Source organism: Agrobacterium sp. 10T429, assembly GCF_056393925.1.
The window spans coordinates 171,338-229,008 of the sequence record NZ_JBFTGV010000010.1 but is presented as its reverse complement, the minus strand read 5'-3'; the positions used below and the strand labels follow the sequence as shown (position 1 = coordinate 229,008).

General features: G+C 60.3%; 47 protein-coding genes (2 of these 47 running past the window's edge). 16 read left to right on the top strand and 31 right to left on the bottom strand.

Annotated elements, in window-relative coordinates:
• The 4 genes from AC1DCP_RS21185 to AC1DCP_RS21170 form a co-directional block, all read right to left on the bottom strand.
• Window positions 1-176 carry the 5' end (the start) of an ABC transporter substrate-binding protein gene (locus AC1DCP_RS21185; RefSeq protein ID WP_013762306.1) on the bottom strand. 1,138 nt of this gene lie to the left of the window's left edge, so the window shows 176 of its 1,314 coding nt (coding positions 1-176); its start codon is at window positions 174-176; the stop codon falls past the left edge of the window.
• Between the two features lie 143 nt (window positions 177-319).
• A complete protein-coding gene (locus AC1DCP_RS21180; protein ID WP_003518080.1) occupies window positions 320-1,273 on the bottom strand; it encodes a sugar-binding transcriptional regulator in 954 nt (317 codons plus the stop codon).
• A gap of 261 nt (window positions 1,274-1,534) precedes the next feature.
• Window positions 1,535-3,385 (bottom strand): ABC transporter ATP-binding protein, encoded by a 1,851-nt coding sequence (locus AC1DCP_RS21175; protein ID WP_476774611.1) that lies wholly within the window; start codon window positions 3,383-3,385, stop codon window positions 1,535-1,537.
• A 48-nt stretch (window positions 3,386-3,433) separates the two neighbouring features.
• Entirely contained in the window at window positions 3,434-4,597 is a 1,164-nt protein-coding gene (locus AC1DCP_RS21170; protein WP_025595062.1) for a M20 aminoacylase family protein, read from the bottom strand.
• A gap of 305 nt (window positions 4,598-4,902) precedes the next feature.
• Between AC1DCP_RS21170 and AC1DCP_RS21165 the strand changes: the two genes are divergently transcribed.
• The 3 genes from AC1DCP_RS21165 (at window position 4,903) to AC1DCP_RS21155 (ending at window position 8,612) form a co-directional block, all read left to right on the top strand.
• A complete protein-coding gene (locus AC1DCP_RS21165; RefSeq protein WP_025595063.1) occupies window positions 4,903-6,612 on the top strand; it encodes a peptide ABC transporter substrate-binding protein in 1,710 nt (569 codons plus the stop codon).
• Window positions 6,613-6,688: 76 nt separating this feature from the next.
• Complete coding sequence (locus AC1DCP_RS21160) at window positions 6,689-7,699, top strand: ABC transporter permease (RefSeq protein WP_025595064.1); 1,011 nt, start codon at window positions 6,689-6,691, stop codon at window positions 7,697-7,699.
• Window positions 7,692-8,612 (top strand): ABC transporter permease, encoded by a 921-nt coding sequence (locus AC1DCP_RS21155; protein WP_013762302.1) that lies wholly within the window; start codon window positions 7,692-7,694, stop codon window positions 8,610-8,612. Before AC1DCP_RS21160 ends, AC1DCP_RS21155 begins: the two co-directional genes overlap by 8 nt.
• A 36-nt stretch (window positions 8,613-8,648) precedes the next feature.
• On the opposite strand, the gene AC1DCP_RS21150 is transcribed toward AC1DCP_RS21155, so the two are convergent.
• The 14 genes from AC1DCP_RS21150 to AC1DCP_RS21085 all read right to left on the bottom strand — a co-directional run bounded on the left by AC1DCP_RS21150 (window position 8,649) and on the right by AC1DCP_RS21085 (window position 23,127).
• Window positions 8,649-8,999, bottom strand: coding sequence for a ribbon-helix-helix domain-containing protein (locus tag AC1DCP_RS21150; protein WP_476774610.1), 351 nt, complete (start codon window positions 8,997-8,999; stop codon window positions 8,649-8,651).
• A gap of 71 nt (window positions 9,000-9,070) precedes the next feature.
• On the bottom strand, window positions 9,071-9,637 hold the full coding sequence (locus AC1DCP_RS21145; protein WP_003518089.1) for a DJ-1/PfpI family protein: 567 nt from the start codon (window positions 9,635-9,637) through the stop codon (window positions 9,071-9,073).
• A gap of 95 nt (window positions 9,638-9,732) precedes the next feature.
• A complete protein-coding gene (locus tag AC1DCP_RS21140; RefSeq protein WP_476774609.1) occupies window positions 9,733-11,130 on the bottom strand; it encodes an amidase in 1,398 nt (465 codons plus the stop codon).
• A 53-nt stretch (window positions 11,131-11,183) separates the two neighbouring features.
• Window positions 11,184-12,005, bottom strand: coding sequence for an ABC transporter permease (locus tag AC1DCP_RS21135; RefSeq protein WP_013762300.1), 822 nt, complete (start codon window positions 12,003-12,005; stop codon window positions 11,184-11,186).
• Window positions 12,002-12,952 carry an ABC transporter permease gene (locus AC1DCP_RS21130; RefSeq protein WP_003518092.1) on the bottom strand — a complete coding sequence of 317 codons (951 nt, stop codon included), beginning with the start codon at window positions 12,950-12,952 and terminating at the stop codon, window positions 12,002-12,004. The genes AC1DCP_RS21135 and AC1DCP_RS21130 overlap by 4 nt, the downstream gene beginning before the upstream one ends.
• 229 nt (window positions 12,953-13,181) lie before the next feature.
• Complete coding sequence (locus tag AC1DCP_RS21125) at window positions 13,182-14,717, bottom strand: ABC transporter substrate-binding protein (RefSeq protein WP_003518093.1); 1,536 nt, start codon at window positions 14,715-14,717, stop codon at window positions 13,182-13,184.
• A gap of 186 nt (window positions 14,718-14,903) precedes the next feature.
• On the bottom strand, window positions 14,904-15,806 hold the full coding sequence (locus AC1DCP_RS21120) for a LysR family transcriptional regulator (RefSeq protein ID WP_025595068.1): 903 nt from the start codon (window positions 15,804-15,806) through the stop codon (window positions 14,904-14,906).
• A 67-nt stretch (window positions 15,807-15,873) separates the two neighbouring features.
• Window positions 15,874-16,623 carry an ABC transporter ATP-binding protein gene (locus AC1DCP_RS21115; RefSeq protein WP_003518095.1) on the bottom strand — a complete coding sequence of 250 codons (750 nt, stop codon included), beginning with the start codon at window positions 16,621-16,623 and terminating at the stop codon, window positions 15,874-15,876.
• Window positions 16,620-17,456 carry an ABC transporter ATP-binding protein gene (locus AC1DCP_RS21110; RefSeq protein WP_003518096.1) on the bottom strand — a complete coding sequence of 279 codons (837 nt, stop codon included), beginning with the start codon at window positions 17,454-17,456 and terminating at the stop codon, window positions 16,620-16,622. The genes AC1DCP_RS21115 and AC1DCP_RS21110 overlap by 4 nt, the downstream gene beginning before the upstream one ends.
• Entirely contained in the window at window positions 17,453-18,385 is a 933-nt protein-coding gene (gene nikC, locus AC1DCP_RS21105; RefSeq protein ID WP_476774608.1) for a nickel transporter permease, read from the bottom strand. The genes AC1DCP_RS21110 and nikC overlap by 4 nt, the downstream gene beginning before the upstream one ends.
• The gene (locus tag AC1DCP_RS21100; protein WP_003518099.1) at window positions 18,382-19,449 is read right to left on the bottom strand and encodes an ABC transporter permease; all 1,068 of its coding nucleotides are present in this window, start codon (window positions 19,447-19,449) and stop codon (window positions 18,382-18,384) included. The genes nikC and AC1DCP_RS21100 overlap by 4 nt, the downstream gene beginning before the upstream one ends.
• An 18-nt stretch (window positions 19,450-19,467) precedes the next feature.
• The gene (locus tag AC1DCP_RS21095; protein WP_003518100.1) at window positions 19,468-21,108 is read right to left on the bottom strand and encodes an ABC transporter substrate-binding protein; all 1,641 of its coding nucleotides are present in this window, start codon (window positions 21,106-21,108) and stop codon (window positions 19,468-19,470) included.
• A 50-nt stretch (window positions 21,109-21,158) separates the two neighbouring features.
• Entirely contained in the window at window positions 21,159-22,214 is a 1,056-nt protein-coding gene (locus AC1DCP_RS21090) for a dipeptidase (RefSeq protein WP_112959874.1), read from the bottom strand.
• Between the two features lie 205 nt (window positions 22,215-22,419).
• Window positions 22,420-23,127 (bottom strand): phosphoribosyltransferase, encoded by a 708-nt coding sequence (locus AC1DCP_RS21085; protein WP_065658508.1) that lies wholly within the window; start codon window positions 23,125-23,127, stop codon window positions 22,420-22,422.
• A 208-nt stretch (window positions 23,128-23,335) separates the two neighbouring features.
• Between AC1DCP_RS21085 and AC1DCP_RS21080 the strand changes: the two genes are divergently transcribed.
• Window positions 23,336-24,508 carry a M20 aminoacylase family protein gene (locus AC1DCP_RS21080; protein WP_065705843.1) on the top strand — a complete coding sequence of 391 codons (1,173 nt, stop codon included), beginning with the start codon at window positions 23,336-23,338 and terminating at the stop codon, window positions 24,506-24,508.
• 29 nt (window positions 24,509-24,537) lie between these two features.
• Here the strand turns inward: AC1DCP_RS21080 and AC1DCP_RS21075 are convergent, their stop codons facing one another.
• Window positions 24,538-25,785 carry an MFS transporter gene (locus AC1DCP_RS21075; RefSeq protein WP_003518104.1) on the bottom strand — a complete coding sequence of 416 codons (1,248 nt, stop codon included), beginning with the start codon at window positions 25,783-25,785 and terminating at the stop codon, window positions 24,538-24,540.
• A gap of 92 nt (window positions 25,786-25,877) precedes the next feature.
• On the opposite strand from AC1DCP_RS21075, the gene AC1DCP_RS21070 reads away from it, so the two are divergent.
• Window positions 25,878-26,801: a LysR family transcriptional regulator gene (locus AC1DCP_RS21070; protein WP_003518105.1), complete on the top strand. Its 924-nt coding sequence runs from the start codon at window positions 25,878-25,880 to the stop codon at window positions 26,799-26,801.
• 27 nt (window positions 26,802-26,828) lie between these two features.
• On the opposite strand, the gene AC1DCP_RS21065 is transcribed toward AC1DCP_RS21070, so the two are convergent.
• The 8 genes from AC1DCP_RS21065 to AC1DCP_RS21030 form a co-directional block, all read right to left on the bottom strand.
• Window positions 26,829-28,622: an adenine deaminase gene (locus AC1DCP_RS21065; protein ID WP_476774607.1), complete on the bottom strand. Its 1,794-nt coding sequence runs from the start codon at window positions 28,620-28,622 to the stop codon at window positions 26,829-26,831.
• Window positions 28,619-29,539, bottom strand: a complete 921-nt coding sequence (locus AC1DCP_RS21060; protein ID WP_112959876.1) for a nucleoside hydrolase — start codon at window positions 29,537-29,539, stop codon at window positions 28,619-28,621. Before AC1DCP_RS21060 ends, AC1DCP_RS21065 begins: the two co-directional genes overlap by 4 nt.
• 2 nt (window positions 29,540-29,541) lie before the next feature.
• A complete protein-coding gene (locus AC1DCP_RS21055) occupies window positions 29,542-30,567 on the bottom strand; it encodes an ABC transporter ATP-binding protein (RefSeq protein ID WP_112401740.1) in 1,026 nt (341 codons plus the stop codon).
• Entirely contained in the window at window positions 30,560-31,339 is a 780-nt protein-coding gene (locus AC1DCP_RS21050; protein ID WP_003504740.1) for an ABC transporter permease, read from the bottom strand. Before AC1DCP_RS21050 ends, AC1DCP_RS21055 begins: the two co-directional genes overlap by 8 nt.
• Complete coding sequence (locus AC1DCP_RS21045) at window positions 31,336-32,163, bottom strand: ABC transporter permease (RefSeq protein ID WP_003504739.1); 828 nt, start codon at window positions 32,161-32,163, stop codon at window positions 31,336-31,338. Before AC1DCP_RS21045 ends, AC1DCP_RS21050 begins: the two co-directional genes overlap by 4 nt.
• Window positions 32,164-32,332: 169 nt before the next feature.
• Window positions 32,333-33,355 (bottom strand): ABC transporter substrate-binding protein, encoded by a 1,023-nt coding sequence (locus tag AC1DCP_RS21040; RefSeq protein ID WP_111788723.1) that lies wholly within the window; start codon window positions 33,353-33,355, stop codon window positions 32,333-32,335.
• The gene (locus AC1DCP_RS21035; protein ID WP_111788722.1) at window positions 33,352-34,419 is read right to left on the bottom strand and encodes a LacI family DNA-binding transcriptional regulator; all 1,068 of its coding nucleotides are present in this window, start codon (window positions 34,417-34,419) and stop codon (window positions 33,352-33,354) included. The genes AC1DCP_RS21040 and AC1DCP_RS21035 overlap by 4 nt, the downstream gene beginning before the upstream one ends.
• Window positions 34,420-34,547: 128 nt before the next feature.
• Window positions 34,548-35,474, bottom strand: a complete 927-nt coding sequence (locus tag AC1DCP_RS21030) for a LysR family transcriptional regulator (protein WP_003518111.1) — start codon at window positions 35,472-35,474, stop codon at window positions 34,548-34,550.
• Window positions 35,475-35,570: 96 nt separating this feature from the next.
• Here AC1DCP_RS21030 and AC1DCP_RS21025 point away from each other — a divergent pair, with 96 nt between their 5' ends.
• The gene (locus AC1DCP_RS21025; RefSeq protein WP_476774606.1) at window positions 35,571-36,758 is read left to right on the top strand and encodes an acyl-CoA dehydrogenase; all 1,188 of its coding nucleotides are present in this window, start codon (window positions 35,571-35,573) and stop codon (window positions 36,756-36,758) included.
• An 88-nt stretch (window positions 36,759-36,846) separates the two neighbouring features.
• On the opposite strand, the gene AC1DCP_RS21020 is transcribed toward AC1DCP_RS21025, so the two are convergent.
• A complete protein-coding gene (locus AC1DCP_RS21020; RefSeq protein ID WP_112401738.1) occupies window positions 36,847-38,946 on the bottom strand; it encodes a TonB-dependent receptor in 2,100 nt (699 codons plus the stop codon).
• 272 nt (window positions 38,947-39,218) lie between these two features.
• On the opposite strand from AC1DCP_RS21020, the gene AC1DCP_RS21015 reads away from it, so the two are divergent.
• Entirely contained in the window at window positions 39,219-39,995 is a 777-nt protein-coding gene (locus AC1DCP_RS21015) for an IclR family transcriptional regulator (protein WP_476774614.1), read from the top strand.
• Window positions 39,996-39,997: 2 nt separating this feature from the next.
• On the opposite strand, the gene AC1DCP_RS21010 is transcribed toward AC1DCP_RS21015, so the two are convergent.
• Window positions 39,998-41,299: an NtaA/DmoA family FMN-dependent monooxygenase gene (locus AC1DCP_RS21010; RefSeq protein ID WP_076846075.1), complete on the bottom strand. Its 1,302-nt coding sequence runs from the start codon at window positions 41,297-41,299 to the stop codon at window positions 39,998-40,000.
• Window positions 41,300-41,499: 200 nt separating this feature from the next.
• Here AC1DCP_RS21010 and AC1DCP_RS21005 point away from each other — a divergent pair, with 200 nt between their 5' ends.
• The 7 genes from AC1DCP_RS21005 to AC1DCP_RS20975 all read left to right on the top strand — a co-directional run bounded on the left by AC1DCP_RS21005 (window position 41,500) and on the right by AC1DCP_RS20975 (window position 49,645).
• Complete coding sequence (locus AC1DCP_RS21005) at window positions 41,500-42,321, top strand: ABC transporter ATP-binding protein (protein WP_076846074.1); 822 nt, start codon at window positions 41,500-41,502, stop codon at window positions 42,319-42,321.
• The gene (locus tag AC1DCP_RS21000; RefSeq protein WP_025595083.1) at window positions 42,311-43,324 is read left to right on the top strand and encodes a FecCD family ABC transporter permease; all 1,014 of its coding nucleotides are present in this window, start codon (window positions 42,311-42,313) and stop codon (window positions 43,322-43,324) included. Before AC1DCP_RS21005 ends, AC1DCP_RS21000 begins: the two co-directional genes overlap by 11 nt.
• A gap of 11 nt (window positions 43,325-43,335) precedes the next feature.
• Window positions 43,336-44,400: a FecCD family ABC transporter permease gene (locus AC1DCP_RS20995; RefSeq protein WP_111788719.1), complete on the top strand. Its 1,065-nt coding sequence runs from the start codon at window positions 43,336-43,338 to the stop codon at window positions 44,398-44,400.
• A gap of 23 nt (window positions 44,401-44,423) precedes the next feature.
• Entirely contained in the window at window positions 44,424-45,377 is a 954-nt protein-coding gene (locus tag AC1DCP_RS20990; RefSeq protein WP_076846072.1) for an ABC transporter substrate-binding protein, read from the top strand.
• 232 nt (window positions 45,378-45,609) lie between these two features.
• A complete protein-coding gene (locus AC1DCP_RS20985; protein ID WP_076846080.1) occupies window positions 45,610-46,449 on the top strand; it encodes a siderophore-interacting protein in 840 nt (279 codons plus the stop codon).
• Window positions 46,442-46,720, top strand: a complete 279-nt coding sequence (locus AC1DCP_RS20980) for a phosphopantetheine-binding protein (protein WP_003518124.1) — start codon at window positions 46,442-46,444, stop codon at window positions 46,718-46,720. Before AC1DCP_RS20985 ends, AC1DCP_RS20980 begins: the two co-directional genes overlap by 8 nt.
• Window positions 46,721-46,789: 69 nt before the next feature.
• Window positions 46,790-49,645 (top strand): condensation domain-containing protein, encoded by a 2,856-nt coding sequence (locus AC1DCP_RS20975; RefSeq protein ID WP_476774605.1) that lies wholly within the window; start codon window positions 46,790-46,792, stop codon window positions 49,643-49,645.
• Window positions 49,646-49,959: 314 nt separating this feature from the next.
• On the opposite strand, the gene AC1DCP_RS20970 is transcribed toward AC1DCP_RS20975, so the two are convergent.
• Entirely contained in the window at window positions 49,960-51,306 is a 1,347-nt protein-coding gene (locus tag AC1DCP_RS20970; RefSeq protein WP_076846070.1) for a condensation domain-containing protein, read from the bottom strand.
• Between the two features lie 48 nt (window positions 51,307-51,354).
• Window positions 51,355-55,794 carry an amino acid adenylation domain-containing protein gene (locus AC1DCP_RS20965; RefSeq protein ID WP_112959878.1) on the bottom strand — a complete coding sequence of 1,480 codons (4,440 nt, stop codon included), beginning with the start codon at window positions 55,792-55,794 and terminating at the stop codon, window positions 51,355-51,357.
• 81 nt (window positions 55,795-55,875) lie between these two features.
• On the opposite strand from AC1DCP_RS20965, the gene AC1DCP_RS20960 reads away from it, so the two are divergent.
• A complete protein-coding gene (locus AC1DCP_RS20960) occupies window positions 55,876-57,051 on the top strand; it encodes an isochorismate synthase (RefSeq protein ID WP_112401733.1) in 1,176 nt (391 codons plus the stop codon).
• Between the two features lie 18 nt (window positions 57,052-57,069).
• Window positions 57,070-57,671, top strand: the 5' portion of a protein-coding gene (locus AC1DCP_RS20955; protein ID WP_076846067.1) for a (2,3-dihydroxybenzoyl)adenylate synthase. The gene runs 1,018 nt beyond the window's last position; 602 of the gene's 1,620 nt are visible here — the first part of the coding sequence; its start codon is at window positions 57,070-57,072; its stop codon lies beyond the right edge, outside the window.

Here is a 57,671-nt window from a genome sequence, read left to right as displayed (position 1 = left end):
AGCGTGACCCATTCCACCTTGATGTCGGGGTTCTTGGTGGTGAAGTCGGAGGTCAGACCCTGCATGCGGATCATGTCGCCGTTGTTGACGGTGGCGATGGTCAGCGTTTCGGCGGAAGCAAGGGTCGAAAAGGCGAGTGCCGAGCATGCGCCCAGCAAAATGGTCTTCAATGTCATATCTTCCTCCCAGAAGAAATTTATGAGCATTCGCTTTGCTCTGGGGCATTTACTCACCCGCAGCCGAAAAAAGTCAAGCAACATCCTGTGCTGCGGCGCACATGGAAAAATCAAGTCATTGATTTTAATAAATTAATTTTTGCTCAATGAGTGAGCAAATATTCACTTGTCGCTTCGTCGGTGATGAGGCCGTTCAAAAGACCACCCCTCAGTGCCGCGAGAATCGAGGCATTCTTGCGCGCGCCCTGCGCCATGCCGATGACCGTGCAGGTCTCTCTGGATGGAATGGGAACGGAGGCGACGCGCTCGTTGACGGAATGGTCGAGAATGCGGCCGTTGGCATCATACATCCAGCCGCAGATTTCGCCGATCGCACCGCTTGCCATCAGGGCCTTCATCTCGTCGACACCGAGAAAACCATCAACGCAGAGCGGTGCATTTTCTCCCAGTTCGCCGACGCCGACGAAGGTGACATTGGCGGCTGCACCCAGCGCCAGCGTGGAGCGCACCATGGACTGGTCGTGCAGCAGTTCCCGCTCTTCCGCAGACGAGCAGAGAACCGGCAGCGGCATCGGAAAATGCCGCGCCTTGATGGCATCGGCCATACTGAAGATGACGTTGTAATAGGCGGCCGATCCATCCGGCCCGATATTGCCTGTCAGTGACACGATGCGGTGCTGCGGACATTCCATCGGCGGCAGTTGGTCCACAGCCGCCTTCAGCGTACGGCCGGTGCCGATGGCAAGCACGATGGGATCGGCATTTTTCAGCCAGCGCTCGATTTCCGCCGCGCCGGCCTCGGCAATGCCGACCGTGGAGGAAACGCCAGCGGGATCGCTCGGCACCACCTCGATATATCTAAGGTCGAATTTCTGCTTCAGCCGCTCCGCCTTTTCGAGACAGGCGGCGATGGGATGATCGAGCCGGACCTTGATCAACCGCTCGGCGACGGCCAGCGATACCAGCCGCTGCGCCGATTGCCGGGATATGCCCATGGCAGCAGCAATCTCGTCCTGCGTGCGGCCCGCGACATAATAAAGCCAGCCAGCACGCGCCGCATCATCCAGCCGTCCATGTGCGTCGTTCCGTCTGGCCATGCCGCCGCCCTCTAAGAATTATGCTCGAGCATTTGCTGGCATTTTTTCAGGCCGCCTGTCAAACGGCACAGCGACTGAGCGAAGCGTTTGGCGGCACCGGGCACCTCTAAAGAAGATGCAAAACATTTCCTCCGTCATGCTCGGGCCTGTCCCGAGCATCTGCAATGCACCGATTTACGAGACATTGGCAGATCCTCGGCACAAGACCGAGGATGACGTCGTCAACACAGAGGCACCTATCCCTGCGCAGTTTCCTCTATATCAAGCCGCTTCCTGCACCAGATGCCCTGCCGAAACCTCGCGGTAATGGCGTTGCGGCGGAACATAGTTCACAGGACGGATCGGGCTTTTGATCTCGTCCGTTGCCATGTTGCGCCTGATCTGGCGCCGGGCCGGATCCGGCACCGGAACGGCGGACATCAGCTTTTTCGTATAGGGGTGCTGCGGATTATCGAAGACGGCGGCGCGTGGGCCGATTTCGACGATCTCGCCGAGATACATCACCGCGACACGATGGCTGACACGCTCCACCACAGCCATATCGTGGGAAATGAACAGGAAGGCGAGGTTGAGGCTCTGTTGCAGATCGAGCAGCAGGTTACAGACCTGCGCCTTGATGGAGACATCAAGCGCCGACACCGCTTCATCGGCAACGATGACCTTGGGGTCAAGCATCAGCGAACGGGCAATGGCGATGCGCTGGCGCTGGCCGCCGGAAAACTCATGTGGGAAGCGCCGCATCATATCCGGGCTGAGGCCAACCTTCTCCATCAGGTCCGCCGCCTTTTCACGCGCCTGCGCCTTCGGTCCAAGCCGGTGTTCGATGAAGGGCTCCATGATCGCCGTGCCGATGCTCATGCGCGGATCGAGACTGGCGAAGGGGTCCTGAAAGATCATCTGCACGCTGCGGCGCATGGTGCGCAACGTCGTCTTGTCGAGTTTCATCACCTCGTAACCGTCGAGCGTCACGTTACCGGAGGTCGGTTCGATCAGCCGGGTGATCGACCGCCCCGTGGTGGACTTGCCGCAGCCGGATTCACCGACCAGCGATAGTGTCTCGCCCTCAGCCAGATCGAAGGAGACCTTCTCCACCGCATGCACGGCACCGGACTTGCGGCCGAGAAGACCGGACCGGATATCGAAGCGGGTCGTCAGGTCCCGGACCGAAAGAATGGGCGTGCGACCACCGGAAACCGTGTTCCTGACCTCTTCGACCGGTTGGCTTTCGCCGGTCTTGATATCGATGATCGGAAAGCGGGCGGGCAGCACCCGCTCTTTCATCGAACCGAGCTTCGGCACCGCCGAAAGCAGGGCGCGCGTATAGGGATGGTTCCCGCGATGGAAGATATCGTCCGTCGTGCCGGTTTCCACCACGTCGCCGCGGAACATGACGATGGTGCGGTCAGCCACTTCCGCCACCACGCCCATATCATGGGTGATGAACAGGACCGACATGCCCTCCTCTTCCTGCAATTGCTTGATAAGGTCGAGAATCTGGCCCTGAATGGTCACGTCGAGCGCCGTCGTCGGCTCGTCTGCAATCAGGAGCTTCGGCTTCGACGCAAGCGCCATGGCAATCATCACGCGCTGGCGCATGCCGCCGGAAAACTGGTGCGGATAGTCGTCGAAACGGTTCTTCGCATTGGGAATGCGGACTTTTTCCAGAAGCCTGACAACTTCGGCCTTGGCAGCAGATGAGGAAATATCCTGGTGCACGGTCAGCGCTTCGGCGATCTGCTTGCCGATCGGGAAGATCGGATTGAGGCTGGTCATCGGCTCCTGGAAGATCATCGAAATGTCCTTGCCACGAATCTTGCGCATCTCCTCTTCCGGAAGTGCCAGCAAATCGCGCCCGCCGAGCATGACCTTACCCTCGATGCGGCTCGTTTTCTTATCGAGAAGCCGCATGATCGACAGCGACGTCACGCTTTTGCCCGAGCCGCTTTCGCCAACGATCGCCACCGTCTCGCGGGGCGCAATGTCGAAACTCATATTGCGGACGACCGATTTCCAGCCGCCATCAACGCGGAAGGACGTGGTCAGATTTTGAACCGAAAGTACCGGGCTTACCGAACCGCCGGTCTGTTCCATGGATGTTGCCGCCAAAAGCATGCCGATCTCCTGAAAAGCGAAAGGCGGCCGTGAAGGCCGCCGGATGTCTTACGCAGCAAGCGCGGTTTCGGCCATCGAGACCCAGTAGCTGATGCCGTAAGGCAGGGCCTCGTCGTTGAAGTCATAGGCGGCATTGTGCAGCCCGGCCGTGTCGCCGTTACCGATGAAGATGAAGGCGCCGGGGCGTGCTTCCAGCATGTAGGAAAAATCTTCCGCGCCCATATGCGGGTTGGGATTGGTGTTGACGGCGTTTGCGCCTGCCACACCTGCCGCCACGCTGGTTGCGAATTCGGTTTCGTCATTGTGGTTGAAAGTAACGGGATAACCGCGATCGTATCTCACCTCCGCCGTCGCACCATGCGCCATGGCGGTGGCTGTCGCCACTTCCTTCAACCGTTTTTCGGCGAAATCGCGGGTTTCCGGCAGCAGGGTGCGCACCGTGCCGGTCAGCGTCACCGAACCGGGAATGACATTGCCCGCTGTGCCGCCGTGGGTAGTGGCGACGGTGACGACCAGCGATTTCAACGGGTCCGTTTCCCGCGAGACGATGGATTGCAGGGCGATGATGATATAGGCCGAGGTCAGCACCGGATCGACGGAAAGATGGGGGGCCGCCGCATGGCTGCCCTTACCGGTAATGACGATCTCGAAACTATCCGCCGCCGCCATCGTCGAACCCTTGCGGATGGCGAAATTGCCGACCGGAATGCCCGGCTCGTTATGCATGCCATAGACCTGAGAAATGCCGAATTTCTCCATCATGCCGTCGTTCAGCATGGCAAGTGCCCCTGCGCCACCCTCTTCAGCCGGCTGGAAGATGACGGCCACGGACCCTTTGAAATTACGGGTCTCGGCCAGATATTGCGCCGCACCCAAAAGCATGGCCGTGTGCCCGTCATGGCCGCAGGAATGGGCCTTGCCCGGAACCTTGGAAGCCCAGGGCTTGCCGCTGGTTTCGAGGATCGGCAGCGCATCCATGTCGGAGCGGAAACCGATGGTCGGGCCGTCTCCGTGCCGCCCCTTAATGATGCCCACCACGCCGGTCTTGCCAATGCCGGTTTCGACGATATCGCATCCGAAGGATTTGAGTTTCTCCGTCACGAATTTCGAGGTTTCGAAGACGTCGTAGAGCAGCTCCGGCGTCTCGTGCAGGTGGCGCCTCCAACCGGCTACTTCTTCCTGCATCTCGGCCACACGGTTCAATATCGGCATTCCCATTTTTCCTTTTTTTGTTCCCCGCCGGGTTGTCGGGAACCATATTGCGTTTGGAATTTCTGCTTTTGCAAGTATGAATTTCGCTAAATGAGTGAAAAATAGGCCCGAAGCCAATCGGCTCAAATTTTGTTCATCAATCAGAGTTTGGGGCTTGCATTTCAAAAAAACTGACAATAGCATCATTGGGAACGGAAGAATATTAGTTATCAAAATCAAACACTTAAAACAAAAGACTTGCAAATGACGTTGAGGAAAAGCGTCAAACATTCAAACAGATAAAATCTTCAAAGGGGAAAATCACAATGAAGAAGCGCAGCGTTCTCTTTGCCAGCACGGTGGCGGCCTTGGCCATGGCAGGCTCTGCCGCCCATGCCGAGCGTGGCAGTGACGGCGAACTGAAAATCCTTTTCTGGCAGGCTGTATCGACACTCAACCCTTATCTTTCCGGCGGCACCAAAGAGATCTACAGCTCGTCCATGGTGATTGAGCCTCTGGCCCGCTACGACGAAAAGGGCGAGCTGGTGCCGATGCTGGTGAGCGAGATCCCGACGGTCGACAATGGCGGCGTCGCGAAGGATCTGCTCAGCATGACGTGGAAGCTGAAAAGCGACGTCAAATGGTCCGACGGCACGCCGCTTACCGCTGACGACGTCATCTTCACGTGGAAATATTGCACCGCACCCGACGGCGGCTGCGCGCAGGCGGCGCAATATGAAGGTGTGAAAAACGTTGAGGCTATCGATGCCCATACCGTCAAGATCAGCTTCACTGAACCCAAGCCCTACCCCTACTCGGCATTTGTCGGCGCGCAATCGCCCGTCATCCAGAAAAAGCAGTTCGAAAACTGCGTCGGCGCCGCGGCTCCCGGCTGCACATCCGCCAATTTCGGCCCCATCGGCACCGGCCCCTTTGTGGTCAAGGAGTTCAAGCCGAACGACGTCATAAGCTATGTCGCCAACCCCAATTATCGTGATCCGGCCAAGCCCGCCTTTGCAACGGCTACCCTGAAGGGCGGCGGTGACGCAGCTTCCGCTGCGCGTGCCGTGCTTGAAACGGGTGAATTCGACTACGCCTGGAACATGCAGGTGGAGCCGGAAATTCTGGCGACCATGGTGGCCGCCGGCAAGGGTAAGCTGGAAACCGCCTTCGGCACGCAGGTCGAGCGTATCAATCTCAACTGGTACAATGCCGATCCTGCGCTGGGTGACAAGCGCTCCACCAAGGAAGGCGGTCCGCATCCGGCCCTTTCCGACCCGGCCGTGCGCCGTGCACTCTCGCTCGCCATCGACCGCGACATTATCGATGAGACGGGTTATGGCGAGGCGGGCAAGCCGACCTGCAACATCGTGCCGGCCCCGGCGGCTGTTGCTTCGACGAAAAACGACAGCTGGTGCCTGAAGCAGGATCTGGAAGGTGCAAACAAGCTGCTCGACGATGCAGGCTGGGTGAAGGGGGCCGATGGCATCCGCGCCAAGAACGGTGTGAAACTGTCCTTCCTCTACCAGACCTCCACCAACTCCGTTCGCCAGGCAGCGCAGGAACTGGTGAAGGACATGTGGTCGCAGATTGGCGTTGCTGCCGAACTGCGCAATGTCAGTGCCTCCGTCTTCTTCGGCGGCGATCCGGCAAGCCCGGATACCTTCCAGAAATTTTATGCCGACGTTGAAATGTACACCAACAATTTCGACGGCACCGACCCGGAAAAATATCTGGCGGAATGGCTCTGCGACAAGATCCCCGCCCCCGCAAACGGCTGGCAGGGTCAGAATATTCCGCGTTATTGCAACCCGGAATTCGACAAGCTGGTGGGCGTACTTTCCAAGACGACGGACTTCGCCAAGCGTGGAGAAATCGCCAAGCAGCTGAACGACATGCTGACGGAAGAAGGCGCGCATATTCCGCTGATCCACCGTGGCAACGTCTCCTCGCATTCGCTGACACTCGAAGGCGTTCGCATGAACGCCTGGGATTCGGAACTCTGGAACGTCGCGGACTGGTCCCGCAAAAAGTAATCCGCAAATGCGCGGTCGCCCCTGACGGGGGGACCGCGCTCATTTTGCGAGACCCTGACGGTCTGGAGACTTTTCGATGTTTACCTTTACGCTCCGGCGGCTTGCCTTTGCCGTACCGACGCTGCTCGTCATCAGCTTCGTCATATTCGCCCTGCTCGATCTGGCGCCAAATGATCCGACCGGCGACCTGCCGCTGACCATTCCGCCCGAAGTGCGCGAGCAGATCCGCGCCTCCCTCGGCCTCGACCAGCCTTTCTTCATCCGTTACCTGATGTGGCTGCAGCAATTTTTCATCAATGAACCGCTGAACCTGTTCGAGAAGCTGACAGGCTGGCAGATCGGCGACGGTAGCCGCATGCGTGTGCTGTCCTGGGCAACGCGCAGCCCGGTGGTCGATCTCGTCATCCAGCGCATGCCGCAAACGCTTTGGGTCGTCGGCCTTGCCTATCTCTTCGGCGCGCTTCTGGCGATCCCGATCGGCGTCATTTCCGCCTACAAACAATATTCGATCTTCGATCAGATCGGCACCTTCGTCTCGATGGTGGGTTATTCGGTTCCCACCTTCTTCACCGGCGTGCTGCTGGTCGTCATCTTCAGCTCCTATCTGCAATGGTTCCCTTCCGTCTACGACACCAATCTGCAGGTGACTGACTGGGGAAGCCTCGTGGCACAGATCAAACAGATGTTCATGCCGGTTCTGGTGCTGACCCTTTACAACGTCTCGCAGATCAGCCGTTTCGTACGCGCCTCGATGCTGGACAATCTGCATCAGGACTATGTACGCACCGCGCGTGCCAAGGGCGTGAAGGAAAAATCCGTTCTGCTCGTTCACGTCCTGCGTAACAGCCTCATACCCGTCGTCACCGTCATCGCACTCGGCGTGCCGACGATCTTTTCCGGCGCCATCATTACCGAACAGATTTTCCGCGTGAACGGGCTTGGCCAATTGCTGATCACTGCCGTTCAGGGCGCGGATATTCCGCTGGTGCAGACGCTGACCTTCATTTTCGCGGTGCTTATCGTGCTCTTCAACCTGATTGCCGACGTGCTTTACGGCATTCTCGACCCGAGGATCCGCTATGACTGACGCCACCCTCGCAGCACCAGCCGTTGCCGCCACGCCTGTGCAATCGGCACTTGCCGATATCTGGAAACAGTTCCGCGTCCACAAGGGCGGCGTGGCAGGCCTGTTCGTTTTCATCTTTATTTTGCTTGCGGTCTATGTCGGGCCCTATATCCACACCGTCGCGCCCAATGCCATCAATGTGAAGGAACGCAACCAGTGGCCGTCGCTGGCGCATCCCTTCGGCACCGACAATCTGGGCAAGGACATGCTGGCGCAGGTGCTGGCGGGCGGGCGCATCTCGCTTGCCGTCGGCATCACCGCCATGCTGCTGGCGCTGTTTCTCGGCACGCTGGTGGGGGTGCTGTCAGGCTATTTCCGAAGACTTGACGGGCCGCTTATGCGGCTGACGGACCTGTTTCTGGCCCTGCCGCTGCTGCCGCTGCTGCTCGTCATTCTCATGCTGTTCCGTGATACGCTGCGTGCCGCTTTCGGGCCGGAAACCGGTATCTTCATCCTCATCGTCTTCGTGATCGGGGTAACCAGTTGGATGCATACCGCACGCATCGTGCGCGGCGACGTGCTGACGATCAAAAGCCAGGAGTTTATCATGGCGGCGAAATCGAGCGGCATGCGCGAATACCGCATTATCCTGCGCCATATCCTGCCGAATGTGTTGAGTTCGATCATGGTCTCAGCCACGCTCGGCATCGCCTCGGCCATCATCACGGAATCGGCGCTGTCCTTCCTCGGCCTCGGTTTTCCGTCAGACTTTCCGACCTGGGGACGGCTGTTGTTCGATGGCGCCAACTTCCTGCAGCTGACGCCCTCGCGCGTGCTGTGGCCTGGACTGGCAATCTCGCTGACGGTTCTGAGCGTCAACTATATCGGCGATGCCGTGCGCGATGCGCTTGATCCAAGGGCGCTTAAGAGCTGACGCGAAGGGCGCGGTGGCTGCGCCCTTCCCTTTATCTCAGTGATAATTCATCTTTTCCGCGTCGAGAATGCTGTCTGCATCCAGCGCAGCAATCGGAATGTCGCTGCGCGCCGGAATATCGCCGGAAAGCTGCAAGGCCAGATAACGCCCGCAGCAGACTCGTAAAAACGAGGTGAAGTTGCCGAGATCATGCCCGGCATCGATCGATTCATTGTAAAGCTTGGCAATGAGCTGCGCGCTGTTCATGCGATCGCGGCGTGAAATCTCGTCCAGAGTCGTCCAGAAGAAGTTTTCAAGTCTGACGCTGGTGACCATGCCATCGATCCGCAAAGACCGGGTATGGCTTTCCCAAAGCGTCGGGTCTGCCTTGATGAAAAGCTTGCACATGATGTCCTCCCTCAGCAAGCTGCAGAAGATAGACGGGAAACGGGACCGGTAAAAGCCCCATTCCGCCGGCCTTATCTGCCGAGCACCGCCATGAATTGCGAAAGCCATGCCGGATGCGCCGGCCATGCGGGCGCCGTCACCAGCTTGCCGTCGGTAACCGCCGCGTCGATGGCGATATCGGCATAGGTGCCGCCCGCCAGTTCCACCTCGGGGCGGCAGGCCGGATAGGCCGAGCAGGTGCGGCCCTTGAGGACACCCGCAGCCGCCAGCAATTGGGCACCGTGGCAGACGGCCGCGACCGGCTTGTCAGCCTCGAAGAAATGCTTCACGGCGGCAAGCACATCCGCATTCAGCCGCAGATATTCCGGCGCGCGACCACCCGGAATGACCAGCGCGTCGTAATCCGCGACCTTGATATCGGCAAAAGTTGCGTTGAGCGCGAAATTATGACCGCGTTTTTCTGAATAGGTCTGGTCGCCCTCGAAATCATGGATCGCGGTCGCGATCGTCTGGCCAGCCTTCTTGCCGGGGCAGACGGCATGCACCGTGTGACCAACCGCAAGCAGCGTCTGGAACGGCACCATGGTCTCGTAGTCCTCGGCGAAATCGCCGGTGATCATCAAAATCTTCTTCGGCATGCTTGCTCCTCCCATTTTGAATGCCCGGGGCACCGTAACAGGAGGGGTGGAGAAGCGGGTATTATGGCTATACTACAGGGCCGATAAAGACGGGATCAGCGCGCTTCGGGCGGCTCCGGCCAGCGCCGAACACCGCCGCCCCAATCCTCGAAGGCCTTGGAAAGCTTGAGAACGAGCAGATCCGCGTAACGCGGGCCGACGATCTGCAAGCCGATGGGCATCCCGGATTTCGACAAGCCGCAATTGATCGAGGATGCCGGCTGTTCCGACATGTTCCAAGGGACGGTGAAGGCGATATGTTCGAAGGGTCGGTCGGGATCGTTGGTGGGCGAGGCCCAGTCGGCCGGATAGGAGACGATGGGATTGACGGGTGAAATCACCACATCAACCGACTGCATCAACCGCCCGCAGGCTTTGCGCATTTCCATGGTCTGGTTGAAACCGAAAACGGCCCGCGCGCCGGAAACACCAGCGCCCTTCTGCGCCCATTCGTGAATATAGGGAAGGATCGCCGCGCGTCGTTCGTCACTCAGCGCCGCCATATCGCCCCAGAATTTCGCCCGCCAGAAATCATCCAGCCCATCCAGCATGTCCCGAGACAGCACCGGCTCGACCGGGACCACGATGGCACCTGCATCTTCGAACAGCTTTGCGGACGCCACAACAGCATCCCGCACCTCATCGTCCAGGGCCAAGCCGCAGCCGGCATCCAGCATCAGGCCGATCCTCAGGCCCTTTACGTCGATATCGAGGTCCATCCAGTTGATATCGTTGGGCGGCAGCGCGGTGCCGTCACGCCAGTCCGGGCGGGAAAGTGTGGCCATGGCATAGGCGGCGTCAACGACGGTGCGGGTCATCGGTCCGGCGCAACGGCCGGTATAATAGGGATCGACAGGTATGCGGCCCTGGCTGGGCTTGAAGCCGAACAGCCCCGTCCACCCCGCCGGTAGCCGCACCGAGCCGCCAATATCCGTACCGATATGCAGCGTGCCGTAACCTGCAGCACCGGCAGAAGCCGCACCGGCACTGGAGCCGCCGGGGTTCTGTGTCGGGTCCCACGGGTTGCGGCTGAGCTTGTGAAAACTGGAAAGGCCTGATGACAACATGCCGTAATCCGGGCAGGTGGTCTTGGCGTAAATGATGGCGCCGTCCTCGCGGCAGCGGGCCGCAACCGGCGCGTCTTCCAGAGCCGGCACCAGTTCCACCGCTTTGGTGCCAAGCGGAACCGGCTGGCCTTTGGTGGCGATCAATTCCTTCAGCGACACCGGAATCCCATCGAGGGGCCCAAGCGTTTCACCTGTTTGCCAGCGCATCGTCGAGGCCAGCGCCTGCTTACGGGCATCCTCGGGATCATAGGCGTAAAGCGCGTTCACCGTGGGCTCGAATGCGTCGATACGGGCCTCTACCGCCTTCCAATATTCCGATGGCGACAGCTTCTTTTGCCCGTAAAGCGCCAGGATTTCGAGCGTGTTGAGGTGTATGAGATCGGTCATAAGCTTCGTCTCGTCAGAAAACAGATAATATGGGCGATATCGGCTTGAAGCGGTCAGCTGGTATCGCGTGGGTCCAGCAGGTCGCGCAGGCCATCGCCAAGCAGATTGAGGCCGAAGACCGCGAGCGCAATGGCAAGGCCGGGCATGATGGCAAGCCAGGGTGCTGCGCCAAGATAGGTCTGCGCATCGGCGAGCATCCGCCCCCAGGTGGCGGCCGGCGGCGGCATGCCGAGACCGAGGAATGAGAGTCCCGCTTCGGTGAGGATGGCAAGGCCGAGCTGGATCGTCACCTGCACGATGATCTGGTTGGAAATATTCGGCACGATATGAAACAGCGTGATCTTGGCGCGGTTCTGGCCGATGCTGGTGGCGGCGGTGACATATTCCCGCGACCATATCTGCAAGGCAGCACCCAGCGTCAGCCGCGCAAAGACCGGCACCATGAAGGTGGCAATGGCGATGATGGCGGTGAACCGCCCCGTACCGATGAACGCGCCGAGCATCATGGCCGACAAAATCGGCGGTACGGCGAAGATGATATCGCAGGCGCGCATCACCAGGGTTTCGGTGAAACCGCGCAGTGCCGCGACCGATACGCCAAGCGCCGTGCCAATGAGCGCGCCGATGGCAACGGCGGCGATGGAGGTGGAGAGCGAATTCCATGCCCCCGCCATCAGCATGGACAGCACATCGCGGCCAAAATGGTCGGTGCCAAGCCCGCCATAGGCAAAGGGCGATTTCAGCTTCTGGGCAATCTGTATCTTCGTCGGAGAAACCGGCGTCCAGACCAGCGAAAGCAGGGCAACCGCGACAAGAAAGAGAGTGACGGCGATGCCAAGGACGAAAGCGGGGCGGCGGCGGATCAGTCGCATCATCGTGCACCTGCCCGCAGTCTTGGATCGATAAAGAGATAGGCGATATCGACCAGAAAATTCATGACGATGACAAGCGCCGAGAAGAACAGTACGACAGACTGCATGACGACGATATCCCGCTGGGTCAACGCCTGATAGGCAAGCCGCCCGAGGCCCGGCAGGTTGAAGACATTCTCCACCAGCACTGCCCCGGCAATCAGGAAGGTGAATTGCAGGCCGATCATGGTGACAACGGGGATCATGGCGTTCGGCACCGCATGTCGCCACAGCGCTACCCGCTCGCTCAGCCCCTTGGCGCGGGCGGTGCGCACGAAATCCTCGTTCATTACCTCAAGTACTGCCGAGCGGCAGACGCGGGTGAGGACGCCTGCCTGCGACAGCGCAAGCGCAATGGCTGGAAGCACAAGCGCGATAAATCCGGCAGAGAAACTCGGACGCCAACCGGGAAAACCGCCAGATGGCATCCAGCCGAGCGTGGTGGAAAAGACGATGATGAGCAGCAGCCCGACCCAGAAACCGGGAACGGCAATGCCGACATGGGAAAACAGCCCGGCTGCGAAATCCACCGGCCCGTTTCGGCTTCTCGCTGCCGCGACGCCGAGCGGAATGGCGATGGCGACCGATAGGCAGACCGCGAGCAGCGCAAGCGGCAGGGTGACGGCAAGCCGCTCGACAATAAGCCCCGCTACCGGCACGCCGTAGGTATAGGATTGTCCGAGATCACCCCGGAATACGCCTGCAAGCCAGTGGATGTAACGCAATGGCAAGGGCTGATCGAGACCCATCTGCTTTTGCAGCGCGAGAAGCGTATCCGGGCTCGCCGACGTACCGAGCATGATGGCCGCCGGATCACCCGGCAACAGCCCCATGATGATGTAGATGATGAGCGACACCGCAAACAGCGTGACGATGAGGCTTGCAAGGCGCCGGACGAGAACGGCTAACATCTGGAATTCTTTCCTTGCGTTGTTTCGTTTCGGGATGTGGCGGATGGATTTATTGTCATCCCCGCACACTCTTCCCTCATCCCTGTGCTTGTCACAGGGATCCAGCCGAAGCGTGCCTGCGCGGCGGAAAGTTTCCTTTCAGCCCAACGACTTGGGCTGGCTGGATTTCTGTGACAGGCACAGGAATGAGGTGGTGGGTAGGAATGCGCCTCGCCGTTCACGACAAACGTCACTCTTCCCAATGCACATCCGTCAGCACATTGGAGGGAATGGGTTCGTTTTCCCACAACCCCTTCAACTTCTTGTCCCAGACGCCGAGTTTCGGCATCACGAACAAGAACAGCGCCGGCACATCTTCGGCGAGGATTTTCTGGGCTTCGCCGTAAAGCTTTTCCTGCTCGGCCGCATCCGCCGTCTTTTCGACATTGGCGATGACCTCGTTGAAGGCAGGGTTCTTATAGTTGAAATAATAGGGATCACGGGAGTAGATATCGATATCCATCGGCTCAGCGTGGGCGACGATGGTCATGTCGTAATCCGCGCCCTTCAAAACATCCGCCACCCATTTTGCCGGAAATTCCGTGGTCTCGATGGTCATGGTGACACCGATTTCGGCCAGCATCGCCTGGAGGATTTGCGAGGTCCGCTGGGCATAGGCCATTTGCGGGGCCTTGATCGTGAAGCTGAAACCGTCGGGGTAACCCGCTTCGGCAAGAAGCGCCTTTGCCTTGTCTATATCGTAAGAATGAACACCGGTCGTATCGATGTAACCGCGATCGTTCGGCGTGTAGTGGCTGCCGATGGCCGTGCCGTAACCCGACCATGCGCCTTCAATCACCGTGCCGCGGTCCACCGCCATCATCAGCGCCTGGCGCACGCGCTTGTCGTTGAAGGGTTTGCGGGCATTGTTCATGCCAGCCACGACCTTGAGTTCCGTATTCCCGACGAAGGTACCGAGACGCGCATCGCCGTCGAAGGACGTCATCAGTTCCGGCGCGCCGAATTCCGGGAAGGCATCGATATCGCCGGATTTCAGTGCCGCTGCCTGCGCCTGCGGATCGGAAACGAAGCGGAAGGTGGCCTTTTCAAGCTTCACCGCCACCGCCTTGTCCCAATAGGCCGCGTTCTTCTCCAATTCCACCTTGTCGCCCTTGGCCCAGTTTGCGAACTTGAACGGGCCGGTGCCGATAGGCGTGGTACGGTTATTGTCAGCGCTCTTCGGCGCAACCATGACGGAGGCCGGCCAGCCGAGCCAGTAGATCAGGCTGCCCGCCGGCTGCTTCAGCTTCAGTACCAGCGTCGCGGCATCCGGCGTTTCTATGCTCTCGATGGCGGTGAAGAAGCGTTTTTGTGGGTTTACCGACGTTTCACCGCGTGCCCGGTCGAGCGAAAATTTCGCAACGGAGGAATCGAAGGCCTCGCCGTCGTGGAAGGTAACCCCCTGGCGCAGCTTGAACGTATAGGTCTTGCCATCGGCTGAAATTTCCCAGCTTTCGGCAAGCTGCGGTTTCACCTTGCCGTCATGGTCGATGGTGACGAGACCTTCGAATATGTTCTGCCAGCTGACCTGACCGATGGCGACGGGTGCCGCAATTGTCGGGTCGAGACCCGTCGGCTCCACTGTCATGCCCAGCGTCAAGGCGGTCTTCGGCGCGGCCGCGGCGTCCGTCATAGAAAGCGGCATCCAGAGCGCCGTCCCCAGTGCAAGCGCAAGCGCGGCGCGCCGCGTAACTTTCAGCGGCTGCGAAAAATAAGTGCGTGGCATCATTGTCCCCTGTCTGGCGGCCGAGGCATTTTTGCCTTTCGAAGACCACCCGTTGCAAAAAGAGTGTCATGTTGCAGGCGCACACACAATCGTGATTTTTGTGTGCTCCGTGTAGCTGAAATGGCTACACGGAAATACGGATGGAAATCAACCGGGATGGACAATTCTCCAGGCTGGCGAATTCCCCTACCCCGCTGTCGCCTCGCGCATGAAACGCTCGATGAAATCGGCAAGCTTGGAGGCGGCGAAGGATAGTTGCCGGTCGGGCGCCACGCAGAGATCGATCTGGGTGTGGATGCCCTTCTTGCCGGAAAGCGGAACAGCAACCATCTGGCCGCTGCGGATTTCACGCGCCACCGACAAGGCCGGCAACAGCGTGGCCGCGGCATGGCCCAGAACCAGTTCCTTCAGCATTTCCAGCGAACTGGTGATAAAGACGGGATCAAGCTCGATACCGGCATCGGCAAACAGTGTATCGAAGGCCTGACGCGCCGCGAAACTCTTGTCCGGCAGGGCAAGCGGCAGGCCGGCCAGTTCCTTCAGCGAGACTTCCGCCTGCGCGGCAAGCGCATGGCCGGTCGGAAAAATAGCATCGTAACTGATACGGGTGCGCGAGCGCACTTTCACGCCGGAGACCTTGGGCGCAAAAAGGCTGACGACCAGATCCGCTTCGGCTGCACCCAGTGCTTCCATCGCCTGGCGCGCGCTGGTGATGTGCACCTCGAAGCGCAACTGCGGATATTTGAGGCTGAACTGCGCCAGCACCGGCGCCAGAAGGTTCGCCACCGTCGCGCCATTGGCATAAACGGTGACCCGGCCGCGCTGAAGCCCCTTCAGGTCATCGATCAGCTGGTGCACATGGTCGAGTTCGCGCAGCGTCTTGCCGGCGCGGGCAGCCAGCAATTCCCCCGCCGCCGTCAGCTTCACGCCCCGGCTGGAACGCTCCACCAAAGGCGAGCCAAAATAATATTCGAGGTTCTCGATCTGGCGGCTGACTGCCGTCGGCGCGACATTCAGATTTTCGGCAGCGGCGCGCATGGAATTGGTGCGGACAAGTTCGTCGAAATACATCAATGCGCGCAATTGCATGGTCGGGATACCCTGTTTTGGCCGACACTGTCCGTCATGCCGGGCTTGACCCGACTATAGCGGCAGCTCAAGCGCGCTTGAAGCCCTCGCTCGCCACCAGCAGCTGCCTGGTATAATCCGCAGTAAACTCGCGGCTTTCCAGCGCTTCCGCCTCCAGCATTTCCACCACCTTGCCGCTTTTCATCACCGCAAGGCGATCGCACATGTGGCTGATGACGCCGAGATCGTGGCTGACCATAACGAAGGTGAGGTTGCGGTCCTTGCGGGCCTGTTCCAGCAGATTGAGGATTTCCGCCTGGATGGACGCGTCGAGCGCCGAGGTCGGCTCATCCAGTAGCAGTATCTTCGGCTCGACGATCAGCGCGCGGGCAATGGCGATACGCTGCCGCTGACCGCCCGAAAGCTGGTGCGAATAGCGGAAGCGGAAACCGGTGCCGAGACCCACCTCATCAAGCGCGCGCGCGATTCGATGCTCGCGATTGTCGAGACCATGGATGACGAGTGGTTCCAGCAGCAGCGCATCCACTGTCTGGCGGGGGTGCAGGGAACCGTAAGGGTCCTGAAACACCATCTGCACATCGCTATAAAAGCTCTTGTCGCGGTGCTTGCTCGAATAGGAGCGACCAGCCACCATCAACGAGCCTTCATCGAAATGGTTGAGGCCGGCAATTGCCCGAAGCAGCGTCGACTTGCCGGAACCGGACTCGCCGACGATACCGAAGGACTCACCCTCGGCCACATCGATGCTGACACTGTCGAGCGCGATATATCCGTCGAAATCGACCACCATGTCTTTGATAGAAAGAACCGTGCTCATGCGCGCCACTCCGCCTTGCGTTCCAGAACCGGCAGCGGATGCCGGTGGCCGCCAATTTCCGGCAGGCAGTTCAAAAGACCCTGCGTATAGGGATGCTTCGCCTCTTTAAGATTGGCAGAAGACAGCTCCTCAACGACCTTGCCCGCATACATGACCAGAACGCGGTCGCAGAAAGATGACACCAGCCGCAGATCGTGGCTGACGAAAATCAGCCCCATGCCGCGGTCGCGAACCAGCTTGTCGAGAATATCGAGCACTTCGAGCTGCACCGTCACGTCGAGCGCGGAAGTCGGCTCATCGGCGATCAGAAGTTCCGGGCCGCAGACCAGCATCATGGCAATCATGACGCGTTGGCCCATTCCGCCGGAAACCTCGTGCGGGTAAAGATCGAACACGCGCTCGGGATCGCGGATCTGCACGGCCTCCAGCATGGCGAGCGTGCGTTGGCGCGCCTCGCCGGAACCGATGCTTTCATGGGTACGCAGCGTTTCCATGATCTGGCGGCCGATGGGCATGACCGGGTTCAACGAATATTTCGGATCCTGCAGGATCATGGCCAGGCGCTTGCCGCGCATGAGCCGCCGCTCCTTTGCCGAAGCACCGAGAAGATCGACATCGCCGAAGCGCAACACATCGGCCTCGATGCGAGCGCTTTTCGGGGTCAGCCCCATGATGGCGCGGCCGGTCTGCGATTTGCCGGAGCCGGACTCTCCGACGATGCCTAGGCGTTCGCGTCCCAGCGTGAACGAGACGCCACGCACCGCCTCCACCAGCCCGGTGCGGGTGGGGAAGGAAACGCGTAGATTCTCGACGGTCAGAAGCGGCGCGCTCAATGGTTCGCCTCCTTGGGGTCCAGCGCATCGCGCAGGCCATCGCCCAGAAGGTTGAAACCGAGGCTGACGATCAGGATCGCAATGCCCGGCATGGCGGCAACCCACCATTGGTCGAGAATGAAACGGCGTCCGGAAGCAATCATCGCGCCCCATTCCGGCAGCGGCGGCTGTGCACCGAGGCCAAGGAAGCCGAGACCGGCTGCTGTGAGGATGATGCCCGCCATATCGAGCGTGACACGCACGATGAGCGACGACATGCAAAGCGGCATGACGTGTTTCAGGACGATGCGAAACGGCGACGCGCCCATGAGCTTGACCGCCGCGATGAAATCGGAATTGCGGAAGGTCATGGTTTCGGCGCGCGCGATGCGCGCATAGGGCGGCCATGAGGTGACCGCGATGGCGAGCACCGCGTTTTCAATGCCCGGTCCAAGTGCGGCCACCAGCGCAAGCGCCAGAACCAGCTTCGGAAAGGCCAGAAAAATATCGGTGATGCGCATCAGAACGGCATCCACCCAGCCGCCGGCATAACCCGAGACGGTGCCGACGATGAGTCCGATGGGTGCGGCGATGATGGCCACCAGAAGCACGACGAACAGGGTCAGCCGCGAACCGTGGATGAGGCGCGAGAGAATATCACGCCCCTGATCGTCAGTGCCGAGCAGGTAACCTTCTGTCCCCGGAGGCAGAAGCCGAGCATTGCGCAGATCGCCCTGCACCGGATCGTGTGGTGCAAGCACATTGGCAAACAGTGCGACAAGCAGCAGCGCAATGATAATGCCGAGGCCAAGCAGCGCCAGCCGGTTTTCCGAAAAGCGCCGCCAGATGACATAGGCACGGCCAAGCCGTGCCTGCCTGCGCGAGGCAGGACGGTCGGAGAGCAGCCATTCGCGGCTGTAGGGTTTGAGTGTATCGGTCGAAATCGTCATCGGCTGCGCGTCCTTGGGTCGAGCGTCCGGTAAAGCAGATCGGAGAAGAGATTGATGCCGACGAAGATGGCGCCGATCACGATCGTGCCGCCAAGAACGGCATTCATATCCGCATTCTGCAGGGAATTGGTGATGTAGAGGCCGAGCCCCGGCCACGCGAAGATGGTTTCGGTCAGCACCGAACCTTCCAGCAGACCGGCGTAAGATAGCGCAATCACGGTCACCAGCGGCACGGCGGCGTTGCGCAGAGCGTGAAACCAGATGATGCGCGTTTCCGAAAGCCCCTTGGCGCGCGCCGCAACGATATATTCCTGGGCGAGCTCATTCAGCATGAACGAACGCGTCATGCGGCTGATATAGGCCAGCGAAAAATAGCCGAGCAGAGAGGCGGGCAAGATGATGTGGCGGAACAGATCCCACAATACGTCCCATTGCCGTTGCCAGATCGCGTCGATCAGGAAGAAACCCGTGACCGGCGTAAAGGTGAATTCGTAGACGATATCCATCCGGCCGGGATAGGCGACCCATTGCAACCGGGCGTAAAACACCAGCAGCGCCAGGAGGCCAAGCCAGAAAATCGGCACGGAATAGCCGATAAGGCCAATGACGCGCACGACCTGGTCGGCAAAGCTGCCGCGCTTGACCGCGGCAAGCACGCCGAGCGGAATGCCAAAAACGGCGCCGATGATGGTGCCGAGCGTGGCAAGCTCTATGGTCGCCGGGAAAACCCGCTTGATATCCTCCATCACCGGGTTGGTGGTGAGGACTGAGATGCCGAAATCACCCGACAGCGCCTGCTTCAGATAGATGAAGAACTGCTGCCAGAGCGGCAGGTTGAGGCCGAGCTGCTCACGCACGCGCTCGACCACATGCGCAGGAGCGCGGTCGCCGACGATCGCCAGTGCGGGATCGATCGGCACAACGCGGCCAATGAAAAATGTGACCGCCATCAGCCCCAGAAAGGTGGTGATGACGGTGACGGCGAAGCCGAGAATGGCCTTCGCGCGGGCGTTGGCACGGCGTTTGCCCTGCCTCGCCCGGCTGTTTGCTTCAACGATGCTCAAGAGACCGATCCTTCCGGATCATTCCTTGGAGATCGTATAGACATAGTTGGTGTCGAAGCTCGGTCCGAGCTTCAGGCCCTTGAGCTTCGCGGAGTATCCCGCCACTTCCGTCTGCTGGAAGATGATGACGAACGGGCCTTTTTCGAGAACTTCCTTCTGGAGGTTCTGATAGATGGCGGCGCGTTTGGCATTATCCTTTTCCAGAAGTGCCGACTGCGTTTCCTTCGTCAACTCCGGAACGTCCCAGGCGTTACGCCAGGCAAGCGTCTTGTTCTTGCCTTCTTCGGAGTTGTCGTAGTTGATCGTGAAGGTCTCGGCATTCGAGTTCGGGTCGAAATAGTCCGAACCCCACTGGCCGATGTAGATATCGTGCGTGCGGGCGCGGTACTTGGTCAGCGTCTGCTTGCCGTCGCCGGGAATGATTTCCAGCTTGATGCCAGCCTGCGCCAGCGTCTGCTGTACGCTTTCGGCAATTCCGGTTACCGGCTGCGTGTTACGCACATCCATGGTCACGGTGAAGCCGTCCTTCAGGCCGGCCTTCGCCAGCAGTTCCTTGGCCTTGGCGACGTCGAGCTTGTATGGGTTCTCGTCAAGCGCGCCAAGCTGGCCCTTTGGCAGGAAGGTCTGATGGATTTCGCCGATGCCCTTGATGATCGTCGCGCCGATCGCGTCGTAGTCGACAAGATATTTAAAGGCCTCGACGACCTCAGGCTTCTTCAGGTTCTCGTTCTTCTGGTTGAGGCTGAAGTAATAAACGGTGCCCTTGGGCGCGGAGGTGACGGCAAGGCCTTCCTTCTTGGAAACGGCTTCCATATCACCCGGCTCGAGGTTGCGGGCAACGTCGATATCACCGTTTTCAAGCGCCAGGCGCTGGCCGGAGCTTTCCTTCATGTGACGATAGACCACGCGCTTCAACTTCGGCTTCTCACCGTAATAGTTGGGGTTGGCCTCCAGAATGACGGCTTCGTTGGCCTTCCAGCCAAGGATCTTGTAGGGGCCGGAACCGGCATAACCTGTTTTCAGGAACGCATTGCCGAAATCGGTGTCGTATTTGTAATCGGCGCTCGGCGTGACGGGCTTGGCCTTTTCGGTCACCAGCTTCTTGTCGACAACTGCGGCAACGGTCGCGGTCAGAACGTTCAGCACGAAGCTTGGTGCGTAGGGCTTGTCGACCGTCAGCACGAAGGTGTTGGCATCCGTCGCTTTCGCCTTCTCAGTGACGTTGTCGCCCTTGAGACCGAACTGCGTCAGAAGGAATGCTGGCGACTTGTCGAGCTTGATGGCACGTTCAAAGGAAAAGGCAACATCATCTGCCGTCACCGGATTGCCGGAGGCGAATTTCAGGCCGGTCTTCAGCTTGAAGGTATAGGTGAGACCGTCTTCAGAGGTCGTCCAGCTCTCGGCCAGATCGCCGATCACCTTGGACGTGTCGTTGAGATCGATGGAAACCAGCTTGCTGTAGGTGTTGCCGGTAACTTCAGCTGCCGAAAGCTCGAATGCCTCACCCGGATCGAGCGTGATGATGTCGTCGATGGCGAAACCTTCAACCAGCGTATCGGCCGGCGTGGCGGCAAAAGCGTGCGGCGCAGACAGCATCATCAGCGACAGAGCAGCGCTGGTGCTGAGGATACGCATGGACTTGTTGAGCGATTTGATCATAGGATCTCCCCTTTTGTTATGAGATTGATTTAGTTCGCTTTTATTTGCCTTCAGGCCGGCTCGTGCCAGGCCTGGGATAGGACGCGCAGCCAGTTTTCCCGGCATATTTTAGCAAGTTCTCCATCACCGTAGCCCGCCGATTTCAGCGCCGCAACCAGATTGTGGTTGCCGCTGGCATCGGCAACGCCAACGGGTACCGTCGCACCGTCGAAATCCGATCCGAGCGCCACGCAATCGACGCCCATACGCTCCACCATGTAGTCGATGTGGCGCACCATGTCGGAAAGCGGCGTGTCGGCAATGTCGCGCGCATCCGCCCGCAACATGGTGACCGCGTAGTTGAGGCCCACCAGACCGCCGCTCTCCTTGATGGCATCCATCTGCCGGTCAGTAAGATTGCGGGCGACGGGGGTGAGCGCATGTGCGTTGGAATGGCTGGCGATTAAAGGCTGGTTCGTGGTCTTCGCCACATCCCAGAAGCCCTTTTCGGTGATGTGGGCGAGATCGATGAGAATGCCGAGCCGGTTGCACTCCCTGACCAGCGCAAAACCGGCATCGGTGAGGCCGGGCGCGGTATCGGGCGACATTGGATAGGAGAAGGGAACGCCGTGACCGAAAATATTGTGCCGGCTCCAGACCGGACCGAGCGAGCGCAGGCCGGCGGCATAAAAAACCTCAAGCGCATCGAGATCGGCACCGATCGCCTCACAGCCTTCCATGTGCAGCACGGCCGCGAAAATATCCTCGGCAAAGGCCTTGCGGATATCGGCCGTCGAGCGGCAAAGGCGCCAGGCGCCGGCACGGTCAAGCCTGAGCGCGATCGCAGCCTTTTCCATCGCAATATCCAGCGAGGGCTGGCGTTCGAGCGGCGCCGCAAGCGGTGTATCGTAGTGGCCCTGCGCGTCCGGCTCCTGCAGGACCAGATCGCCGGAGGGAATGTAGATGGCGCAGATGCCGCCGCCGAGACCGCCTGCACGTGCACGCGGACCGTCGATATGGCCTTCGCGCGTGCCGTTCTTGAATTCAGCCACCGGATCGCCACCGGCCTTGCTGTTGCGCCACAACCGAAGCAGCACATCATTATGACCGTCGAACACTGCATGCATGTCAAGAAATTCCAGTAAGCGGCAAAACCAAAGGGGGCGGGCAGACGCCGGAATAACACCGCGCGAGAGCAAACCGGCGCATTTTTCGCCGACTGCTATAGTCTGTCAGAAACGATCTTAGGACGATCTCTCACGGCTCCGCAAGACGCAAATTAGGCAACGATGAAATTATCACCACTTGCCTTTTGCCGGGAATTGCGCAACGTCAAGCCTGCCAGCCGCCTTCGGCTTTTTTCAGCAGCGGCGTCGCGAAAACACCCCTCACCCGCTCCGGCCATTCCGGCCCGAAAGCAGCGATTTTTTGCACCCAGCGATCCGATTGCAGCATCGCAGCGCCGATTGCCACCGGCTTGATGCCGGATGAGGCGAGAAGCGAAAGACCTGAAATGATGGAACTGCCGCTGGAGATGACATCGTCCACCAGCACCACCCGCCTGCCCTCGATGAGTGGCAACATGCGCGGATCGATGTAAAGCCGTTTTTCCTGCTTGGTGGTGATGGAGGACATCGGCACCGATAGTTCCTCCAGATACCAGAATTTGCGCGAAGTGCCGAGCGGCACATATCGCGAATGGCCGAGGTGACGGGCAACGGCTGCGGCAAGCGTGAGCCCCAGAGTCGGCAGGCCGATCACGACATCTGGCTTGAGGGGGCGAAGCTTTTCCGCCAGGTCGGCGGCCAGCACTTCCAGCACGTCAAAAGAGGCCTGATTGACGATGAGCGAGGCGAGCGCATGTTCGCCATCCGCCAAGGGCCGGATCGGCAGGCAGATCTGCCGCCCGTCATCCAGCTCCGCCGGAAAGAAAGCCGAATGCGGGCCTGTCGTATCGAATGAACGGGGCGGAAGAACATCCTGCCAGAACTCATGCGGCGCGGCGGGGGATGATGCGGCGGGCGATGCGGATTGCGGCATCGGTTTTCCTTTCAGAAGCGGGACGGCAAAAGCGGAAGTGATTTTCATCCGCGCCATCCCCGTTCGGCATATCAGGCATTTCGACAACCGCAGGCATGCGGCGGGTTCATTTCATTGGGTTTTTCAGCTAGAAGGAAACAAAGCAACATGCATTCGGACAAGCCCACCTATGGCGTGGGTTTTCCCCATATTCAAGGACAAGCTACCCATGAGACTGCTGGACCGCATCGGTGAGGACCTGCCATTCCTGACGGAGCTTCGCCACGATCTCCACGCTCATCCGGAACTGGGCTTTGAAGAGGAGAGAACCAGCGCCATCGTCGCCGATCTTCTCGAAAGGGCGGGAGTGAAGGTGCATCGCGGCTTGGGCGGCACCGGCGTGGTCGGTACTTTGCAGGTGGGCAACGGCACCCGCAGCATCGGTCTTCGCGCCGACATGGATGCGCTGGCCATGCCGGAAATTCCCGACCGGCCCTATAAATCGAAGTTCCCCGGCAAGATGCATGCCTGCGGCCATGACGGCCACACCGCCATGCTGCTGGGCGCTGCGCGTTATCTCGCCAGTACCCGCGATTTTTCCGGCACCGTCCATTTCATCTTCCAGCCGGCCGAAGAAGGCCGTGGCGGCGCCAAAAAAATGGTTGAGGACGGGCTTTTCGACCTGTTTCCCTGCGATGCAGTTTATGGCCTGCACAACATGCCGGGGCTCGGAATCGATGAGATGGCCGTGGTGGAAGGACCGCAGCTTGCCTCTTCCGATAGCTGGCGCGTCACCTTCAGGGGCATCGGCACCCACGGCGCCAAGCCGCATCTCGGCCGCGATCCGGTAACGGCGGCGGGCACCTTCCTCGCTTCGCTGCAAAGCATCGTCGGCCGCGTCGTCGATCCGCTGCAACCTGCCGTCGTCAGTGCCTGCTCGGTGCAGGCGGGTGACCCCAAGGCGCTCAACGTCATTCCCGATATCGTCGAAATCGGCGGCACCGCACGCGCCTACGCGCCTGAGGTGCGCAGCCAGCTTGAAACGGAAATCGGCAGGCTCGCCAAGGGTACGGCGGCGATGTTCGGCATCGAGGCAAGCTATGAATTCATCCGCCGCATTCCGCCCGTCATCAACGATGCCGATGCGACGAAACGGGCGCTCCGAGCCGCCAAGACCGTCTTCGGCAACAAATCCCGCACCGCCTTCCCGCCCTCGACCGCCGGCGACGACTTCGCCTTTTTCGCGGGCGAGGCCCCCGGCTGCTACGTCTGGCTCGGCAATGGCCCGGCGGTGGACGGCGCGCTGCACCACAACACCTCCTACGACTTCAACGACGCGGCAATCGTTCCCGGCGTCGCTTTCTGGGCAACACTGGTGGAGCAGGAACTGGCGGCGGAGTAAAAACGGCCGGATGCATCGGCGATGGCCGCTCAGACGCGCCGCGCGCTCGGACCGGCAAGGCTGGCGAAAATTCCGGCAAGCGCGCAGCCGGCGGTGATGGCCATGATGCCGGGCCAGCCGGCATGGATCCAGAACCAGCCACCGATCCAGCCGGTGATGCTCGCTCCGCAATAATAAAACAGCAGATAAAGCGCGGAAGCATGGCTTTTGGCGCCTCCCGCATTGGCACCCACACCACTGCTGGCAGCCGAATGCCCAATGAAAAATCCGACGGTTATCGCCGCAATCCCCGCCACGATGAGGATGATGCTTGAGGCGAAGGTCAGCAGGATACCGGCAAGGATGGTGGAAAAGGCAACCACCAGCATGATCCGCCGGCTGAACCGGTCGACCAGAGCACCGCCATAGGAGGAAGCGACGATACCCAGGGCAAAGGTCAGGAAGATCATGCTGACGGCGGTTCGGCCCAATTCGTAAGGCGGCGCGACGAGGCGAAAGGCGCAATAGTTGAAAACGGTGGTGAACACGCTCGTCAGCATCGCGCCAAGGAAATAGAACCGCCGAAGTTCAGGATTTCCAAGATGTTGCGCCCATATTCTCAGATGATTTTTCAGCGGCATGTGCTGCGGCCGGAAATTCCGCGAGGGCGGAAGAAGCAGCAGGAAGCCGATGGCCGCAAGGATGCAGACCGCCCCCAGTGCATACATTGCGACCTGCCAGGACGTATAGGCGGACACCAGCCCCATGCCGACACGCCCGGCCATGGAGCCGAAGGCCGTGCCGCCGACATAAAGCCCCATCGCCTTGCCGAGACTGGAAGGTTCGATCTCCTCGGCAAGATAAGCCATGGCGACGGCGGGAACGCCGCCGAGCACGAACCCTTCCAGCGCGCGGGCGGCGAGCAGCCATGCCCAACCTTCCGTGCTTGCTGCAATGATATTGGCGATAGCGGCCAGCATCATCGAAACGAACATCAGATTTCGGCGGGTGAAGAGCTGGGCAAAAGCACCGCTGAGAAGAATGGCGAAGGCCAGCGTTCCCGTCGTCAGCGACAGGGCGAGCGATGCGGTTGCGGGGTTTATGCCGAATTCCGCCGGAAATTCCGGCAGCAGCGGCTGCACGCAATAAATCAGCGAAAAGCTGGCGAAGCCGGCCAGAAAGAGCGCCCAACTCGCCCGGCGAAACTGGCGGCTTCCCTGCCGGATCCAGAGCACATCCGGCGGCTCCTCCGTCATGACGATCGGCGGGGTGAAATCCTGTTTTTTGAGCTGGCGCATCGGGTTTGTCCTTTTCGCTCCCAGCTATAGCGCAGCTCCGTCTTTCATTCTAATATATGGAATGCGTTCCTGTCATATCTGGATCTAATATCATGGAACTCAGGCACATCCGCTATTTTCTGGCCATCGCCAATGAAGGCAGCTTCACGCGGGCGGCAGAACATCTGGGAATCGCGCAGCCGCCGCTCAGCCAGCAGATAAAGGTTCTGGAACAGGAAATCGGCGTGCGGCTATTCCGGCGTCTCGCGCATGGCGCGGAACTAACGCCGGCGGGTCATGCGTTTCGCATCGCGGTGGCCCATATTCCGCATCAGGTGAGCGAAGGTATCCGGCTTGCACGCAGGGCGGCGGCCGGTGAAACCGGTATCCTGAGAATAGGCGTTACCGGCACGGCGGCGCTCAACCCTCTGGTTCCGGCCTGCATCCGCACTTACAGACGCAAATACCCTGACGTAGAACTTCAGGTGATGGAGGCAGCTGCTCTCGCACTGACGCCGGCCCTACTTGAAGATCGGCTGGACGTGGCGCTGCTGCGCCCCTCACAATCCGACCCTGATACGTTGCTCGAGGAAGTGCTCACTGACGAACCGCTTCTGGTCGCCCTGCCGGCATCCCATCCACTCGCGCGGCGCGGAACCGCCATAGACCTGATGGAACTGCGCGACGACCCTTTCATTCTGACGCCACGCAGCATCGGCACCAGCCTTCACGATGCATCGATAAAAGCCTGCGAGGAGGCTGGATTCACGCCGCGTCTCGGGCCGGCTGCACCGCAAATCGTCTCGATATTGTCGCTGGTCGCGGCCGAACTCGGGGTTTCCCTCGTTCCGGAATCCGTCGCACAAGTCAAAATGCACAACATCGTCCTGCTGCCCTCCAGCGGTCCGCCGCCACAGCTTTCCATATCGCTCGCCTATCGGCGCGGAACGACATCGCCCGTGGTGAAGAATTTCGTGATGGCAGCGCGCATTGCCGCGCGTGAAACACAGACGCCTGACGGGCCCAAGGTGGAATAAATCGCAGCCCGCAGATGCGAACCGCCGCTATTCGAGAACCGCAATCACCGGGCTTTCCATCACCTTGCCCGTAAGCACATCGGCAATGCCCATATCCGTCTGGTGCGGGCCGATGTTGCAGGCGAGCGTGGCACCGAAACAGGCCTTGAAGACGAGATAGGGCGGTTGCCACTCCACCACCTTGCCAACGGCGGTGCGCAATTCCTCGAAAGCCTGTGCTACGTCTTCAAGCGGCGCATCGGAAACGAGGCCGGAGAGCGGCAGGGGTAGAAGCGCGGTCACCTTACCCTCAGAGGCGACAGCCATGCCGCCGCCTGTCGCAATCACCGAATTGGCGGCCAGCGCCATGTCTTCGGCATTACCGCCGAAGACAGTGAGGTTGTGGCTGTCATGCGAGACGGTGGTGGCGAATGCGCCGTTCCAGCGTCCCCAACCGGTAAGGAAGCCGGTCCTGGTAACTGGCTCGGCCTTGCCGTGGCGGTGGGTGACGGAAATCATCGTGGCGCCTTCGGGGGGAACGACGAAACCATCCTTCACCTCGGCTTCCGCCTCGCCCCATTGCGTGAAGCGTGGGCGGTCGATGGTGGCAAGGCGCACCCTTGCGCCCTCGCAGGCAACCCGGAAATCATCGGCTGCGCGCAGCGGCAGCTTCATCGAGCCTTCGAGCGCCGCCGCATCGCAGGCTGGAATGTCGACGAGCATATGCCCGGCTTCCGCAACCGCCCTGCCACCGGCCAAGACATGACGGGCTGAAAAACCACTCAAATCCTCGAAAACGACGATATCGGCGCGGCGACCGGCGGCGATGAGGCCGAGATCGGCACGGCCGAGCCGTTGCGCGGCGTTGAGGGTCGCGGCGCGCAACGCCCATTCGGGCCTCAGCCCGTAACCGACGAGCCGGCGCACCACATCATCCAACCCGCCGCCCTGCAACAGATCGTCCGGGAAAACATCGTCAGTGCAGAGCGTCAGCGTCTGCGGCAGGTGGCCGAGCGCATTCAGCGCCTCCACAAATTCCGGCAGCAGATGATCGTGCGAGCCGCGCAGCTCGATGGTCAACCCCGCCCGAAGCTTCGCCATCAGGTCTTCAGCCGAGACCAGCTCGTGATCGGAAGAAACGCCTGCCACCATGAAGGCGTTGAGATCGGCGTCCTTCAGGCCGCGCGCATGGCCACAGATGAGCTTTTCCGAGACAAGACCGGCCTGTACGATGCCACTCATCCGCGGATCGCGGTCGATGACGCCGCGCATGTTCATGATTTCCGCAACCCCGCCAATCTGCGGCCATGACAGGATATCAGCGAGAATTCCGGCATCGAAATCAGCGCCGCCGCGCTCCAGCCCCGGTGCTGATGGCACTGAAGAGGGTGCAAGCAGAATGGCGCGCAGCGGCAGGTTTTCGATGGATTTCGCCGCCCAGCGCACCCCTTCGACACCATGGACATTGCCGAATTCATGCGGGTCCCAGACGATAGTGGTGACGCCGCGGGCAACCACTGCTGCCGCATAGGCAGCGGGCGTTATCATCGAACTTTCGATGTGCATATGCGTGTCGATCAGGCCGGGCGAGACAAAGGCGCCCGACGCGTCGACGAGCTGCGCTGCATCGCTGCGGCTTGCCGGTTCGTGAACGCTGGCGATTAGCGGACCGACAATGCCGATATCAGCGGCGCGAAGCTCCCCCGTCACCACATCCACCAGCGTTCCGCCAGTAATGAGAACATCGAAAGCCGCATCGCCGCGCGCAGCGGCAACCGCGCGGGCGCGCAGCGCATCGTCGTTAAGATCGACCGGCTCGCGTATCGGGGATTGTGCACTCATCGGGCAGCCTCGCGGCGCAACGCCTCGAGAACCGCAGCCTTTGCCGCTTCGGCATTCACGGTGTCGGCGAAATGCGCGTTGAAGGCGGCAACCTTGTCGGCACGCGGCTCAACCACCGTTCGCCCGCGCGTTAGCGCCGCGTGAAGCTCGACATCGATCCGCGTATGGCGCCAGCCAAGCAGCTCGGAGGTGAAGCCGACAGCGGCAACGGGATCGTAAAGCGCCATGGCCGGTCTGCCGCGTCTCGTGGCGATGCCGATGAAACCTTCCAACAGGTCGGCAATCAGGCCGGCGTTTTTGCCGCCAGCATTTCGGATCGGCAGCACATCGGCTGGCGAGGCGGTGACCTTGCGGCAGGCGTCCAGATCGACCATGCGCAGCGGCAGGTCATGGGAAAGCACGATGGCCAGCGCTTCCGGATCGGCAAAGGCGTTGAATTCGGCAGATGCGGTGTGGTTGCCGCTCGTCACGCCGCCACCCATCCAGGTCAGATCGGAAATTTTCGCGACAAGATCGGGCCGGGCAAGGCAAAGGGCGGCGATGTTGGTAAGCGGGCCGAGCGCGAGGATACGCTTTTCGCCTGCCCCCTCAAGCCAGCCGCACAGCGCAGTGAAAGCGTCGCTTTGCGGCAGAGCGGGCGCATCCGGCAGGCTAAGGCCGACGGTCGGAATGCCGCTGTCACCCAGAATGCATTGTGCGGTTTCGAGCGCGCCAAGGACGGGTTTGGCACGGCCCTGATGGAGCGGCATGGACCAGCCGAAGGCGGCGACCGCGCCTGCGGCGTTGCTGCAGACAACATCCAGCGTCGCATTGCCGAAGACCAGCGAAATGCCGTCTATGGCAAGGCCTGCCGATTGCACCACCATGATGGCGGCGATATCGTCAAAGCCCATATCGGTATCGATCCACACACCCATGATCAGCCAAACACCTTGAGGCTTGCCGCCTTTTCGACCGGAAGGTCGAAGGCGAGCGTATCACCGATCGTATGGGCGGTCAGCGCAGCATCGGTCTCCGCCTTGATGGGACCAAGCAGCGTATCCAGCAGGTACTCACGGGTATTTCCGGCAAAGGATGTGCCGCGCACGGTTCCCTGGAAAGGACCTGAACCAAGGGTGACCATGCGCGGCCGCCAGGCCAGTCCAGATGCTGAAGGGACTGGTCCGGTAAGCGGTGTTGTGCCGTTTTCGGTTTTCAACGCGCCGCCTTCCAGCGCGAAGATGTTTTCAAAGCCGACGAAATCCGCCACGAAGGCGGAAACCGGCGCATTATAGATCTCTTCCGGTGTACCGATCTGCTCAATCTTGCCGCCCTTCATGACGACAATACGGTCGGCCAATGCGAGCGCCTCGATCTGGTCATGGGTGACGAAGATCATCGTCACACCGGTTTCCTTCTGCACGCGCTGCAATTCGGTGCGCATTTCAAGCCTGAGGCGCGCATCAAGGTTGGAGAGCGGCTCGTCGAGCAGCAGCACCTTCGGCTCCATGACCATGGAGCGCGCCAGCGCCACGCGCTGCTGCTGGCCGCCGGAAAGCTCGGCCGGCTTGCGCGATGCGAAGTTCGACAATCCCACGGACTTCAGACCGGAGGCGACCTTGTCATCAAGCGCCTTGCCGTTCATGCCCTTGAGTTTCAGGCCGAAGGCGACGTTTTCGTAAACCGTCAGGTGCGGAAACAGCGCATAGGACTGAAACACCAGCCCGACGGCGCGCTTGTTGGCGGCGACGCGGGTGATATCGGAGCCGTCGAGATCGATGCGCCCGCCCGCCACCGGCATCAGCCCGGCAATGGCGCGCATCGTGGTGGTCTTGCCACAGCCGGAAGGACCGAGCAGCGCGAGAAGTTCACCCTTGCGGATATCGAGGTCGAGATCCTTGACGGCGATGCTGTTGCCGTAGGCGAGCGAGACTTTTTGGAGCGAAAGGTAATTTGCGTCAGACATAACGGGAGAACCCCAGAAAACGTTCGGCCAGGAAGACGATGCCGATGGAAAGGAAGGCGAGCAGCGATGAGAGTGCAGCGACAGACGGATCGAAAACGATCTCCATGTAGCCCAGCATATCGATGGGCAGCGTACGCACGCCCGGACCCGACAGGAACAGCGACACGGGCACCTGATTGAAACTCGTCACGAAACCGAGGATGAAGGCCGACAGGATGCCGCCGCGAATATTGGGCAGCACTACACGAAAAAATGCGCCAAACCGCGACGAGCCGAGCAGCACCGCCGCCTCCTCGATATCCGAACGCAGATTGTTGAGGCTGGCCGAAACCACCCGTACCGCATAGGGCAGGATGAGCGCCGTGTGCGCGAGAAACAGGGCAAGCGTGATGCCGATGCCGAAGGGAACGACGAAATAGCGCAGCAGCGCCAGACCGACGATGATACCCGGCACGATGATCGGCGCCGAAACGATCGTGCGCACGGTTTCCGCAAAGGGCAGCTTGTAGCGCGACATGGCGTAGGAAGCGGGAATACCGAGGACGAGCGCCGTGAATGTGCCGCCGATGGCGAGGAACATCGACATCGCGAAGCTTTCACGGAAACTTTCGACGGTGAAGACCTTCGCGATCCATTTCAGTGAAAAGCCCTGCGGCGGAAAGGCGAGCGTGTCGCCGGCCGAAAACGAGGCCGCAACGATGATGAGGAACGGCCCGATCAGGAAGCCGACAACGAGCAGGAGCGTGAGCGGAATGAAGAGCTGCCGGGTCATTTCTTGTTCCTTGCGGTGGCGATGCGCTTCAGCAGGATATTGGCGGCAAAGCTCATGACGATCAGGATGAAAGCGATGACGCTGGCGGCGACGAAATTGTTGGAGACCGTCACCTGCTGATAGAGCAGGGTTTCCAGCATCAGCACCTTGGAGCCGCCGAGAATGGCCGGCGTGATATAGGCCGTGAGCGAACCGGTGAAGACCAGCGTGCCGCCGACAACAAGCCCCTCCTTGGTGAGCGGCAGGATGACCTTCCAGAACACCTGCAGCCAGTTTGCGCCGAGAACGCGGGCGGCTGCGATCGTATCCTTGGGCATATTCTCCAGCGCACTGATGAGGGAAATGATCATCAATGGCAGGAACAATTGCAGAAGGCCGATGAAAACAGCCGTTTCGGAAAACAGTATACGGATCGGCGCATCGCTCAGTCCTACCGCCTGAAGCGCCTGGTTGACGATGCCGGTTCTTCCGAGAATGACGATCCAGGCATAGGTTCGGGCAACCGGCGAGATCATCAGCGGCAAGACGACCAGATTGACGACATGTCCTTTCGCGCCCTGCGACAGATTGACGATGGCGAAAGCCGCCGCATAACCCACCACCGCAGATACGATGGTGACGAGTGCGCCAAGCTTCAGGGTGCGCAGGAAAACCGCCCTGTTCAGCGGATCGGAGAAGAAATCGGCGTAAGCGGACAATGTCCAGCCGTCAGTGGTGTGAAAGCCTTCCGACAGGAGCATGAAGACCGGCACAAGAAAGACCGCCGCCGCGAAAATAGCGGCGGGCAAGGCAAGCGCCAGCGCTTCGGCCCGGTTCTGAAACATCGCTTTATTCCCTGAACGGCCTGCGGCCGATTGTTACTGCAAGCGGCCAGGGCCAGCTTGCGGAATTGAGAGGTGGAAAAGCGGTCAGGGGACGACCAAACCGCTTTTCCGGGAATGGAGCCGCCCTTTCGGACGTTTTAAATGCCCCATTCCAAACCTTGATAAGGACTTACTGACCGACCTTGGCGTTCCACTCCGACAGCCACTTGTCACGGTTGTCGAGCGTCACGGCGGAAGGAATGAGCTGCAGGCTTTTTGCGGTTTCGTCGCCATAGGTGATGTTGTTCGCCACCTCGTCGGACACCTTGACTTCCTTGTTGGTCGGGCTGTCCACGAGCTTTTCGGCCAGCGCCTTCTGAACGTCGGTCGAGAGCCAGAAATCCATGAACTGCAGCGCCAGATCTTCGTTCTTCGTGCCCTTTGGCACCACGAGCACGTTCATGCCGCCGGTCTGGCCTTCCTTGGGGGTTGCCCAGGCAAGCGGCAGATCGAGCTTGGTAAAGGGCGCCCAGGAGAAGCGGCCGATGGGGGCGGCCCAGATTTCTTCCTGCTGCATGAGCTGCACCAGCTGCGACGATTTCACGTAGAACGTGACGATATCGTCCTTCTTTTCGCCCACGGCTTCGATAGCGCCAGCAAGATCAGGCGTATCCTTGCCGATGGCCTTGCCCAGCATGTAAAGCGCCGGCGGGCCCTGATTGGTAGTGACATTCGGGAAAGCGACGTGGTCGACGATGCCGTCCTTCAAAAGATCGGCCCAGCTATCGATCTTCATCTTGTCTGTGCGGTAAACGATTGACGTGGCGTAGAAATTGACGCCAACGCTCATGCCGTCGCCATTCGGATCCTTGGCGATATCATAGAGCTTGCCGATATTCGGCACCTTGGCGGCATCGATCTTCTGGATCAGGTCCTTGCGGGTGGCGGAAAGCGCATCCGCCATGGAAACAATGGCGAGATCGACCACCGGATTGGCCTTGTTGGCCTCCATCTTGGCGAGGCGCTCAACGCTGTTGCCGGTCTCGACGACCAGCTTGCAGCCGCATTGCTTTTCGAACGGTGTATAGACCAGTTCCTTGAATTCGTCCTGCGCGAAGGCGTAGACCGAGATCGTCAGCGTCTTGTCCTGCGCCTGCGCGGCACCCATCGCCAGCATCAGGGCGGTGCCCGATGCAAGAATGATTTTTTTCATGGTGTGAGTTCTCCTGCTGTCGTGTTTTTGGCTTCAATCGCATCATGCTTTTTTTCGCCGGTGGAGCCGCGCATGATCAGCGCCATCGGTACTTTCGAGATTTCTGCCGTGACCTCGGTAGCTATGCCGTTTTCGAAGCCCGCCTCGCCATCGATCGCGCGCAACAGCGCATCCACGGCCAGATCGGCGATGCGGCGCATATCCATGCGCATCGTCGTCAGCGGCGGCGTCACCACGGCGGAGAAAATCAGATCGTCGAAGCCGGTGACACTCGCCTCTTCCGGCACCTCGATGCCCTCGCGCTGCAATTCAGTGAGCGCGCGCAACGCATGCAGGTCGGATACGGCAGCAAAGGCAGTGAAACCATCCCTCACCTTTTCGGTAAGGCCGAGACGGCAACCCGCACCATCCGCCTTTTCAATGGCGTCTACCCACAGCGTCTCCGTGACGCAGGCCTTGCCCAAACCATCGCGAATGCCGCCGAGTCGGTCGTTCTGCACATTTGAGTCGCGGTTCTTGCCGATCAGCACCACCTTGTCGTGTCCGAGGGCTGCCAGATATTCGCCGATCTGCCGGCCGCCATCCCAGTGGTCAGCGGCCACGGTGTTTCCGGGCGTCGAGGGGCTGTCGATCACCGCCACTGGGCAATCGACATCCGCGATACGCGTGCCGCGGCGGGGAACGACGACCATGCCATCCACTCCACGCTCGATCAGCCGGTTGATGGCGTCCGTCTGCATGGCGATCTCGCCGCGCGAGTCGGCGATCAAAACACCATAACCGGCATTGACGGCTGCCTTTTCGATGGCCTGCGCGATCTGTGGGAAGAGTGGATTGGCGATATCCGGCAGCACCAGCCCGAGAACTCCTGACCTGCCGGTGCGCAGCGCCCTGCCCGCCGAACTCGGCACATAACCAAGTTCGCTTGCGGTCTTGCGGATGCGCTCCACCAGTTCCGGCGAAACACGGCCCTTGCCCGACAGCGCATTGGACACGGTTGCAACCGACACGCCGAGTGCCGCTGCTATCGCGCTCAGATTGGTGGCAGGCCGTGAAGACGCCATGATGGTCCGAAAGGGCTGATTAAACGTTTAATCAAGATAATCGACCAAAACCGTCCTGTCGAGTCCGGCCAGAGACAAAACCGGGCAAAAATCGAGGCACGAACTCTAAATGCCCGAAAAAAGTGCGCTTATTTTTCCAGTGGCAGATTGCCCGCGGCACGATAGGCCTCCACCTGCCGTACCAGCCAGTCGCGAAACAGCACGACTGGAACGTGGTTGGCACGGGATAGCGGCGCGACCGCATAATAGGAACTCGGGCTTTTGGCCTGATGATCGTAGGCTTTCACCAGTTGCCGCGATTTCAGTTCGTTATCGATCAGGAAAAGCGGCATCAAAGCCACGCCAAGTCCGGCGATACAGGCCTGTGCCACGCTGGAAAACTGCTCGAACCGCATGCCCTGCGGCAAGGCAAGCGAATGGCCGAGGCTCTCGAACCAGTGGCTCCAGGCACCCGGCCGCGAGGCCATGTGCAGCAGAGGCAGGCCGGCAATATCCTCACCCTTTTCGACCGGATGCGCCTTCAGGAATTCGGGGCTGCATACCGGCGCAACCATCTCATGCATTAGAAAGGTGCTTTCCGCCCCCGGCCAATCCGCCTGCCCGATGTGGATCGCCATATCCAGTTGCTCACGCTCGAAGTCGAACTGGCCGATGCGGGTGGCGAAATTGATGGTGATTTCCGGATGGCTGGAGACGAAATCAGGAATGCGCGGCAGAAGCCAGCGGGTGCCGAATGTCGGCAACATCGCTAGATTGAGCGTATTGCCATGCGTTTTGGTCATGATCTGCAACGAGGCGGCACGTATCTCGCCAAGGGCTGCGGCAATCGATTTCGCGTAAGCACCACCCTCGGTCGTCAGTGACACTCCACGCGCGCCGCGCTCGAACAGGCGCACCCCAAGCTGTTCTTCCAGTGACATAACCTGACGGCTGATCGCCCCTTGCGTCAAGGCAAGTTCATCGGCAGCCGCTGAAAAGCTGCCAAGCCGGGCAACGGAATCAAAGGCGGCAAGCGCACTGGTGGAGGGCAGGAGTTTGCGGCTGAGAGACGTCATGAGCCATTACTATATGTAATGCAAAAATGAGTAAACATGGCTTGTGCCATCAGGGGCTAACACGAATAATCCGGCCAGCAAATCCGGAGGCATAACGTGAGCGAACGCGCAGCATTCAATTGGCAGGACCCTTTTCTGCTGGAAGACCAACTGACCGACGACGAGCGGATGATCCGCGACGCCGCCGCAGCCTTCGGCAAATCGGAACTTATGCCGCGTGTGTCCGAGGCCTATCTTTCTGAGACCACCGAACCGGAACTGTTCCGCCTGATGGGCCGCACCGGCCTTCTGGGCGTCACCCTGCCGGAAGAATATGGCGCCGCAAATGCCAGCTACGTGGCCTATGGTCTCGTGGCCCGCGAGGTGGAGCGTATCGACAGCGGTTATCGCTCGATGATGAGCGTGCAGTCCTCGCTCGTCATCCATCCGATCTTCGCTTATGGCTCGGACGAACAGAAGAAGAAATACCTTCCCGGCCTCGTCTCCGGCGAGCTGATCGGCTGTTTCGGCCTGACCGAACCGGATGCCGGCTCCGATCCGGGCGGAATGAAGACCCGCGCCGAAAAGATCGCCGGCGGATATCGCCTGCGTGGTTCGAAAATGTGGATTTCCAATGCGCCCATCGCCGATGTCTTCGTCGTCTGGGCGAAATCCGAAGCCCACGACAACCAGATTCGCGGCTTCGTGCTGGAAAAAGGCATGAAGGGTCTGTCTKCACCGAAGATCGGCGGCAAGCTTTCGCTGCGCGCCTCCATAACAGGCGAGATCGTCATGGATGGCGTGGAAGTGGGCGAAGATGCGCTGCTTCCGAATGTTTCCGGCCTGAAAGGCCCGTTCGGCTGCCTCAACCGCGCCCGCTACGGCATTTCCTGGGGCGTGATGGGCGCTGCGGAAGATTGCTGGTTCCGCGCCCTGCAATATGGTCTCGACCGCAAGCAGTTCGGCAAGCCGCTGGCCGGCATGCAGCTTTACCAGAAAAAGCTCGCCGACATGCAGACCGAGATCGCTCTCGGCCTCCAGGCATCGCTGCGCGTCGGCCGCCTGATGGACGAGCACAAAATGGCGCCGGAAATGATCTCCATCATCAAGCGCAACAATTGCGGCAAGGCGCTGGATATCGCCCGCCAGGCCCGCGACATGCACGGCGGCAACGGTATCCAGATCGAGTACCACGTGATGCGCCACGCCCAGAACCTCGAAACGGTCAACACCTACGAGGGCACGCACGACGTTCACGCGCTGATCCTCGGCCGGGCGCAGACGGGCATTCAGGCGTTTTTCTAAGACCTTCTCCGCATCATTTCCTTCACGAAAAAAAGGCCTTCGAAAATCACTTCGAAGGCCTTTTTACTTTTCCGGTTCAGGCAATCGCTCAGAACGTGCCTCTGACACCAATGCCGAACATGCGCGGTTCGGTCATGCTGGCCTCGATGCCGCCAATGCCGCGGTTCTGCTGCATATAGGTCGGCGCACGCTCGTCGAAGACGTTCTTCACGTAAGCGTAGACCTCCATCTCCTCCTGGAACTTGTAGCTCGCACGCACATCGGCGATGGTGTAGGGGTCGATCGCATAGGCAGCCGTGTTGGCCGTGTCGGAATAATAACCGTCGATATGACGCACCTGACCCGAGACGGTGAACTTGTCGGTCACATCCCAGCTTGCCCCGATGCTGAACATGTAACCAGGCGATTTCGCGAATTCATTGCCTGCATAGCTGGCATTGCTGGAAATCTGGTCGATTTCGGTCTTCAGCACGCCGGCACTTGCCTTCAACGTCACATTGTCGAGAACCTGATAGTCGGCGCCGACTTCCAGACCATAGGCATGCGCTTTTTGCGCATTGATGGTGTAGGATTGAGTAATGCCTGACGAGATAACGACCGGAATATTGTACTGGGCGTTCTTGTAATCCATGTAGAACAGGTTGCTGTTGAGCGTCAGCCTGTCATCCAGCAACTTCGCGCGCGTGTAGAGTTCGTAGTTCCAGATGGTTTCCTTCTCGAAGGGCAACCATTGGCCCGACGAGATGTTCAGCGATATGCCGCCGGGATTGTAACCACGGCTGATCATGCCGCCAACGGTCCAGTCATCATTGATCGCATAGGCAAGCGAGGCCTTGGGAAGCAATTCGGAAAAGGTCTCGTCAAAATCAACCGCGACGTTGGAATAGACGGAGCGGCCCGCCCGCTGGATACGGTCGGTCTGGTAACGCAGGCCGCCGGTAAGCGTCCACTGGTCCGTCAAACGATAGCTCAGCTCGCTGAAGATACCTAGATTGTCCTTGGTATCATCGAATGTCGAAACGCTGTTGTTGTAGGTACCCCGCAGATAAAGAACTTCATCGGCCTGCGTGTGGGCGTAAAATATGCCCGCGACGCCGCTCAGCACATCTTCCTGATCACCGAAGGTCACACGGGTCTCGTGGGACGTGTTCGTCTGATCGATATTGGCATCGCCATTATTGACCACACCCACCCTGCGGCGCGCATCCGAAGCGGAAAATTGCGTCTGGTTGAAGAGTTTTACGCCGTTTTCAAAGTCGTAATTGATGTCGAGAATGCCGGTGTGGGTATTCTGGCTCCAGCTCGGCATGGTGGTGGTGATGTGGTTGAGATCCTCGAAAGGACGCGACGCCGCTTCCTGGCTCGGCCGGTTGGCGGCGTTATAGGAATAGGTCAGCTTGGTCGTCAGGCCCGGAATTTCCGGCGGTTCCCACAGAAGCTTGAAACGCGCGTTGAATTCCTTGAAATCCTGGTTGGTGCCTGCGTGGGCAAAACCGGAATTGATGTAATCGATAAAGGTATCGCGACCCGAATAATCGATTGCCAGACGCGCCGCCAGCTCGTCTTCGATCAACGGGCCTGAGACCGCAAAGGACGCCCGCTTCTGGTGATAATTCCCGATTTCGGCCTGATAGCTTGCTTCCGGCGTAAACGTCGGATCCTTGGTATTGACGAGAATGGCGCCGGCAATGGCGTTAGCGCCCTGCGATGTGGTCTGCGGCCCACGGAAGACCTCGATGCTTTCGACATCCCAGATGGACGTCGCGCCATAGATGAACTCGTTATAACCGAGATAGTGACCATCGACATTGATGGTGGCGCGCGGCACGGTGCCGGCGAAGAACGCCGTTGCTCCGGTGTTCGGGCCCTGCGTGTCGAGACCGCGAATGATCGGGGCGCTGACATTGTCGGTATAAACAACGTTTGGAATGTCCTTGATCGCGTCTGAGACGGTTGGATCGCCGGTCTTTTCCTTTTTCAGTTCATCGCTGGATTTGACCGAGACGGAAGACGCCGTGTTCTTCATGTCGCGCGCGACTTTTTCGCCGGTCACCACAATCGGCTTGAGAACGGTCGTTCCCGAGGCCTCGGCCTGTTGCTCCTGGGCGAAAACCGGCGTCACAAACAGGGCGGCCAGCGTCAAAACGCTGACCCCGCCCATCAAACGGCCGCTAGAACGAAACCCCATAACACACCCCTAGTAAACATGAGTATCAAAGTCATATTCAAGTAACGGAAGCGTTATCCGTTTCGCAATAGAGAATGCGTTCCATATTGTGGACGGATAGGGTTCCGTAACGGGATGTGCCATATTTACAACAAAGTTTATCGACTGGCCGTTGTCGTGTAGTTCCCCGCCTCAAGGGGAAGGCGTTGAAATAGCTCAGAAATCGATTCCGATTTCCGGTCGGATGCGCTAGGCATGTTCACGACATAAATCGGGGAGCGGACTTGGACGCCATGGATGACGAGCCGGACAATCTGCCTGAAAACGACGGAGAGAAGCGCTCTGCCCTCATTCAGTCGGTCTCTATTGCTGCCCGTTTTCTCGACCTTCTGGCAAAATCGGACGGGGCGCTTGCACTCGGCGAACTCGCCAAACGCGCCGGCACAGGCCGTTCCACAGCTCATCGTTACCTGCAAAGCCTCGTGCGGGAAGGACTGGTGGCACAGGACCCTGCAACCGGCAGCTACGACCTCGGCCCAACCGCGCTCTCGATAGGCGCCAGCGCGCTCAGACGAATCAATCCGGTTGAAACCGCCGGTCGACAGATGAAAGCACTGGCCTCGCAGATCGGCGCCAGTTGCGGCGTGGCGATCTGGACCGATCGCGGCCCGACCGTGGTGCAGTGGCACAGGAGTGCCAGCTTCTCCATCAGCACCGTGGCGCTGGGGGATGTTTTGCCGCTGGATAACAGCGCCTGCGGGCTGGTTTTTCAGGCTTATCTGCCACCGGATAGGACAGCGTCGGTGCGCAAGCTGCAGCCGCCCGCCTTTCGCGGGTCCCGCCCAGACGCTAAAGTCCTGCACGCCATTCGTGAGACAGGCGGCGCGGAACTCAACGAACACCTGTTCTCCGCCCTGACCGGCAAGGCCGCCCCGGTTTTCGACGCGCAGGGCGAAATCTGTTGCGTCGTCACCACCGTTTCTTTCCTCGCGACCGCCGAAACCGAGCGGCACTTTCCGCAGCTTCTTGAAGCGGCCGGAAAGGCGACGGCAGAATCCGGCGGCTCGTAAACCTATCCGGCCAGGTGGTCGGCGAAGGTGCTGCCGGAATAGGCGGTGCGGAAGAGCCCGGCATCACCGAGCCTCGGAAGCAGCCGCTCCAACACCAGCCGCATCGACGCGACCGAACCGCCAGGCACCGCGACAAAGCCGTCTATCGCGCCGGCCGCCACCCATTCGCGGATGCTTTCAAAAGCATCCTCAACCGTGCCGATGATCTGCCAATGGCCCGACCCCATCACTTCCGGTCGCCGCAACAATTCGGCAACGCTCAGCGTTTCCCGTTCGATCAGCCGGCGGAGCAGATTGGCATGGGTGCGGCTTCTCGGTGTCTCGGGCGGCGGCGGCAAGTCAGACGGGGTCACGATCCGCGTGAGCGACCAGTCGGAAAGGTCAAGACCCGTCAGATTTTGAATGGATGCAAATACACGGCTATGGTTGGCCCTTGCGTGGGTCTCCGCAAACAGCTCCAGCGCCTCGTTCTTGGTGTCCGCCAGATAAAGACTGAGACCCGGCATCAGCTTCACCACATCTGGTGAGCGCCCATGCCGCTCGGCTCTTTGCCGCAAATCCGCCCGAAGCTCGATTGCCGCCTGCATATCCGGCGTCGAGGCAAAGACCGCATCCGCAACGGAGGCTGCGAAATCGCGGCCTTCAGGGGAAGCCCCAGCCTGCACCAGTGGAATACGGCTGGAATGGGCCGGCAGGTTGAGCGGGCCTTTGACGCTGAAGTGCTCTCCTTCATGCGCGATTGGCTGGACCAGCGACGAATCTGCAAAACGCCCGCTCTCTTTGTCCAGCTTCAGCGCCTCGTTGGGAAAGCTCGCCCAGAGCTGCTGTACTACCTGCGTGAACTCGGCGGCGCGTTCATAACGCTCCTGCGGCGACGGCATTTCTTTCAGGCCGAAATTTTCGTGGCCGTCCAGCGCTGTGACGATGTTCCATCCCGCCCGGCCATTGCTCAACCAGTTCAGCGATTGCAGTTGGCGGGCAACCACATAAGGCGGCAGGAATGTCGTCGAAACCGTGGATAACAGGCCGACATGGCTGGTCTCCCGAGCGATGGCGGCCAGAAGCATGGTCGGGTCCATACTCGCAAATCCGCCGCCGGTCTCCAGCCCCTCGGTGCGCAGAAACAACGTGTCGGGCCGGAAGACAAAATCCACGTGCGCAGCCTCGGCGCGCTTTGCAAGATCGACGAAATAATCGCTGGAGAAAACCCCGTCTATACCGCTGTCTTGACGCCGCCATGCCTCGCCGCTGAGCCAGGTTGGCGCCAGCGACATGCCGACGTGAAGCTTGAGCGCGACTGACATGAAACACCTCGAATGAAAAAATCATCACGAAAACCGCGATGTGAATCGGCAAATTTCGATTTGTGGAGAATTTTACTATAGTTTAGTGTCGCTTCAAGACCAGCCTGTCGCGCTTGCCGGTACAGAACCCGATTTCCGCAAGTTCGATATGTGAATTCAACAGCTTAGGTAGGACGTGCGTCGAGTCGACGCATGGCCCTATGAATAACAGGAGTTGTAATCCGGTGCTTGATGCCACGGACCTTCATGCGAGTTACGGACACATCCCCGTATTGCAGGGCCTGTCTGCCCGCTTTCAAACCGGCCGCGTCACAGCGCTGGTCGGACCCAACGGCTGTGGCAAGTCGACGCTGTTGAAGACGATCATGGGTTTCGTGCCTTTATCATCAGGCAGGATAAGCCTCGGTGACCGCCTGATCGGCGGGATCGGACGCCGCGAACTCGCCCGCCGCATCTCCTATCTGCCGCAGGAATGCCATTGCCCTGACTATATGACGCTTGGCGAATTGATCGAGCTTGCGGGTTATGCGCGCTACGGGCTTGGCGGCGGTCCATCCGAACGCGACCGGGCGCTTTTTGCCGAAGCGCTGAAGACCGTCGGGCTGGAAGACAAGGCCAGGGCGCAGGTCAACACGCTGTCCGGCGGCCAGCGCCAGCGCGCCTTCATCGCCATGGTGCTCGCTCAGGACACGGAGGTGATCCTGATGGACGAGCCGGTCAACCATCTCGACATGAAATATCAATATGCCGTCCTCAGCCTCGTGCGCGAACTGACGGACAGGCACGGCAAAACTGTTATCGTCGTGCTGCATGATCTCAACCTCGCCTCCACCTTCGCCGATGACGTCATCATGCTGAAAGCCGGACGGGTTCTCGCCTCCGGACCTGTCGCGAATACGGTCACATCAGCCAATGTTGCCGACGTCTTTGATCTCGAGGCCGACATATTTTCCCGGCAGGGGCGGCTCATCTGCGTGCCGCGGCTGGAGCGGCAGGAACAGGCCATCCGGCATGACATCTAAAATAATGCTGATCTTTGCCGCCGCGATCTTGCTGGCCGTTGTTCTCGTCATCAACTTCGTGCTGATGACTGGCGACCTGCCACTTGCCGAAATCGCGACGACGCTCCTGCATGGCGAAGCCGAAACCTATGAACAGTCGGTTCTCCTCTATCAGCAAATCCCGCGCTCACTGATTGCGATCTATGTCGGCGCCACCACGGCCGTCAGTGGCTGCGTGCTGCAGGGGCTTGCCCGCAATCCTCTCGCCTCGCCCTCCACCTTGGGCCTGAATGCAGGTGCGACGCTTTTTGTGGTCGCCGGTGCGCTGGTGTTCGATTTCTCGCCCGAAATACAGGGGCTCATCGCGCTTATCGGCGCCGGCTTCGGCTTTGGCGCCTGCTTCCTCGTTGCCCGGCTGGCCGGGCGGTCAAACGATCCGCGCGGCCTGTCGCTCATCCTGTCCGGTGCTCTTGTCTCCATGCTGCTGATCGGCATCACCAATGCCCTCCTTTTGTCAAACCCCACACGTCGCGCCGAATTCCTGAGCTGGGTCGGCGGCAATATCAACCACGTCTATGCCGAGCGGCTCACCGATTTCTGGTGGATTGGCGCCATTGCGATGGTGATGCTCTGGTCGGTCGCCCGCCCGCTGACGCTGGTTCTGCTGGGTGCGGAAAAAGCCGCCTCCGCCGGCGTCAACGTCACGCGCGTTTCCCGGGTGGCACTTTTCGCCACCATGCTGGCGTCCGGCTCGGCCGTGGCCATCTGCGGTCCCATCGGCTTCGTCGGCCTCATCGTTCCGCATATGGTCCGGCCGCTGGTCGGGGTGAATTTCACGCTCGCTTTACCCGCTTCCGCCCTTGTCGGGGCGAGTCTGTGCGTGGTGGCCGATCTCGGCGCGCAAACCCTGTTCAGGCCGTATGTGGTCAATACCGGACTGTTCATGGACCTGCTCGGCGGCCTCGTCTTCATCGTCATCGTCAAGCGCTTCTATCTTTCGCCTTCTGCCAATAAACTGTCATGAAGAGGGCTGTCATGAAAAGGCAATTGGCCACCGATGGCAAAGCGGTCCTGCGGCTGCCGAGCGGTCTGCAGATCGGCATCGGCAACCTAAAGGCCGGCCTTGCACTGATCCTGCTGGCGTTGGTGATGGCCGCCATTTCCGTTAGTCTCGGAAATACACAGACCGGTCTCATTGACCTTCTCCACGGCGTTGCCGGCGGGCATTTGAGCGACGATCAGGCCTATGCGCTGTGGACGGTGCGGCTGCCGCGCATCCTGCTTGGTTTCATGGCCGGATGGAGCGTTGCGCTGGCCGGGGCCATGCTGCAATCGGTCGCCCGCAATCCGCTTGCCGATCCCGGCCTGTTCGGTCTGAGCCAAGGATCAATGACCACCATCATGCTGCTTCTGGTGCTGGTGCCGGCGGCGCCCAAGACCATGGTGGCGCTTGCGGCCGTCGGCGGCGGCCTTGCGGTAGCTTTCCTGCTCATCGCGCTCGTGGGGCGCGAACGTTCCAGCGGGCTCGCCATCCTGCTGATGGGCATCGCAATCGAATCCGCCCTTTCATCCGTCTCCTCAGTGCTTCTGCTCTACACGCCAACGGAAACATCGCTGTCGCTTGCAGACTGGATGGCGGGTTCGCTGTTTCAGGCGAGCTGGCCGATCATCCTCGTGTTCGCGCCTCTTTTCGCGGTCAGCCTTGTGGGCATTTTCCTCATCGGCCGGGCGCTTGCGGTTTTTGATCTCGGTAACGAGATGGCCATGGCGCTCGGCGAAACGGTCAAACGTTCGCGCCCGCTCGTCATCGTTTTTGCGGTCATCCTCAGCTCCGCTTCCGTCACCGCTGTCGGCCCCTTGACCTTTCTCGGCGTCATCGCCCCGCATCTCGCCACCTTCGTGTCGCCCGCCGTCGGTCGCGCCAGGCTTTTCCTGTCGGGGCTGACGGGCGGCATTCTGGTGGTGACCGCCGATACGCTTTCGCGTGGGCTGGTGGCCGATACGCCGATGCCGATAGGTCTTGCGCTGACGCTGATCGGCGTGCCGCTTTTCATCCTCACGCTGCGCCTGCAGGCGCTGCGCAGAACCAACCGCCACTGAAGAAATTGAACAAAGGGTATGCCATGCGATTTGCCATCCTCTTAGCAGCACTTCTGACCGCCGGAAGCAGCCTTGCCGCAGAGCGAACCGTCACCGATGCCGCCGGCCGCACGGTCTCCATCCCCGAGCAGCCGCAGCGCATCGTCGTCATGCACGAACCGCTGCTGGGCGTGCCGCTGATGGATCTTGGCGCCAACGTTGTAGGCGCCTATGGCCGCAACAGCGACGGCAAATTCGCAACCGCCGTTGATTTCATCGACACCGTTCTCGGTGAAGGCCGCACGAAACCGAAAGGTTTCGGCGCGGTGGGTCAGATCGATCTCGAAAAGCTGAGAGCGCTGCAACCTGACCTGATCGTCGCCACGGAAATGGACAGCGGCAAGGCCGAGCAGCTTTCCACCATCGCGCCCGTCTATCTGCAGAAGGTAAGCACTGGACACACCTATGGCTTCAGCGTCGAAGAGAATCTTTCGGGTCTCGTTGGCAGAAGTGACGCTTTTGCCGAGCGCCGGAAGACTTATGACGAGAAACTCGCCACCGTCAAAAAAGCACTCGGCGAAGACGCAAAAGGCAAGACCTATCTCGCAATTCTACTGACCGACCAGATCAACGCGGTCGGCGACATGTCCGGTGCGGTGCAGGCGCTCGAGGATCTGGGTTACGCACGGCTGAAAATCGACAACGCCACCTCGTCGGGTGGGCTGGGTTCCACCCTGGCGATGCCGCTCAGTGCCGAGGCTTTTGGCAAGCTCAACCCGGATCTGCTGGTGGTGATGAACAGCTATAACAGCCCCGCCCGAGGCGAAGCCGGAACGCGCGCCGCACTTGAAAAGATCATTCCCGGCTGGGAACGCTTCGTCAAACCGGCGCGTGACGGCCGGATCGTCTTTCTCGATTCCAGCCGGGTCACGACGCCGTCCATCCCAAGCGCGCTGCACACGCTGGACGCGGTGGAAAGCTGGGCAGGCCGTCGTTAAACGCCTTTTCGACAAGCGCAATTCCGGCGCAAACCATGCGCCGGACATAAACTTGAGTTTTTGAAGAAACTTATATTGCGACCGCCGGAACCGCCTGTTATGGTTCGCGCATCTTGACACAACGACGTCGGATCTCCCGCCGGAAAACTCCGGTGCGCGATTGTCCGGCATGCCGATCCGGGACAGCGAAACTGCCGATCCCCATCGGCGATATCCCAGGGAAGACAGCAACATGAGCATTGCACAAAGCATTGAAACCGGCGTTCCGGACCGGACCCCCAAACGCCATCGTTACGCCGTCAAGCTACGCTGCCTTGACGTGGCCCGGGTGGAAAAACTCAGCCGGTCCATGGTGCGCATCGTATTGACCGGGCCTGAGCTTGAAGGCTTTGCCAGTCTCGGTTTTGACGACCACGTCAAGATGTTCTTCCCGCTTCCCGGCGAAACCGAACCTAACCTGCCAGTGGTCGGCCCGAACGGCCTCGAATTTCCCGAAGGCGCGCCGCGCCCGCTCGCACGCGATTACACGCCGCGCAGCTTCGATGCCGAGAAGGGTGAACTCGCCGTCGATTTCGCCACGCACCATGATGGCCCCGCCAGCAACTGGGCAAAATCCGCCAGGGTGGGTGACAAGGCATGGATTGCAGGCCCGCGCGGCTCGTTCACCATTCCCTTCACGTTCGACTGGCATCTGCTGATTGCCGACGATACCGGCCTTCCCGCCCTTGCACGGCGACTGGAAGAAATGCCCGAGGGCACCCGCGTCGTAGCGCTGATCGAAGTTGAGACGGAGGCTGATCGCCTGGACCTCGCCACGAAAGCTGACGCGTCGATCATCTGGGTAACGCAGGAGGCCGCGGGCGGCGCCAATCACGACGCCCTGACGGAGGCGCTGCGTAGGCTTGAACTGCCTGAGGGCGATTTCTTCAGCTGGGTCGCCTGCGAATCGAAAGCGGCGAAAGACCTGCGCGCCATCCTGATCGGCGAGTACGGCGCGAACCCCAAATGGACGCGCGCTTCCGGCTACTGGCGGCGCGGGGCAAGCGGCGTTCACGATCATTTCGATGAATGAACCGGCAATCGCGGCGGCTGGCAAGCTGGAGGCGGACATGATGACGACGGAACTCAAAGCCCATCTCGCCAGGGTTCTGGACGATGAGGTGGGACATATCGGCCCGAACGCCAACCTGTTCGGCTGCGGACTTCATTCCCTCGCTCTCATGCGCCTGATCCCGCCGCTTTCGCAGCTCGCCGGCACGCGACTTCACTATGACGATCTCGCCCGTCAGCCCACGCTTGCCGCCTGGCAGGCGCTGATCGAGCAGTCGCGCGCGGGCTGCTGATCCCCGCAAGAGGGGACTTTTCCCGCCAAGCGCGACCTACCTCAACATTATACTTCCAAGGAGAGGACCATGGCAGCAGATAATTCGCGCATGCTTGCGCGCCGCATCGAACAAACCTTCGACAATGCGGACGAAGCCCCACGGAGCGGATCGCAGCCAAGCCAATATGAGGAGCGGGTCTGGTTCCAGCAGTTTCAGGACCCCGATCAGGTCTTCCGGCATATTCTCACCTACCGCATCGGCGGCGAGAGCGACCTTCTGCGCCTGACATCGGCACTGGAGACGGTTTGCGAGGCATGGCCCGAACTGCGCGTGCGGTTTTCCTTTGGAGAAGACGGCACCCTTGCCAAGAGCGTAGAGGCCCCTTCGGCATCTCTCGTGCAACTGTTTCAGACGGCATCGAAAGACGAAGCGGTGGCCCTTCTGCACGACCTTCAGGCAAGCCCGTTCGACGCGGAAATCGATCCGCCGTTTCAGGCCATCGTGCTCTTGAGCGAAGGAGAGGTACTGCTGGCGCTTCTGGTGCATGGCCTGCTTGGTGAATCCCTCTCGCCGCAGATTTTGCTGGGCGCTGTTGCCGCAGCCTATGCTGGCGAGGCACCAAAGCCGCTTTCGCCACGCATCACCGAAAACGCCATCGTCAATCCAGTTCCGCTCCCCTGGCTGCAAGGACTGGCCTCCAGCACGCCCGTCGTCTCTCTGCGTAATAACGGGACCAAGCCGGCGAGCCACTGCCACGGCGTCGATCTTCCGGCTGCCCTTCTCGACCCAAACGGCTCGGCCACACCGGACGCGCTTCTGGCACGCACCGGTGCCCGTTTCGCGCTTTTTCTGGCGACCAATGGCGATCTCGACACTGTTACCCTGCGCCTGCCCCTGCAACCCGGGAACGAGGCCGGCCTGCCGCTTCCGGCAGATGCGGTCGCCCGCGTCTCGATCTCACGTAGCCAGTCGCCGCAGGAGGCCGAAAAAGCCGTGCTGGCTGGGTTGGCCCGACATGGCGAACACAACGACGAGGTTGCCACCTTCACGCTTCAGACGCTGCCAACATCGGCTGAAACCTCATCCGTCGAGCGGCTCCGGTTCGAGCGCCTGCCACTCCCCTCTCTCCAGTCCGGCCTTGGCCTGACGCTCGCTGCCGGCAGCACGGTTGATGGCCACATCCGTCTGGAACTGACCGGCGGCAAGGAGGCCTCGCCACATGCGACGGCATTTCTGCTGGAGCGTTTCATCGCCCATCTCGAAGGCGGTGCGGATTTTTCCGGCATTACGCATCAAACCTCGTCCGCAGGGCCGGAGGCTGCAGCATCCCTGCCCGCCGCCTCCCGCTCCAGCGACGACGAGACTGCCGCGGCAATTCTTGCCGAATTCCGCGAAGCGCTTGCGTCGCCAGACATGGGGCCGGATGACGATTTCTTCGATTTTGGCGGCCATTCGCTGATCGCGACCCGCATCATCGGACGCCTTTTGAGCAATCACGGCATCGAGCTGCGTTTCAACGACCTGTTCAGCTATCCCACCGCCGCATCGCTCGCAAAACAGGCGACGCGTCTCGAAACCGCCGCCCCTGCACAGGCGGAAGCAACCGCGACCGGCTCGCTGACGGCACCGCTTTCGCTTGCGCAGATGTCGCTCTGGAAAGCCTATGCCGCCTTCGGTTTCGGCGAGATTTTCAACATCCCCTTCGCGCTCGATTTCCTCGATCCGGTGGATGAGAGCGCTTTCGAATGTGCATTCCTCGATATTATCGAGCGTCATCCCGGTCTGCGAACCCATTTCTATGTCGAGGATGGCACGGTTCTGCAAAAGATCGTGCCGATGCACGACCTGCCCGGCTACAAATGGTTCTGGACGAGCGAGGAAAGCGAAGGCGTGGACCGGCACACGGAAGCGTCCTGGCGGTTCGACCTTGCCCGCGAATTGCCGATGCGGCTGCGTTTCCTGCGCAATCCCCAAACCGGCGGCAAGGTGCTCTCTTTCCTCTTCCACCATATCGTACTGGACGAATGGTCGGTAAACCTGATGATGGACGAGTTGACCGAGGCCTATAGGGCAAGAGCCACCGGCAAGGCTCCCGTCTTTGCGAACAAGCCCGCACCCTTCCATGAGTTCGCCAGAAAACAGGTGGCATCCGGCGTCAACGGCGACCACCTTGCCTACTGGACCGATATGCTGCGGGACGCACCGAAGGGCCTGGTCCTTACCGGACAGAACAGCACGCCGACAGATGCTGCACACGACGAGGCGCCGGCGGGCGGCTGGATCGAGTTCAAGCTGGAAAAACACGTCAGCGACGGACTTTACGCCATCGCCAAGCAGAACAGCGCTTCCCTGTTCAACGTCGTTTATGCCGCCATCGCCGCGTCGCTGCGCCATCTGGGCGGGCTGAGCGATCTCGTGGTCGGCACATCGGCGTCCGGGCGCACCGACAGCGGCTATTTCGATACGATCGGCTATTTCACCACAGTCGTTGCCCATCGTGTGCGTTTCCGCGAGGAGATGACGGTCGGCGAACTGATTTCCTCGGTGAAGAACACGGTCAATGGCTCTCTGGAACACAGCGAAATTCCAATCGATCTCGTCGAAGAGGCGCTCGGCATGACGCCCGGCCGCGACCATCTGTTCGAGGTATTCATCCAGATCCACGCCAAGAACAAGCTGAACGGCACGCTTTCAGGGCCGGACGGCAAAACCGTCGAGTTCCGGCAGATCGATCCCGACAAGCACGAATCCATGCTGGGGCTGCAATTCGAGGTAATGGAAGAAACGATTGGCGGCGAACGCTCCATCCGCGTGTTGATGAGCTACCGCTCCGACCGCTACGGCCCCGAGGATGTCGACCGGCTGCGCACGACCACCAGCGGCGTCTTCAGCCGTTTCGCCGAAGCAGGCGCTTCGGGCCGTGTGCTGACCACGCTAGCCTGAGTGCTGGCCAGGCTTCCCAATAAACCCGGCTCCGCGTGGCGGCGCCGGGTTTTTGCTTTTTGACAAATGTCCGGAAAGCTCTCTTCCGTCATGCTCGGACCTGTCCCCAGCATCTGCGACGTCTGGATTTAATTGGACGTGATCGGATCCTTGGGACAAGCCCAAGGATGACGTTGTGTGGGAGGACAGCATGTCGCCCCATCAGGCGGGGTTTTGCATAACGGAGCCGGGTTTATCACATCCGCACCCAGTCACTCCCGACCAAATGGACGGCAGAGAGATTTCCGTCCCCTTTTTGCAGAGCACCCGGCTTCTCAAACCGCCAGACGGAAGGCCGCGGAAACCTCTTCGGCCGGAGCCGCCAGCGCCTCGTCGCGCAGCATGGCATCCAGAAACAGCGGCAACTCCTCGCGGTAACGCGCGAAATCGTCGGCTTCGGTCAGTGCGGAATCTGCGTCGATATGCAGGTTCAGATCACTGCCGTCATCCTCGCCACGGAAGGTCAGGTTGAACCCGTCGCCCGGACCATTGGCGAGAATGTGCCTGATAACGGCAAGCCCTGCAAATACCGGCGCGCTGAAGGGCAGGACGTTGATAAGCGGTGAGAAGAAAAACCGCCGGCCCTTTGATATGTTGCGATCGGCGGCGATCTGTTCGATGCGGTAGCGGCCATGCAGGCGCTGCCGGCGCAGATTGGCGGCATTGCGCGCAAGGAAGCTCCCGAGGCTCTCCTGCGGTTCTATCGTCAGATGGAAAGGCAGGATGTTGACGAGCATGGCGGGCATATGCGCGCCGACGCTGCCCCAGCGGCTCATGAAGGGCAGCCACAGCGTCAGCACATCGCGATCCGGGCGCGGCAATACGCGGTGAAGATAAAGGCCTGAAAGCAGCACCAGCAGGTCCGGCCAGCCGATCTCCAGTGCGCCGGATATCTGTTGCAGTCTTGTGCTGAAACCTTTCGGCAATCCCGCATCGGCATGCAGGCCGCCGCCACCGTAATCCTCGCAATCCTTGTCCAGCACGGGCAGATCCACCGGCGGCGCGAGATAGGCCGCCCAGAACTCGCGGTCCTTTTCGAAACGGCGGCTTTGCCGGTAGGCGTCCTCTTCGGCAAGAAAACTGGGGAAAGGATGGAAATCCGGACCCGCCTCGCCCTTGCCGCAATAGTGCCCGTAAAGCTGCCCGCAGCGCTGCTCCACCAGCGTAAGACCATAACCGTCGACGACGATATGATGGGCACGGATATACCAGAGGTAGCGATCGTCGGCGATGCGGTAAAGCACCTGGGCGGACAGCTTGTCGGTTCGAAGATCAAGCCTTGCCTCGACATCCGCGTTCATGCGCCCCAGCGCTTCCTCGAAAGGCGCGGGATGGGCACGGAGATCGACAAGCTCGACCATCGGAGCGTGGAGCGGATCGCAGCATTGCTGCGGCGTCTCGCCATCCTCACCGACGCGAAAACGGATAGACAGAACTTCCGATTCGCGCACGGTGCGCCTGATTGCCTCAAGCAGAGCGCCTTCGTTCACGGCACCGGAAAGCTCGATGTAATGGGCGACGGTAGAGACCGGTTCGTCGGGATGGAAGGAAAACTCCTCCCAAAAATCGAGTTGCGGCTGGGTCAGGGGAAGCCAGCCGCCGGCAGGATCGATATGCGCCATCTGTTTTTCCTTGAATTATTTCCGTAATTTTGGCCGCAATGATGCGGCTCATGCCGCCGAAGCGGGTAAAAGCGAACTGACCTGTTTGGCGTTTCGGCAACGCAGGAGTTGCTGCGGCGAAAGCTCCACGCCGAAGGCGCTGCGAATTTCGGCCGAGACGGTTTTCAGATGCGAAGGCAAAAGGCCAAGCGCCAGCAGATCGCTGCTCGTGTCCACATTCGCCGGGTTTTTGCCCAGTACGCCGAGATAGATATCCAGCACCCGGCGATCACCCTGATCGGCGACTTTGATTGTTACAGCCGCAGGTGCCTTTGCCGGTTCCACTGCCGTCAGCAATTCGCGGGCGCGGCGGCGATCCGGCTTGCCATTGGCCGAGAGCGGCAGATCGGCCACATTGAGAAAGCGGCCGGGCACATGCGATTCCGGCAGATGCCTGCGGGCAAAATTGCGCAGATCGGCGGTGGAAAGCTCAAGGCCGGGCATCGGAACATAAAGCACGCCGATAGCGGCCTCCCCCTTTTGCTCGGCACCGTAATCCACCACCAGTACACGCTGGATGGAGGGGTGGCGGATAAGTTCATTTTCCACATCCGGCAGCGAGACCCGCACCCCGCGCACCTTGACGTAACCGTTGACGCGGCTGGCGAACATGATCTTGCCATCCGGCCGGTAACGGCCCCTGTCTCCGGTGCGAAAAGCGCGCACCGCATGTCCATCCGTATCGCTGACCGTCACGAAATCCGTCTGGGTAATGGCGCCATCTTCCAGATAGCCGATCGCCACATTCACGCCCACTGTGTGGATGCGCCCGACAACGCCCGTCGGGCAATGGCCGCCCTGATCATTGAGGATGAAATAGCGATTGCTGGGTAGAGGGTGCCCGTAGGGTATCGCCGTGGTATCGGCTGTCACGATTTCGTGCCAGATGCTCCAGATGGTCGTTTCCGTCGGCCCGCCCAGCGATATCAGCCGAAGTTCAGGTTTCAGCCGGCGCAACTCCTCGATGACCACGGGCTTGATGTAATCACCGCCCTGCGCGACGAGCCGGAGCGAGCCGAGCTGGTCGCCACGATGGCAGGACAATAGCATCTCAAGAATCGCCGGCACCGAGCACCACAGCGTAACGCCGTGTTCGGCCACCAGCTCGTTCCAGCGGACCGCATCCTTTTCCTCGCCGGGTTCCGGCAGCACCAGTGTCGCACCGGCGGCAAGCGCGCCGAATACATCGAAGACCGACATGTCGTGGTGCAAGGGCGTGACGGAGATGAAGACGTCATTTTCCGTCACCGCCCATTCCGAAAGCGTGCTGCCGATGACATTGGCCGTGGCCCTGTTAGAGAGCACGACGCATTTCGGCTTGCCAGTGGTACCGGAGGTATAGAGGTAATAAGCGGGTGCTTCGCTTGCTGAAAGTGCCGCCAGTTCCGCCGCGTTAACGGGCACGCCGGAGGCGGCTGGCGCTGCGAGAAGCTCCTCGGGACCGACAGCGTCGAATCCTTGCGGAACGGAACGGGCGACGATCATGGCCGGGCGGCAATTGGTCAGCAGATAGTGCAGGCGATCTTCCGGCGAGCTCGCATCGATCGGCACCCAGATGGCGCCGATAAGTGCAGCGGCCAGCGTGACGGCTGTATGCTCCGGACTGCGCGGCAGGCACACCGCTACGACATCGCCCCGGCCAATGCCGCGCGTCTTAAGGCCCGCCATCGCCCGCGCCACCGTATCGCCGAGCTCGCCATATGACACGCGCCGTTTGCCGTTGATCAGGGCCGTGCGCGATCCGTCTCCTTCGAAAAGATGCGAGGCGATCCGTTCCAGTAATGGCGGGCAGACGAAGTTCCGCTCGTCGCCATTCAGCCGATAGTGCGACAGGTCGACGATCTCACGGGAATTCATCGAGAACGTCCCGCTGGCGGTGATCGCGGCAATCGCACGCTCTATCGCACCGAGAATGTCCGCCACCATTGCGGCATCGATCGCCTGCTCCGCATAATCGATATCGAGGACGAGATCGCCATTCGGGTTTTGCGAAAAGCGGAAATCCAGCGCCACCTGTGGTGTTTGGGTCAGCCCGTCCGTCCAACGAAGCGTGGAATCTTGCGAAAGCGTCGGCCATGAGAGGCCGTTGGTGATGACGACAGGCAGGGCGAGCCCGCCGGGATTGGCGTTGAGAAGGATGCGATTGAGATCTACCCCTGAAAAAGCCAGATGATTGAGGCCCTCAAGCACATCGGTTTGCAAAGCTGCGGCCCGCTCCGCAAAATCGCCCCTGGCCGCATCCCATTTGACCGCGATGAAGCTCGAGCGATTGGCAAACGCGCCTTCCACCTGCGGGGCGACGGGAATGCCGACGACGAGGGCACCTTCGTTCAGCCAAAGCGACAGCACATCGAGGATTACCGCCGTCAGCGCCGAATTCTTGAACAGCCGCTCTTTCGCGCCGATCCGTGAAAAGGCGGTAAAGCGTTGTTTTTCCACGGTCAGGCTCTGGCGGCTGTAACGCGAAACGGCAATGGTTTCGAGCGGGGCTTTCCAAGGCAGTTGCGAGGGCACTTCCGCACCCTCAAGTTTCTCAGCCCAGTATGCGGCATCCTCGGCACGGGCCGCTGCTACATCTTGCTGCGCGGCGGTGGCTGCGACGGCTGATGCGGGCGGCACGACATCATCGAAGAGTTCCGCCGCAAGGCTGGCTATTCCCCGTCCGTCGAGAATGAGGGCGTCGAAGCGCAGCAAGACCGCCACGCTGTCCCCCACTGCAACCTCCGGCAGACGAAACACCGTGACCTGCCAGGGAGAAGCGGCAAGATCGAAATGGGCATGGGAGAAATCCTGCCGCACGGTGTCGATCCGCTGTTCGGCTTCGGCAACGGACAGGTCCGAAAGATCAAGAATATCAAGGTTTAGCTTCGGCTCATCCGAGACCACCTGCACCAGACGCCGCTCATCGATGTGGGTGCGCAGGCTTTCATGCCGCTCGACCATTGCGGTGAGGCGCGAGCGAAGCAATGCCGGATCGATATTGCCGCGATATTCGCGGAACTCCTGCATCGCCACGCCGCTCAGCGGCAGATGGGTGCCGCGACCGAGCAGATAGGCCTTTTGCAAGGCTGAGAGTGGCCGTTCCATGGATTTTCCTTTTGTCTGCACTGTCGCTTCAGGCGCTTGCAAGCCTAATCGCTCCACGGTCTCGGAAACGAGATCAGGGCTGGCCGCAAGGTGGCGAAGACGGGCGGTATAGGCGTCGAACAGGGCTCGCAGCCAGCTTTCCGGCAGCGCATCGAGCCGCACATCCCAGTTGATCAAAAGCCCGCCATCGAGCGCTGCGACCTGCGCATCCAGCGCAACTCCAGGCCCCTGCGAGACGGTGTGGATCATCGGGCCGAACACGCGCCCCACATTTTCCGAAAACAACTCGCCCCCGGGCAAATCGACACCCGCGGTAAAGACAACCGGTGAGGTCTGCAAACCGCCGCGCAGGCGGGAAAGGTCGCGCATGACGCCGACCCCGGGATAGGACTGGTGCGCCAGAAGCCCGTTCATTTCTCCGAACAGCCGTCCAAGCAGTCGCTCAAGGCTCTCCTCAGGCCGGATATCAACGCCAAGAATGAGCACATTGGAGAATTCGCCGACGATGCCATCGACCCCTTCCACCAGCGGCGCGCGCCAGAAAGCCGGCACGGAAAGCCGGAACTTTTCCGTATTCGTCGCTTGCGAAAGCACCACTGCAAAGACACCAAGCAACAGGGTCGACGTGGTCACGCCGCAGCGCCGCGCCACCCGTTCCAGACTGCTGCGTTCAGCCGGAGAAAGTCTTGCTGCAAGGCGATCGGTGTGAACGGCGCGTGACGGGTCCTCGGGCAAAAACGGCAATGGCGGTGCCTCCGGAATATCGGCAATATGTTGCCGCCACCACAGCCGGTCCCTTTCACGCTGGGCTTTGAGTTCTGGATCGGATGCAAGACGTTCCGCCCAGCTGAAAAACGATGGTGGTGTATCCCCCAATGGCTCGAGTTCGTCCGCGTCGGCTTCATAAAAGCGGGCGAGATCTTCCAGCACGATACGCATACTGGCGGGATCGATGGCCAACATGTCGGTATCCACATGCAGCCTGGCGCGACCTGCGGGAAGCAGGCTGAGCGACACTGCCGCCGGCGGGGCAACGCGCAGATCGATCTGGCGATGGCTCCACGCCTCACGTTTGGCGGCAAGACGGTGCGCAAGCGCCTCCTCATTGAGAGACGCCATGTCCTCCACGTCGAGGCGGAGCGGCCGGCCGGCGGGGTCCGCCGTCTGTCGCCCTTCCGCATCAATCCTGAGGCTGAGCATGGGGTGACGCCGGCAAAGCCTTTCGACCGCGACGGCCAGTCTTTCCGCCTCCAGCCCCTTGTCTTCGAACTCGAGATAGAGATGCGGCGTAACTTTTCCGAGTATCCCGTCCGCCTCTCGGCCAACCCAGTAGGCAACCTGCATGGGGGTTAAATTTAGCATGTGAATTTGCACCGATTGACAAAACATGATTATCATAATCAAGTATAAGCCACCGTCAACCACTCGCACAGGAGGCATCCCATGAAAACGGGAGCACTCAGGACGAATGACGTCGATTCCGACGAAATTACTGATTTTGATAGAGAATTTCTGTTCACTTCTGGCTCGGGCGAACTGCGTGCCAGAGGCATTCGCGAAAGGATAACGATTCCTGCCCATGGCGCTGAAGACGCGGGAAGCCCTTTGCAGAAGGCGATAAAGGCCGCTTTTGAGAGGGCGCGCAGGGCCGGACAGGACAATCCCATCGCCATTGGCGCCATCCCCTTCGACGTCAACGAGCCATCCTGCTTGTACATTCCCAACAACCATGAGTGGAATACAAAGGGTATCGCTTCGATCTCGACTGATTCGGCCATGCCAACGCTTGTCGGCCAGAACAGCCTGCCCGATGAAAATGGTTTCAAGCGCGCCGTCGAGCATGCCATCGTCAATTTCCGCCATTCCGATGTCCGCAAGGCAGTGCTTTCCGTCATGCGCGAACTGACCTTCGCCTCCGAGGTCAATGTCGAAAGATTGCTGGCCAGCCTCGCCAAACAGAACCGCGAGGGTTACCAGTTCCGCATTCCGCTACCCGATGGCGGCGATCTGATCGGCGTGAGCCCCGAACTCCTCATCCGCAAGCAGGGTGAAAAAGTCATATCGAATCCGCTCGCGGGCTCGGCAAAACGCATGGCTGACCCGGTGGCGGACAAGGCCAATGCAGACCGGCTTTCGGCTTCGGAAAAAGACCATTACGAGCATAGCCTCGTGATCGAGGATATACGCTCGCTGCTTACGCCTTGCTGCACTGAAATCGACGTTCCCGAAAAACCCTCCCTCATCAACACGGCCGCTCTCTGGCATCTTTCGACGCGCATCGAGGGTCGCCTTGCTGATCCCGAGACCAATGCGCTGCAACTCGCGTGCCTGCTGCATCCCACACCTGCTGTTTGCGGTTTCCCCACCGAGCGTGCCCGCAGGCTTATTCGCTTCGTCGAGCCTTTCGAGCGTGGGCTGTTCACCGGCATGGTCGGCTGGACGGATGCCGAGGGTAACGGCGAATGGGTAGTGACAATCCGTTGCGGCACCGTGCAGCGGCAAACCGTGCGGCTGTTCGCAGGCGCCGGCATCGTTGAAGCCTCGGAACCCGAATCCGAATGGGCCGAGGTGCAGACCAAGCTCAAGACCATGCTGAACGCCTGCGGTCTTTCTGCCTAATTTTCCCAGGGACACACCATGACAATCGAATTTGAACGCTGGCCCGAAGATCTGGCGCGCCGATACCGCGACCGCGGCTACTGGATCGACAGACCGCTCAGCGACATCCTCACCCAGCAGGTGGAACTTCGGCCGGACGCGACCGCGCTGATCTGCGGCGACCGCCGCTTCACCTATGCCGATCTCGACCGGCAATCTTCCAATCTTGCCGGGCATCTGGCTGCCGCCGGGATCGGCAGGGGCGATACGGCACTGATGCAATTACCAAATATCGCGGAGTTCTATCTCGTCTTTTTCGCTCTGATGAAAATCGGCGCTGCACCCGTCAATGCGCTTTTCAGCCATCGTCGGCTGGAAATGACCTCCTATGCGGAACAGATTGCGCCAAAGCTGGTGATCGGCTCGCGTTCCCACGAGCTTTTTGCCAATGACACGTTTCTGGAGGCGCTGAAGCTTGCCTCTCCGCAGCTTGCCGTAACGCTGCTGCTTGGTGAGACGGAACCGCAGCGCAGCCTCGAACAATGGCTCTCATCACCCGCCGAAAATGCGCCGCATTACGGCCCTTCGGCAGCCGATGAGGTAGCATTGTTCCAGCTTTCCGGCGGCAGCACCGGAACACC

Coding starts and splice junctions, on each gene's coding strand:
- AC1DCP_RS21090 (WP_112959874.1), bottom strand. CDS start 22,214: ATGCATGCAGTGTTCGACGGTCATAATGATGTGCTGCTTCGGTTGTGG.
- AC1DCP_RS20965 (WP_112959878.1), bottom strand. CDS start 55,794: ATGCTAAATTTAACCCCCATGCAGGTTGCCTACTGGGTTGGCCGAGAG.
- AC1DCP_RS21060 (WP_112959876.1), bottom strand. CDS start 29,539: ATGGGTGTGTGGATCGATACCGATATGGGCTTTGACGATATCGCCGCC.
- AC1DCP_RS21180 (WP_003518080.1), bottom strand. CDS start 1,273: ATGGCCAGACGGAACGACGCACATGGACGGCTGGATGATGCGGCGCGT.
- AC1DCP_RS21050 (WP_003504740.1), bottom strand. CDS start 31,339: ATGACCCGGCAGCTCTTCATTCCGCTCACGCTCCTGCTCGTTGTCGGC.
- AC1DCP_RS21120 (WP_025595068.1), bottom strand. CDS start 15,806: ATGCAATTGCGCGCATTGATGTATTTCGACGAACTTGTCCGCACCAAT.
- AC1DCP_RS21070 (WP_003518105.1), top strand. CDS start 25,878: ATGGAACTCAGGCACATCCGCTATTTTCTGGCCATCGCCAATGAAGGC.
- AC1DCP_RS21130 (WP_003518092.1), bottom strand. CDS start 12,952: ATGTTAGCCGTTCTCGTCCGGCGCCTTGCAAGCCTCATCGTCACGCTG.
- AC1DCP_RS21055 (WP_112401740.1), bottom strand. CDS start 30,567: ATGTCTGACGCAAATTACCTTTCGCTCCAAAAAGTCTCGCTCGCCTAC.
- AC1DCP_RS21115 (WP_003518095.1), bottom strand. CDS start 16,623: ATGAGCACGGTTCTTTCTATCAAAGACATGGTGGTCGATTTCGACGGA.
- AC1DCP_RS20960 (WP_112401733.1), top strand. CDS start 55,876: ATGAAAACGGGAGCACTCAGGACGAATGACGTCGATTCCGACGAAATT.
- AC1DCP_RS21135 (WP_013762300.1), bottom strand. CDS start 12,005: ATGATGCGACTGATCCGCCGCCGCCCCGCTTTCGTCCTTGGCATCGCC.
- AC1DCP_RS21140 (WP_476774609.1), bottom strand. CDS start 11,130: ATGACCGATCTCATACACCTCAACACGCTCGAAATCCTGGCGCTTTAC.
- AC1DCP_RS20995 (WP_111788719.1), top strand. CDS start 43,336: ATGAAAAGGCAATTGGCCACCGATGGCAAAGCGGTCCTGCGGCTGCCG.
- AC1DCP_RS21095 (WP_003518100.1), bottom strand. CDS start 21,108: ATGATCAAATCGCTCAACAAGTCCATGCGTATCCTCAGCACCAGCGCT.
- AC1DCP_RS20970 (WP_076846070.1), bottom strand. CDS start 51,306: ATGGCGCATATCGATCCTGCCGGCGGCTGGCTTCCCCTGACCCAGCCG.
- AC1DCP_RS21160 (WP_025595064.1), top strand. CDS start 6,689: ATGTTTACCTTTACGCTCCGGCGGCTTGCCTTTGCCGTACCGACGCTG.
- AC1DCP_RS21145 (WP_003518089.1), bottom strand. CDS start 9,637: ATGCCGAAGAAGATTTTGATGATCACCGGCGATTTCGCCGAGGACTAC.
- AC1DCP_RS20975 (WP_476774605.1), top strand. CDS start 46,790: ATGGCAGCAGATAATTCGCGCATGCTTGCGCGCCGCATCGAACAAACC.
- AC1DCP_RS20980 (WP_003518124.1), top strand. CDS start 46,442: ATGAATGAACCGGCAATCGCGGCGGCTGGCAAGCTGGAGGCGGACATG.
- AC1DCP_RS21040 (WP_111788723.1), bottom strand. CDS start 33,355: ATGAAAAAAATCATTCTTGCATCGGGCACCGCCCTGATGCTGGCGATG.
- AC1DCP_RS20990 (WP_076846072.1), top strand. CDS start 44,424: ATGCGATTTGCCATCCTCTTAGCAGCACTTCTGACCGCCGGAAGCAGC.
- AC1DCP_RS20985 (WP_076846080.1), top strand. CDS start 45,610: ATGAGCATTGCACAAAGCATTGAAACCGGCGTTCCGGACCGGACCCCC.
- AC1DCP_RS21005 (WP_076846074.1), top strand. CDS start 41,500: ATGAATAACAGGAGTTGTAATCCGGTGCTTGATGCCACGGACCTTCAT.
- AC1DCP_RS21080 (WP_065705843.1), top strand. CDS start 23,336: ATGAGACTGCTGGACCGCATCGGTGAGGACCTGCCATTCCTGACGGAG.
- AC1DCP_RS21155 (WP_013762302.1), top strand. CDS start 7,692: ATGACTGACGCCACCCTCGCAGCACCAGCCGTTGCCGCCACGCCTGTG.
- AC1DCP_RS21065 (WP_476774607.1), bottom strand. CDS start 28,622: ATGAGTGCACAATCCCCGATACGCGAGCCGGTCGATCTTAACGACGAT.
- AC1DCP_RS21085 (WP_065658508.1), bottom strand. CDS start 23,127: ATGCCGCAATCCGCATCGCCCGCCGCATCATCCCCCGCCGCGCCGCAT.
- nikC (WP_476774608.1), bottom strand. CDS start 18,385: ATGACGATTTCGACCGATACACTCAAACCCTACAGCCGCGAATGGCTG.
- AC1DCP_RS21030 (WP_003518111.1), bottom strand. CDS start 35,474: ATGACGTCTCTCAGCCGCAAACTCCTGCCCTCCACCAGTGCGCTTGCC.
- AC1DCP_RS21175 (WP_476774611.1), bottom strand. CDS start 3,385: ATGCTTTTGGCGGCAACATCCATGGAACAGACCGGCGGTTCGGTAAGC.
- AC1DCP_RS21015 (WP_476774614.1), top strand. CDS start 39,219: ATGGATGACGAGCCGGACAATCTGCCTGAAAACGACGGAGAGAAGCGC.
- AC1DCP_RS21035 (WP_111788722.1), bottom strand. CDS start 34,419: ATGGCGTCTTCACGGCCTGCCACCAATCTGAGCGCGATAGCAGCGGCA.
- AC1DCP_RS21075 (WP_003518104.1), bottom strand. CDS start 25,785: ATGCGCCAGCTCAAAAAACAGGATTTCACCCCGCCGATCGTCATGACG.
- AC1DCP_RS21170 (WP_025595062.1), bottom strand. CDS start 4,597: ATGCCGATATTGAACCGTGTGGCCGAGATGCAGGAAGAAGTAGCCGGT.
- AC1DCP_RS21020 (WP_112401738.1), bottom strand. CDS start 38,946: ATGGGGTTTCGTTCTAGCGGCCGTTTGATGGGCGGGGTCAGCGTTTTG.
- AC1DCP_RS21010 (WP_076846075.1), bottom strand. CDS start 41,299: ATGTCAGTCGCGCTCAAGCTTCACGTCGGCATGTCGCTGGCGCCAACC.
- AC1DCP_RS21125 (WP_003518093.1), bottom strand. CDS start 14,717: ATGCCACGCACTTATTTTTCGCAGCCGCTGAAAGTTACGCGGCGCGCC.
- AC1DCP_RS21150 (WP_476774610.1), bottom strand. CDS start 8,999: ATGTGCAAGCTTTTCATCAAGGCAGACCCGACGCTTTGGGAAAGCCAT.
- AC1DCP_RS21000 (WP_025595083.1), top strand. CDS start 42,311: ATGACATCTAAAATAATGCTGATCTTTGCCGCCGCGATCTTGCTGGCC.
- AC1DCP_RS21045 (WP_003504739.1), bottom strand. CDS start 32,163: ATGTTTCAGAACCGGGCCGAAGCGCTGGCGCTTGCCTTGCCCGCCGCT.
- AC1DCP_RS21165 (WP_025595063.1), top strand. CDS start 4,903: ATGAAGAAGCGCAGCGTTCTCTTTGCCAGCACGGTGGCGGCCTTGGCC.